Raw genomic sequence first — 53215 nt, forward strand, 5'->3', positions numbered from 1 at the left:
CGACAACAAGCCCAAGGCAGGAGAGGTCGAGCAGCCCAAGGCAGCCGACGCAGGCAAGCCCCAAACTGGCAAACAGGGGGCTGCCAAGCCGGGGACTGCCGAGGCGGAACAGCCCAAGGCGCCGTTACGCACGGTCGCGGTCATAACCCCGCCGCGGCGCACCTATGCACGCGCTATCCGCATTTCCGGACTGACCGAAGCCGATAAGCGCGCCGTCCTGGCGACACGCGTCGCCGGCGTCATCGACAAGCTGCCGGTCAAGCAGGGTCAGCACGTCAAGACCGGCGACCTCATCCTGATGCTTGCCGCCGAGGAAAAGATCTCGGCGGTCGACAACGCCAAGCAGCTTGTCGTGCAACGTGAGGCCGAGCTGGCTGCGGCCCTGCGGCTGATGAAAACCGGCAATCTGCCCAAGCTGCAGCTCGATACGGCCCGTTCCAACCTGACGCTGGCCAAGTCGCAACTGGACGCAGCGCAAGCCGAGCTCGACCGCAACGAGGTGAAGGCGCCCTTCGACGGCGTCATCGACCGGGTGCCGGTGGAGCTTGGCAGTTCCGTCATGCAGGGCGGCGAGGTGGCGACCATTCTCAAGCTCGATCCGGTGATCGCACGCGGCGAAGTCAGCGAACGCGATCTCGGCTATCTGAAGATCGGTGACGAAGCCAATGTGCGCCTGGTCAGTGGCCAGACCGTCAAGGGTACGGTGCGCTACATCAGCCGGGATGCATCTTCGGCAACCCGTACCTTTCGGGTTGAAGTCGCTATCCCCAATGCCGATGGGTCCGTACCGGCCGGCATGACGGCAGAAATTGCGCTCAGCGCCCAGCCGACCGACGCCGTGATGCTGCCGCGATCGGTGGTGACGCTCGGCGACAAGGGCGACCTCGGCATCCGCGCCGTCGACAAGGACGACAAGGTCGTGTTCTTCCCGATCGATCTAGTCGACGACACGCCAACCGGCCTGGTGCTCGGCGGCATTGCGGCCGACGCCCGCATTATCGTCGCCGGCCAGGAGCTGGTGAAGGAAGGCGAGGTGGTCAAGCCGGTCGCAGCCGACCAGGCGACCATTCAAAAGCTGTTGGGCGAAGCGACGGCCGGGACGCAGTAATCATGGACATCGTCAAACTTGCTATCAGCAATGCCCGGCTGACCATTGCGGTCCTGGTCTTTCTCATCCTTGCCGGTGCGGTCGCCTACCAGTCGACGCCGAAGGAAGCGGAACCGGATGTTCCGATTCCGATGATGTATGTCAGCCTGATCTACCAGGGCATCTCGCCGGAAGACTCCGAGCGCCTCCTGCTGCGGCCGATGGAAGCCAAGCTGAAGAGCCTGAAAGGCCTCAAGGAGATGCGCTCGGCCGCCTTCCAGGGCGGCGGTTATGTGCTGGTCGAATTCCAGCCACAGACGGATCTCGCCACCGCGCTGCAGGACACGCGCAGCAAGGTGCAGGACGGCAAGGCCGACCTGCCGCAAGCGGCTGAGGAGCCCGTGGTCTCCGAGGTCAACATCTCCGAGTTCCCCGTCCTGGTCGTGACGCTGTCGGGCGAGGTGCCCGAGCGCGTGCTGACGGCGGCGGCGCGCGAGCTGCGCGACCGCATCGAGGAAGTGCCTGGCGTGCTCGAGGGCTCGCTGCAGGGTGCGCGCGACGACCTCGTCGAAGTTGTCATCGATCCGATGAAGCTGTCTTCCTACGGGCTGCAGCTCGACCAGTTGATCGGTGCGGTCGGCGCTTCCAACAGTCTTGTCGCCGCCGGCAACATCGAAGGATCCGAGGGCAAATACGCGGTCAAGGTGCCCTCGCTTATCGAGACGCCAGAGGATGTGGCGGCGCTGCCGGTCGTCGCCGGCCCCAATGCGGTGGTGCAGGCCAAGGACATTGCCACCATCCGCTCCACATTCAAGGACGCCGAGACGGTCACCCGCCTCGACGGCAAGCCGGCGATCGCCATCGAGGTGAAGAAGCGCATCGGCTCCAACCTGATCGATACGATTGGCAAGGTCAGGGAGGTGTCCGACGCCTTCATCAAGACGATGCCGGAGGGCATGCACGTCACCTACACGCAAGACAAGTCCGTCTTCGTGAACCAGTTGCTCGGCGACCTGCAGAACCACGTGATGATCGCCGTCATCCTGGTGTTCATCGTCATTCTCTACGCGCTGTCTGGCCGTGCCTCGCTGCTGATCGGATTGGCCATCCCCTCGTCCTTCCTGATCGGCATCCTGTTGCTGGCAATGATGGGCTACACGATCAACATGATCGTGCTGTTCAGCCTCATCCTGGCGGTCGGCATGCTGGTCGACGACGCCATCATCGTCACCGAATTCGCCGAGCGACGCATGAGCGAGGGCATGCCGAAGGAGCAAGCGTTCGCGCTTGCCGCCAAGCGCATGGCCGGCCCGGTCATCGCGGCGACGATGACGCGCATTGCCGCCTTCTCGCCGCTGTTGTTCTGGCCGGGCATTATCGGCGACTTCATGAAATACATGCCGATCACGCTGATCGTGACGCTCTCGGCCTCGATGCTCTATGCGCTGGTCTTCGCGCCGACGCTGGGCGCGATATTTGCCAAGGCGCCGGCCCATCACCCCGACGACAATCGCGACGGCTGGTACATGGCCGTGGTCAAGCAGGCGGTGCATTATCCCATCACCGTGCTTGTCCTCACTGTGGCGCTGTTGTTCGGCGTCGGCTACGCCTATTCGAAATTCGGTGCCGGCGTCGAATTCTTCCCGAATGTCGAGCCTGACTACGGCCTGCTCTATGTCCACGCCCGCGGCAATCTTTCGCTTGCCGAAATGGACGCGGCCACCAAGACCGCGGAAAATCGACTGCTCGGTTGGCCGGGCGTGAAGTCTGTCTATACCCGCGTCGGCAAGACGCAGGGCGGCGGCCAGGATGTTCCGGAAGACGTGGTTGGCGTGATCCAGTACGAATTCGTCGACTGGCGCGAGCGTAAATCGGCGAACTCAATCCTGGACGAACTGCGCGGCGTTATGGCCGGCATTCCCGGTGTCGACGTCGAGGTTCGCGTGCCGGAAGCCGGCCCGCCTACCGGCAAGCCGATCCAGATCAGGCTTTCGGCCGTCGATCCGAAGGGCCTTGACGACAAGGCCCGCGCCGTCGCCGCGCGCATAGCCAAGGTGCCCGGCGTCATCGATATTTCCGACGGCCTGGCGCCGCCCGGCGTCGACTGGGCGCTCGAGGTCGATCGCGCCAAGGCGGCGCAGTACGGCATCAGCCCGACTGCGGTCGGAACGGTGGTGCAACTGGTGACCAACGGGCTGAAGCTCAGCGAATACCGGCCCGCTGGCGCCGACGATGCAGTCGACATCAGGCTGCGCCTGCCCGAGGATCGGCGCACGCTGTCGACGCTCGACGAACTCAGGGTGCAGACCGCTCAAGGCTCGGTGCCGATCTCGAACTTCGTCGTGCGCAAGCCGGAGCCGACGGTCGGTATCCTCAACCGCATCGACGGTGCGCGAACGGTCGTCGTCCAGGCCAACGTCGCTGCCGGCGCCCAGGTGGCTGCCGTCCAGCAGGAGGTCACCAAAGCTGTCGCCGACATGAACCTCGGCAGCGGCATTCGCTGGAAGCTTGCCGGTTCGAATGAGGACAGCGCAGAGGCCGGTGCCTTCCTCAGCAAAGCCTTCGGTGCGGCGATCTTCCTGATCTTCATCGTGCTTCTGGCGCAGTTCAACAAGTTCACCAGCGTCTGGCTGGTGCTGTCCTGCGTGGTCATGGCGACGATCGGCGTGTTCCTCGGGCTGCTGCTGACGGGAGAGGCATTCGGCATCGTCATGTCGGGCATCGGTGTCATCGCGCTGGCCGGGGTGGTGGTGAACAACAACATCGTGCTGATCGACACCTATGACCGGTTGCGCGAAGAGGGCTGGGACAAATACGAAGCCGTTCTGCAGACCTGCCGCGAACGTGCCCGTCCGGTGGTGCTGACGGCGGTGTCGGCGATCCTCGGCGTGCTGCCGATTGCTTTCGGCCTCGGCCTCGAAATCTTCCATCACGAGACGACGATCAACGCGCCGTCGACGCAATGGTGGATTTCGCTGTCTTCGGCGATCGTCTTCGGGCTGTCCTTCGCCACCGTGCTGACGCTGGTGGTGACGCCGTCGATGCTGATGGTGTTTACTCGCGCCAAGGTCAAACCCGGTGCGCGTCGTGGCTGGTTCAGTCGCCTGTTGGGGCGTCGAAAGGCCGAAATCCCGTCGAAAGGCCTGGACGCCGATCTGGGTGCCGAACCGGCGATCGCCTTCCCGAAGGCCGCCGAATAGAGTCCGGATCGCCATCCTGATCAAGCAAAGGCCGCCCGGGAACAATGGGCGGCCTTCTGCATTGTTCCGTCATTGCAACCTCAAAGCGAGGATTTTCTGATGACGATCAGCACCATTCTCATCATTATCCTTATTCTTATTCTGATCGGCGCGGTTCCGGCATGGCCGCATTCCCGGTCCTGGGGTTACGGACCATCCGGCATCGTCGGCGTCATCCTGATCGTTGTCCTGGTGCTGCTGTTAATGGGCCGGATCTGAGCGCAACCTTCCTCCCGAACAGCGGCGGATGACCATCAGGCCATCCGCCTTTTTTAAGTTCCTTGTTGGGCAGCTTTTTGCGTCGTCTTGATCGTGGCGATGCCGATATCCTCAAGCGCTTCCGACACTGCATCTTCCAGCGGCGTGTGCGGGATCGTACCGATAACGCTTTCCAGCCTGCCCGAAACCAGCCGGTGCGGCTCGAAGCGGAGATAGGACATCGAAACGATCTCGCGCCACATCGCCACGAACGGGCTGCCGGCGCGCAGCACCCACCACGGCATCGACGTCAGCTTCAGCGTGCGTCCGAGCGCCTTCTCCGCGGCCGCCTTGATGTCCAGATCGGTCACCGCATGGCCAGGAAAGTTCAGCGCCTCGTAGGAGCCGAGCTTGTCGAGACTGTCAGCCAGCCCGACGAAGGCCTTGGCCAAGTCGCGCAGATAGGCCCATTCATGCACGAGATCGACCGGCCCTGGGGCGGTATAGACGCCCTTGGTCATCTTGGCGGCAACAACCAGATCGAACCACGATCCGCTGCCGGTACCACCGAAGAAATCACCGGCGCGCAGCAAGATCGTGCGCACCCGACCCGCGTCGGCCTCGCGGCGAAACAGATCTTCCATGGCGACGCGGATGCGGCCCTTTTCCGTCGTCGGGCGAAACGGCGTGTCTTCGGCGATCACCGCCGGCATCTGCGAACCGTAATTGTAGACGGTGCCCGGGAAGAGATGCAGCGCGCCGTTCGCCCGGCAGGCAGCCATCACATTCTCGGCCATCGGCAGGCATTTGCTCCAGTCGGTGTAGAGCGGGTTGAGGCCGTTGAAAATGATATCGACGCCTTCGGTCGCGCGGATCAGCGCAGCACGGTCGAGCGCGTCGCCGGCGATCGCCGTAGCGCCTTTGAGCTCGGCCGGCACCTTGCCGCTGCGGGTGACAGCGCGGACATCGTAGCCGGCATCGAGGAAGGCCATGGCGACCGTGCGGCCGAGGCGGCCATTGGCGCCGAGAATTGCGATCGTGGTCATTGTTCGTCTCCGTGTTGCGTTACGACCCCAATATTGTATCTTCGCAAACGAATGAAAATTGACTATGATTGGCGATATGATATTCAATTTTGAATGGATATTGACTGGAACCTGATCAAGAGTTTCGTCACCGTGGCGGAGACCGGCAGCCTGTCGGCCGCCGCGCGAAAACTTGCCGCGAGCCAGCCGACGCTCGGCCGCCACATCACCGAGCTGGAACAGGCGCTCGGTGTCACGCTCTTCCGGCGCGGGCGGCGTGGCTACGCGCTCACGGAAGCGGGCAGCACGCTCTTTGAACGGGGCCGCGCGGTGAGCGAGCAGGCGAGCGCCTTTTCGCTGCTGGCGCTGGGATCGGTCGAGGCGATCGAGGGTACGGTGCGCATTGCCGCCAGCGAAGTGGTGGCGGCCTATGTGCTGCCGGAAATCACAGCGAGGCTTGGGTTCGAGGAGCCGGGCATCGAGGTCGAGATCGTCGCCTCGAACCAGGTCGAGAATCTGCTGCGTCGCGACGCCGATATCGCCATTCGCATGGTCAAGCCGGCGCAGAATGAGCTGGTCGCGCGCAAGGTGACCGACATTCCGCTCCGCGCCTGCGCGGCAAAATCCTATCTGGACCGGCGTGGCCGTCCGCGCGAGGCCCGCGATCTTGCCGGCCATGATCTGGTCGGCTTCGACCGCAGCGATGAGATCATTCGCGGCTTTGCCCAGTTCGGCGTCCCGCTCGCCCGCAATGCCTTCCGCTTCAGGACCGATAATCAGATCGTGCTGTGGGAAGCGGTGCGGGCGGGAAACGGTATCGGCTTTGGCCAGGAGCCGCTCGCCGACCGTGATCCGCTGGTCGAGACAGTGCTGCCGGGTCTCCCGCTGCCGACGCTGCCGGTGTGGCTGGCCATGCACCGCGACGTGCGTACCAGCGTGCGCATCCGCCGCGTCGCGGATTTCCTCTACGAAGAGTTCAAGCGCTATTCAGCCGGTGCAGGCTCGGCAGCGAATTCGGCGCGGTGAGCGAGGCCGGCCATCAACAGCACGACGACCAGCAGCCCGGAGAGTGCGACGAAGATCGGGCCGAAGCTCGAGTGCTCGGCGACGAAGCCGATCGCCGACGGCGCCACCAGAATGCCTGAGTAACCCATTGTTGTGACGACGCTCATGCCTGTGCCGGACGCCATGCCCTCCTGGTTGCCGCCGGCCGAAAAAATGATCGGCACCATGTTGGCAATGCCGAGGCCGCAAAAGGCGAAGGCGGCAATGGCCAGCCAAGGCGAGGGAGCCAGCCCGGCCACCAGCATGCCGGCAGCAGCGGCAAGGGCCGAGGCGCGCAATGTCGTAACGGCACCGAAACGGTTGCGGACGCCATCGCCGAGAAAGCGCATGATGGCCATGACTCCGGAAAAGGCGGCATAGGCCAGGCCTGCGATGGCAAGATCGGCGCCGAGCTCCTGCCTGAGATACAGCGCCGCCCAGTCGAGTACCGCACCTTCGGAGATCATCGTCAGCAGCGCCATCAGCCCAACCAGATAGACCAGCGGGTTTGCTGGCAGCGCGAATTTGTGATGCTCGGCGACTGGGTGCTTGTCCTCGGCGATCAGGTAGCGGATCGCGACGGCGATGACGGCAAAGGCAAGAGCCGTCACCACTGTCGCATGGGCGAGGTGACCGTAGTTCTGGATGGCGAAACCGCCCAAAGCGCCGCCAGCGAAACCGCCAAGACTCCAGAAGCCGTGCGAGGACGACATGATGGCACGGGACAGCCGCCGTTCGACTGCCACTGCGTTGGCATTCATGGCGACGTCCATGCCGCCGATCGAACCGCCGAAGATGAACATGGCGACGGCCGCAAGGGGCACGTTGGGGGCCAGAGCCACAACCAAAAGGCCGAAGCTGCCGGCAAGTCCGAACCAGCGCAGCACCGTGCGCGAGCCATGCTTCGAGATCAGATGGCCGCACCAGGTCATGGCAGTGACGGCGCCGGCACCGAACAACAGAATCAGCAAGCCGAGCGTGAACTTCGAAATGTCGAGTCGCGTCAGGAACACCGGGATCTGCGGCGCCCAACTGCCGGTCAGGAAGCCGTTGGAGAGGAAGATGCCGGCCACTGCCCAGCGTCCACGAATCGCGATCTGCGTGATTTTCTGCGCGTCCATCGGGTAGAATCCGGTCCGGAAATGGCGTTGCGCGGCAAATTAGATCGATTCAATTCACAGTCAAGCGCTCTTCGCCGAAAGTGCTTGGACCAGACGCTACGTCCTCTCGCGTCGGCCAACCACCTCGGCGGTCCACTCCGAAATCCCTACGACTCGGGATAAGGCGCGCCATCTTTGTGCACAAACCGGCCGTCAGCGTTGGTGCTCATCATGTCGATGTCGGAGCAGGTGGCGACGTCGTCGGGCCAGCGCGAACCGACTTCGAGATAGATCGCCATCGCGCCCGATTTATTGATCATGTGATGGCCGTTGCCTGATCCTTTCGGAAAGGCCGCGCAATCACCGGCGCGCAGCACCGTCTCGCCGGCATCTTCGACGAGCGTCAGCTCGCCTTCAAGCACGTAGACGAATTCGTCTTCGTGCGAATGCCAGTGGCGCTGGCTCGACCAGTTGCCCGGCGGCAGGCGCATGAGATTGATGCCGAAGTCGGTGAGCCCGCCTGCGTTGCCTAGCCGCTGCCGCACGCGTTCGGCACAGGGTGCATCGAACGGCGGTGGATAGGATGAGCCCTTGCGTACGGGCACCTCGGCAACGTCGATCTTAGGCACGGCGTCCTCCCCTAGTGATCCCTAGGGCGTCTTGCCTCGAACTCGGCCTTCTTGGCGTCGGAGGCTTCGATCTGGTTCAGTGCCTGCCACTCGGCATAGGGCATGCCGTAGATGATCTCGCGCGACTGTTCCTTGCTGAGTTCGACACCTTCGGCTTGCGCCGCATCGCGGTACCAGTTGGACAGGCAGTTGCGGCAGAAGCCGGCGAGGTTCATCAGGTCGATGTTCTGTACGTCGGAACGCTCGTGCAGATGCGCGACCAGCCGGCGGAAGGCAGCGGCTTCGAAATCGCGCTTTTGTTCTTCGCTGAGTTCGGTCATGTCATGTTGGCCTCCCTTGGGCCTCATCATACCGGCCCGGTGCGCGAGCCGAATATTTTCACCGCATGTATATCGGCACGTCGATCTATCGCGTCAACGATCGGCGCCAGCCGTTCGGCCCAGGCGAGGGCACCCTTGCGGTCGGCGATCAGGTCCTGGCGGACCTCGAGCAGCGCATGGGCAAAGCCGTTGACGATGGCATGCCTGAACATGGTATCGCCGCGCAGTGCGCCGTCATAGGGTTCGTTGTCGCCGACGATGAGGCTCTTGTCCTCGGCGAGCATGTCGATCAGCGGCCGCGCAACGCGGTCGTCCAGGTCCCACAATATGCCGGCGTGCCACGGCCGCACGAATCCCTGCATGGTCGGTGTGAAGGAATGCACCGAAAAGATGAAGGGTGCCCGCGCGGATGCTCGCGCCACAGAGGCGATCATGGCGCCGACGGCATCATGATAGGGGCGGTAAAAGCGGTCCAGCCGCCTTTCGCGCTCCTCCGGGGCCATGGGATAATTTCCCGGGATGACGGTGCCGTCATAGAGCTGGCGAATCAGCGTTGGATCGTCTTCGCCGCGATTGGGGTCGATCAGCAGTCGCGAAAAATTGGCAAGCACCGCCGGAACGCCGAGCAGACTTGCGAGTTCGCGGGTTACAGTCTCGACGCCGATGTCGTAGGCGATGTGGCGGTCGAACTCCGCCGCCGGCAGGCCGAGACTGCCATACTCCTCCGGCAGGTCGCGGCGGGCGTGATCGGCCAGAAGCACCATGCCGCGCTTGCGATCGCCTTCGACGATATCGAAAGGCGCGAAAACTGTGGATCGGGTCATTGGCGGGAAAGGTCTGTTCGCTGGCTTTCGGGGAGGTGGTATCGTCATTCCACGAAGAGAACGCTTGCGCAATGCCGTTGTTTGGCCACGGTTTCTGCCAAAAAACTGAGCAGGGGCGACCGCAAGCGCGCCAGAGCCTTCTAAATCGATTGGAATTGGACAGATCGGCGCGTTGACATGCGTACGGACTTTTCCGAAAAGGGGCGTTGAGAGATGCAAATGTGGTTCTTGAGGGGTTTCAGGATGGGTTTCGCCGGCAGGCTGCGTGTGCGCCACGCCTTGGCCATGCCGCTCCTGGTACCGGCCATGGGTCTTTTCGCGGTGATTTCGGCCTCGCCGGCACGGGCCGATTTCCGGGTCTGCAACGCCACGCAGAACCTGGTCGGTGTCGGCATCGGCTATCGCGCCAAAGCCGGCTGGATCACCGAAGGCTGGTGGCACATCGAAGGATCGAGCTGCAAGACGCTGATCGAGGGACCGTTGTCATCAAGGTTTTACTATCTTTATGCAGAAGACGCCGAGCGCGGCGGACGCTGGGATGGTCCGATCAACATGTGCGTGGCCGAAAAAGAGTTCAAGATCGCCGGCGTTACCGATTGCGTCGCCCGGGGCTTTCAGCGCGCCGGATTCCAGGAATATGACACGGGCGAGCAGGCAAGCTGGATGGTCCAGCTGACTGACGAGCCCGCAACGGATGGCGCTCCAGCCGCCCCGGGAACAAACAGTCAATGAGACGCAGCCGCAAGGTCAAGATCCTCGCCACCATCGGTCCGGCCTCCTCGTCCGAGGAGATGCTGAAGAAGCTGTTCGAAGCCGGCGCCGACGTGTTCCGCATCAATATGAGCCACACCGACCATGAATTGATGCGTACGCTTGTCGGCCGCATTCGTGCCGTCGAGGAGGCGGTCGGCCGGCCGATCGGCGTTCTCGCCGACCTGCAAGGGCCAAAGCTGCGCGTCGGCAAGTTCGCCAACGGCAAAGAGGTGCTGACCGTCGGTCAGACCTTCACGCTTGACGACAATCCCGAGCCCGGCAATTCGACGAGGGTCTACCTGCCGCATCCCGAAATCCTGCGTTCGGTCGAGGCTGGTCATCGCCTGCTGATCGACGACGGCAAGCTCGAGCTCAAGGCGGTCAGCAGCAACGGCAAGGCGATCGTCTGCACCGTCGTCGCCGGCACCACCATTTCCGACAAGAAGGGCGTCAGCCTGCCCGACACCGACCTGCCGGTCGGCGCGCTGACGGAAAAGGACCGCCGGGATCTCGACGCGGTTCTGGCGACCGGCGTCGACTGGGTGGCGCTGTCCTTCGTGCAGCGGCCCGAGGACCTGGCCGAAGCGCGCAAGATCGCACGCGGCCGGGCGCTGATCATGGCCAAGATCGAAAAGCCGCAGGCCGTCGCCCGGCTGGCCGAGATCATCGAGCTTTCGGATGCGCTGATGGTCGCCCGCGGCGATCTCGGCGTCGAGATGCCTCTCGAAGCCGTGCCTGGCATTCAGAAGCAGATCACCCGCGCCGCGCGCCGTGCCGGCAAGCCGGTGGTGGTCGCCACGCAGATGCTGGAATCGATGATCACCGCGCCGGTGCCGACGCGGGCCGAGGTGTCGGACGTGTCGATCGCCGTGTTTGAAGGCGCCGACGCGATCATGCTTTCGGCGGAGTCCGCCGCCGGCGCCTATCCGGTCGAGGCGGTGGCGATGATGAACCGGATCGCCACCAAGGTCGAAACCGACCCGACCTATGCCGGAATTATCAACGCGCAGCGCTCGGAACCGGAAGCGACCGGAGCCGACGCGATCTCGCTCGCCGCCCGCGAAATAGCCGAGACGCTGAAGCTGTCGGCGATCATCACCTATACCGCGTCCGGCACGACCGGCTTGCGCGCCGCGCGCGAGCGGCCGCAAGTGCCGATCGTGGCGCTGTCGCCGATCCTCAACACGGCGCGGCGGCTGTCGCTGTTGTGGGGCACGCATTGCGTCGTTTCTCCCGACGCCAGCGACCTCGACGACATGGTCGACCGCGCCTGCCGCATCGCCTTCGATGAAGGTTTCGGCAAGCCGGGCGACCGCGTCATCATCACGGCCGGCGTGCCGCTGAGGACGCCGGGCTCGACCAACATGTTGCGCATCGCCTATGTCGGATCGGAAGTCGGCCGCTAATGTCGGCCGCGGCTGCCGGACAGGCCGGCTGCATGGCGCGTCGTAAACACGGCGCCAGCCGGGCGCATCGACGGCAGTCGGGTTAGGATCAACGCCGAACTCCGCCAGCTTGCATCAGCCTGTGACCGGTTCAGGAGTAGGGGAGTAGGGCGCATGTGTTCCACAGTGCAATCTGCACCTCTCACATACTACCTTACTCCCCTATTCCCCTACTCCCTACTGGTCTCAAATGCCTTCGCCGGCAAGCTCCTCGGAAAGTGCGGCGACCTGGTCCTGGGCGCTGCGCATCATTGGGTAGATGCCAAGCACGCGCTGCCAGGCCTCGAGTGCCGACTGCTTGTGGCCGGTTTCGGCCATGATCTGAGCCAGGCCCGAAAGCGCGCCGAAATGGCGTGGTTCGAGCTGCAGGGTGCGGTCGATGTCCGCCATCGACTTCCCGTAGTTCTTCATCATGAAATGAACAGTGGCGCGCCGGTTCCAGCCTTCCGCATAGGTCGGCTGCAAAGTCACCACCTGATCGAGGAAATCGAGTGCAACATCGAATTTCTGGTTTTCGATCGCCTTCTGCGACCATTGCATCATCAGGTCGATAGAGGCGCTGCCCGACTGGGACCACTCGCTGCCGATCCGTCCGGCGATGCGCTCGGCCGCCCTTTCATTGCGTTCGCGCTTGAGATCGGCAAACAGCTGATCGAGCCGCGCCTGTTTCGTCTTGACGACCGGAGGTGCTGTCGGCGGTGTTGTGGTCGGATCTTCAGCCCACGCCGGCAGCGAGACAGCGCCGGAAACGAGGAAAGCCGTGAAAAATGCAAAAAGAATCCGCATCGCGGGAATCTAGCCCCCGACGCCGGATCGTCAAACTGAATTTAGCGTGAGAGTCGTATCATGCGAACGGAGGCGCGCAGCCTCCGTCGAAAACTCAACCCTGGCGCGCCTTGTAGCGCGGCGCGGTCTTGTTGATGATGTAGATGCGGCCCTTGCGACGAACCAGCTGGTTGTCGCGGTGACGCGCCTTCAACGCCTTGAGCGAATTCTTGATCTTCATGGTCTTGCCCGTCGGTCTGGGCCCGGTCACGGGCCGAATTATTAAGGCGCGCCCACAGACGCGCCTTTGAACTGTGCGTGGCTCATAGACGAGGAGCGTTGCCCGTGTCAACCGCAAGCGCGTTGCCTAAACGATACGGACCGTTTCGTATCATCAAATCCGCCACTGGCGTCTTGCGGCGTTGCGCAGGCTTGAGACGGCTGGAATGATGCGGTTGCGAATTGGAGATCGTCATGCGCCGAATTCTTGTGTCCGCCTGTCTTGTCGTCCTCGCGCCAGGTTCTGTTGCCTATGCGCAGGAATGCGACCGCAACGACGACAGCCAGCAGATGATGAACATCTGCGCCGACGCGGACCACAAATCCGCCGACGCCAAGCTCAACAAGGCCTACCAGGATCTCATCGGCGGAAGTGACGCAAAAGCCAGGAAGCTGTTGCAGACGGCGCAGCGCGCCTGGATCGCTTTTCGCGACGCGGAATGCAGCTATTCCGCCGCGGACAGCGAAGGCGGCTCGATCTATCCGATGCTGATATCGGAATGCCTGACGCGGCTGACCGACGATCGCACCAAGCAGCTCACCGCCGATTCGACCTGCGCGGAAGGCGATGTGAGCTGCGCCAGCCCCGACGAGGACGAGAGCGGCGAAATCCAGTAAGCGTAGGTTCTAACTTTGTGTTTGAGCATGATCTTTTCCGAAATCCGGATTCCACTTTTCGCTAGCGCGGACCTTCGGTTCGGGATCATGCTCTAGCTGCGGCGGCTCACGCGCGTAAAATGGCCCATCTTGCGGCCGGGCCGCGCCTCGGCCTTGCCATAGAGGTGCAGCATCAGATCGGGCTCGGCGAGCAGCTCAGGAACGCGCCTGACATCGTCGCCGATCAGGTTTTCCATGACGCAGTCGAACTGCCGGGCGGGATTTCCCAGCGGCAGGCCGGCGACGGCGCGGATGTGCTGCTCGAATTGCGAGATGGTGCAGGCGGCCTCCGTCCAGTGGCCGGAATTGTGGACGCGCGGCGCTATCTCGTTGGCCAACAGCGAACCGTCGGCAAGGACAAAGAATTCGACGCCGATGACGCCGACATAGTCGAGCGCTGCAAGGATCTCTGCCGCCGCCGTTTGAGCCGCAGCCGCCGTTTCGGATTTTACTCCGGCCGGCAGCGTCGAGCTGTGAAGAATACCGTTGCGATGGACATTCCACGCTGGATCGTAGGCGGCGAGCGAGCCGTCGCTGCCGCGCGCGGCGATCACCGAAATCTCGCGCTCGAAGGTGACGAAGGATTCCAGGATCAACGGCACGTTGCCCATCGCCTCGCAAGTGCCGGCAAAGCCGCCTGTTTCCATGTTGCGGAAGACACGCTGGCCCTTGCCGTCATAGCCCATGCGGCGCGTCTTCAATATGCCGCTGCCGTTGAACTGTTTCAGCGCAGCCGTCAGTTCCTCGTCATTGTCGACGGGGCTGAAATCCGCGGTCGGTATGCCGATGCCGTTGAGGAATTTCTTTTCCGCCAGCCGGTCCTGCGCCACTTCCAGGGCGCGTGCCGGCGGATAGACCGGCACCGTAGAGGCAAGTGCCGCGGCGGCCGCGACCGGTACGTTCTCGAATTCATAAGTAACGACGGCACTGGCCGCAGCCAGCTCGCTAAGCGCGGCCGCGTCGTCATAGGCGGCGACGATCTGCCGGTTGGCGACCTGTGCCGCCGGGCAATCCGGCTGCGGCTCCAGCACGACGATGCGGTAGCCGAGGCGGGCCGCGGCCATCGCCAGCATGCGGCCAAGCTGGCCGCCGCCGATGATGCCGATGCTCGATCCCGCCGGCAGGCTCACGGCGCGTCCGTGGGCTCGGCGGCCACCTTGGCGGTCTGCGCGGCGCGCCAGCTATCCAGCCGGGCGGCGAGCTTTTCGTCGCTCAGCGCCAGCACCGCGGCGGCCAGAAGGGCAGCGTTGGCAGCGCCGGCCTTGCCGATGGCCAAAGTGCCGACCGGAATGCCGGCCGGCATCTGCACGATTGATAGCAGCGAGTCCTGGCCCGACAGCGTCTTTGATTCCACCGGCACGCCGAACACCGGCAGCGGCGTCATCGCCGCCGTCATGCCGGGCAGATGCGCCGCACCGCCGGCACCGGCGATGATCACCTTGTAGCCGGCCGCCTTGGCGCCCTTGGCGAAGTCATAGAGCCGGTCGGGCGTGCGGTGGGCCGAGACGATCAGGCGCTTGTGCGGAATTCCAAGCGCCTCAAGCGTTTCGGCGGCGTGGCGCATCGTCGCCCAGTCGGACTGGCTGCCCATGATGATGGCGACGTCGGCGCGGTGATCGTCCAAGCTTCTGCTCTCCGGCGGCAAAAGCGCGCATTAGCTGAAATCGAGGGGAGCCGCAAGGATGGCCGGAAACGGCAAAGCCGCTTGTGCCGTCTCCGTGGCTACGCACATGGACAGGGGCGGTCTGTCATCGGGCGGCCGCTGCTCGGAAGCGGTTGACGAAGTCGTCAAGTTCAGGCCGTTCGGTATCGGAAATCGCCCAGTAGGAAAAGGCGCTGTCGCTCCAGTGGACCAGCGAGAAGCCACCAGCAGAAAGATCGACCGGTCCGGCTGTCGAGCCGGTTTCCTCGGGCGCGGCGACGAGAGTGATCAGGTGCTCGCGGTGCCTGTAGACCAGTGCCGGCACTGGCTGGCCGGCGATCACCTCGACCCGGCCGCCGAGCAACGCGAAGCCGTCACTGGCAAGGTCAGGTGCCGGCGGCGACAGGCCGACCCTGCCATCCAGCCAGGGTTTGACCGTGTGCCGGTCCGACGAGACGACGTCCACGGGGCTGGCTGCCAGCAGGCTGCGGCGATGGCCGCTGGCGACCGCGGCGGCAAAGCTGTCGGGCGCCCTGCTCAGCATCATCCATTGCGTCGCGCCGCTGGCCAGCACGGCGGTAACGATGATCGACGCCGCCAGCGCGCGCCAGTCGAACGCGCCAAATCGGTGCACCGCTCTGTGTGCCGGCGGCACTCGAGCGGCGGGCGCCGGCGCCGGCAGCACTTTCTCCGTACCGGCTGTCCCGATTGCAGCGATGCGAGCCTTGAAATCCTCACGGACATCGAGCCTCGGCAGCCCGCTGACGACCGTCTGCAGCGCAGCGATGCGGGCATGCTCGGCGGCGAGCGCCGGATCGGCCGCGATGCGTCGCTCGACAGCCAATGCTGCTGCTGCGTCGAGCTCGCCATCGACCAAGGCATGGATCATCAGCTCCACGCCCGCCGGGTCATCGGGCAGTCCATCGTTGTGCGCGCTCATGGCGCCCTCCCAAGTTGGGATATCAGCAGACCGCGCGCCCTCGCCAGCCGCGACATCACCGTGCCTAGCGGCACGCCAAGCAGCGTCGCGATCTCGCGATAGCTGAGGCCGTTGATGTCGCGCAGCACCACAGTCTCGCGAAATTGGTGCGGCAGCGCGGCGATCGCCGCCTCGAGTGCGGCCGCGTCGGCCTTGGCGATCAGGCTTGCCTCAGGACTATCCGTATCCGGCAGGCCGGCGCCATATGCAGCCGTCATGTCATCGAGGTCGCTCAGGTCGCCGACGGCGACGATACTGCGCGGCCGGTTGCGCGCCAGCCAGGAGTAAGAGGCGTTGCGCACGATCGCCAGCAGCCAGGCGCGCGCATTGCCGCCGGCATAGCCGGCGATGCCCGCATGCGCCTTCAAACAGGCCTCCTGCACCACATCCTCCGCGTCGGCGGCGTTGCCGGTCAGCCAGCGGGCAAGCGCAAGCGCATCCGCGAGATGGGGCAGAACCACCTCGCGAAAGCGCTCGGTCGCGGCCTCTTGGTTCAACACCGTCGCATCGCCCGGCATCCCGGACAGAACCTTCCGAAAATCCTCACGGAGCGACGGTGATCCTGCCCTGCATGTGCGGGTGAAGCCCGCAGAAATAGGCATAGTCGCCCACTTTGGTGAAGGTGAAGGCATATGTGTCACCGGTGTCAAGCGCCTTGGAGCGAAACGAGGCATCGTTGGCGACCACCAGATGCGGGATGTCGTCGTCATTCTCGAAGGTCACGGTAGTGCCCTGCTTTACCGTCAGCACCGCCGGTGTGAAGGCAAAGTTCTCGATCTTGACCATTGGCTGGTCTGCTGCGTTCAGTGGCATGGCAACCATTATCAGGATCGCCGCCAAACCGAACGTGACAGGGGATACGACCAAGACGCGGGATGGGAAGCGGATCATCGCATTTCCCCTCAGGCCAGCGTGCTGTCGATGATGGCGAGGTCCTGCCCGCCTTGCTTGACTGTCACGCTGCTTGTGCCGAGCAGGCTGCGCAACTGGCCGGCAGGTACCGTCATCGGCCCGGGTGAGGCTGCGGTGCCCGGCGCCGGTTGCGGGAAAGCGGTCGAGCGCGCGGTATGAAAGGTAACGTTGCCTTCGACCTTCTGCATGATCTGGTGGATATGGCCGTTGAGTACGGTGACAGAGCCGAAGCGATTGAGCAGGGCCAAGGCCTGCGCCGCGTCGTCGGTGCCCCAGCCCCATTCGGGATAAACAGCCCATAGCGGGATGTGGGCAAAGACGACGATTGGCGTCGAGGCGGTGACCGCCTTCAGATCATCGGCCAACCATGCCAACTGGTCGGCGCCGAGATTGCCCAGCCCGCCAGCCTTCAGGTTGACGACGTTGACCAGCCCGATGAAATGGACGCCGTTCTGGTCGAACGAATACCAGCCAGCGCCCTTGGTGCCCTTGCCGTAGCGGTCGAGATAGGCCTGGCCATTGCCGTCATCGATCAGGTCGTGCTCACCGGGCACATAATGCACGTCGAAGCCTGCGCCGCCGATGATCTGGGCAGCGTTGTCGAACTGCGCGGCTTTCGACAAATGGGTGATGTCGCCGGTGTGGATCATGAAAGCGGGCTTTTGCGGCAACGCCTGGATCTTGCCGATGGCCTCCTTCAGCGTGTCGATGGCGTGCGGGTTGGCAGCCTTGTCGAAGCCGATGTGGCTGTCGGAGATCTGGAGGAAAGTGAAGCCGGTGGCCAAGGCCTCGGCGGCTTGCGACGCACCGAGCAGGCTGAGCGAAACCGGCACGCCGGCCGAAATTGTCCACAGCACTCCCGTGCCGGCCCAGATCATGCATTCCAGTGCATGACGGCGGCTGATGCCGTCAGCTTCATTGTCGTGGTGGTGGGTCATACCGGTCTCCTGCACGCCGGAAATGGCGTCTGTTTGGGAGACCAATGGGCGGGGTGGTTTATTCCGCCCGAAGACTAAAAGTTCATTCACACTGCCGTGATGGCGCACTGGCCCGATGCGAAGCCGGCGCTGGAAGGCACTGGCTCGACCACGCTCTGGCGATGTCTAGTCCGGCCAGCGCAGCGCTCCGGCGGACTGCTTGCGAGCGGGTTTCATCGCATCCGCGGGCCGATCGGCAGCACTCAACACCGCCCGCAGGCGTTCGGCAACGATCTCCGCCTCGCCGGGATGGAGATTGCACGGATCAAGGAAGAAGTGACCGCGCTCGACCTCGTGGTTGCGCACGAGCACGGGCGGCGAACCCGCCGCAAGCGCCGAGGCGAGGCCGGCGGCGGTGAAGCGGCTTTCCGGCGCAACAAACACCTGCAGGCGGTCGAGAGGATTTCCGGTCGGATCTGGAATGACACGTGCCTCGATGCCAGGCAGGCCCTGCAATGCGGTTTGCCACAGATGCAGTGCGGCTTCTTCCCGCTGGCGAATGCCGGCATGGTCGCGCCGCTCCCAGGCTTCCAGGGCCGCCATAGTGCCGGCAATGCTCTCCTTGCCGACTTTCATGGCGCGCGCAACGCCCCGGTTCTGGAGATAGGCGGCCCGTACCAGATCCTTGCGGCCGGCAACGATGCCGCTTGTCGGCCCTGAGAGAAATTTGTGCCCGCTGTAGACAACAATGTCGGCGCCGCGCGCCAGAAAGCCACGCAAATCGTATTCCGAGGCGGCGTCGACGATCACCGGCACGCCCTTGGCGTGGCAAATCTCGCAGAACTCCTCAAGCGAGAGCATGCCGTATTGCACGGTGTGGTGCGCAACGACGTAGAGGGCTGCCGCCGTCCGGTCCCGGATCGCCTCGGCAACATGATAATCCTGGGTGACGCTGACCGTGCCGGCAGGCACTGCCTTGGCTCCGGCAAGCCGGATCGACTGGTCGATCGGCGCGCCATAATTGACGATGTGACCAAGCTGAACGATGACCTCCGATTTGAGGCCCTCGGTGTCGTCCGGCAGCCGCTCGATCGCAAGAAGGCTGGTCCCGGTCATCGCGCCGGCAATCGCCATTGTTATGCCGCTGGCGCAGCATGCGGTGATGAAGCCGGCCTCGCCGCCGGTAAGGCGTGCAATCACCCTACTTGCGGCGCGCTGCAGATCGTCCATCTCGACCCATTGCGAGGCCATTTCCGACATTGCGGCAATCGCTTCTGGCACGATGATCGAAGCACCGAGTGCCGTCATCGTGCCGGAGACATTGATGATTGGGCGAAGGCCAAGCCGTTCGCGGATTGTCGTGTTGGAACGGTCAGCGGCATAGGTCGTCATCTCTGTAGATCCTGTTTAAGATTTCAGGCGGCGATCTCGACGACCGCCTCGATTTCAACTGTGATGTTGCCCGGCAGCGAGCCGACACCGATCGCGGAACGGGCATGTCCGCCAAGCGTATCAAAGACGGCCGCGAAAAGATCGGAACAGCCGTTCACCACCTTGGGGTGCTCGCTGAATGTCGGCGTCGCATTGACAAAGCCAAGCAGCTTGACGACGCGCACGATGCGGCCGAGGTCGCCGGCCGCCGCATGCATGACGGCGAGCAGGTTCAGGCCGGTCAGACGCGCATGCCCGTAGGCCTCTTCAACGCTGACATCCTCTCCGACCTTGCCGGTGCAGAGCGCGCCATCGGCGCGCAACGGCCCCTGGCCGGAGAGGAAGATCAGCCGTCCGCTCTCGGCATAGGTGACGAAGTTGGCGATGGGCTTCGGCGGCTCGGGCAGTGTCAGGCCCAATTCCGCGAGCCGGATGTAAGGCGTCATAAAAGCTCCTTGCGACAGCTTTCGCCGTCCGATGTCAAAAATGCGAGGCGCGAAACCGCGCCAGGAAACTGCGAAGGCGTTCATTGTCGAACCCCGCCGCCAGAATCTCGGCGGGTGGTCCGACGGCACTGACGCCGCCATCCGCCATGAAAACGATGCGGCTCGATGCGTCGCGCGCAAAAGCCATTTCATGCGTGACCATCAGCATCGTCATGCCGTCTTCGGCGAGGCTGCGCACGACCTCGAGCACCTCGCCAACCAGTTCGGGGTCGAGCGCCGAGGTTATCTCGTCGAGAAGCAATATCTTCGGCTCCATCGCCACGGCGCGGGCGATGCCGACGCGCTGCTGCTGGCCGCCGGAAAGCTCGGCCGGCAGACTGTCGGCTTTGTGGGCGAGGCCTACGCGGCCGAGCCAGTGCTCGGCAATGGTGCGGGCCTCGGCATTGCTCTTGCCGCGCACCTTGCGCAGGCCAAGCATGATGTTGCCGGCCGCAGTCAAATGCGGAAACAGATTGAAGCTCTGGAACACCATTCCGGTCTCGGCTCGCATCGCCGCCAGGTCGCGCTCGCTGCGTCGCTGGCGTGTTCCCGTCTCGCGATAGCCGACTTCTTTGCCGTCGATACGGATCGAGCCGCTGTCGTAGCTCTCCAGGAAGTTGACGCAGCGCAGTAGCGTGGTCTTGCCGCTGCCGGAGGGGCCGATGATAGTCACGACCTCGCCGCGTGTCACTTGCAGGCTGACGGAGCGCAGGACCTCGACGGATCCAAAGGCTTTGGAAACCTCGGTGACATCGAGAAGTGCCGGATTCTGGTGCGAGGCGTTGGACATCGTGCTATTCCCGGATGAAGGAGAAACGCCGCTCCAGGCGCCGGCTGGCCAAGGAGAGGGCGTAGTTGACGGCGAAGTAGACGAGCGCACCGAGAATGTAGAGTGGCATCGCCTCATAGGTGCGGCCGATGACCTGGTTGATTGCCTGCATGAGGTCGGTGATGCCGAGCAGCGAGACCAGCGCGCTGCCCTTCACCGCGTCGGTGACGCCATTGATCCAGGGTGGCAGGAAGCGCCTGAACGCCTGCGGAAAAATGACGTAGACCAGCCGCTGGCGAAAGGTCAGTCCGATCGCCATCGCCGCCTCGGACTGACCCTTGGGAATCGAGCCGACGGCGCCCCTGAGATACTCGACGACTTGTGCGGTCTTGAAGAGGGTGAGGGCGAACACGGCCGCCCAAAAGGATTCCAGATGCAGCCCCACCGCGGGCAGGCCGTAATAGACGAAGAAGATCAGCACCAGGATCGGAATGCCGCGTATGGTGTCGCTGAAGATGCGCACTGCCCAGCGCAGCGGAAAAGGACCATAGACAAGGCCGACGCCCATCAGCACGCCGGCGATGAGCGATAACACCACGACCAGCAGCGACACCCACAAGGTTACGGCAAAGCCTTCGGCGAGGAACGGCAAGGCGTAGATGATCTGGCTCAGCATGTCAGCGCGCCGCCTTGAACCGGCGCTCGACGAGCCGCAGCGCGAAAAGCAGCGTGTAGCCGGTCAACAGGTACATTGCCGTCACCACCAGATAGACTTCGACAATGCGGAACGTGTTGAAGTTGATCCACTGGGCGCCATAGGTGAGTTCGGGTACCGAGATGACCGACGCCACGGACGTATCCTTGAAGAGCGATATGAATGTGTTGGAAAGCGCCGGCAGGGTTATGCGCAGCATCGTCGGCAGGCGCACATCGAGCAGCCTTTGCCATGGCGTCAGGCCGATTGCCTTGCCGGCGTCGAGTTGACCGCGCGGCACCGCCTCGAGCCCCGAGCGAAACACCTCGACCAGGTAGGCGCCGCTGTAGAGCGACAGCGTGGCAATGAATGAGGTTTGCGCGCTGTAGGCAATGTCGACCACCGTCGGCAAGCCGTAGAAGACCAGATAGACGAGCAGGATCAGCGGCACGTTGCGGATGAACTCGACATACCCCGCGATGATGGTCCGCACCGCACGTCCGGCCGACACGTACCAGACCGCCAGAACGAGCCCGATGACGATGCCGATCGCGATCGAGATGACGGCCAGTTCGAGGCTTAGCAGCAGTCCGCCCCAGAGCTTGTCGAAATGCCGCCAGATAAGGTTGAAGTTGAGAGTATAACCCATGCGTCCTCGTCATGGAGGGCTGTGATGAGAGAAGGCGGAAGGACGTTGTCCTTCCGCCTGCTTGCATCAAATGACCGGGAAACCGGGATGGCGCGCCGGCGGCTCCTGTCCGAAATAATCCTTGAACGCAGCGTCGTAGAGTGCCGTTTCATGGCCGAACATGGCGATGGTGAAGGTCTGGTTGACGAAGGTCAGCCAGTCGAGGTCGCCCTGCCGCAGCGCGGCACCATAAAGCATCGAGAACCAGCTCTTGCCGGCATCGAAGTACTTATCCGGATTGCGCGAGGCGAGCCAGCGCACCGTTGACAGATCGACCGCGGCGGCGTCGACGCGCTTCGATTCCAAGGCCTGCAGCACGTTGGCCTGCGTGTCTATCTGCATCACCTGCGACTCCGGCAGGACGATATGCACGTTAGCCTCGGCATCGACATTTTGCAGGATGGAAATCCGCGTTGCCGAACCGCCGGCAAGCAGCTTGTCGAAGGTCTTGTTTTCGGCGTTCGGAAGGGTCAGCAAGGCGATGCCTTCGACGTAGTAGGGTCGGGAGAAGTGGATCAGCTGCGAGCGCTGGGCGGTCATGGTCATGAACTGGATGGTGATGTCGACCTTGTTGGTGGTCACGTTCGGAATGCGCTGAGCCGGATCCTGCATGACGAATTCCACTTTGGTCGGATCGTCGAAAAGCCCCTTGGCGAGGATGCGACCCATGGTGATGTCCATGCCTACCAGTTCGCCGGCGTCGTTCTCGAAATGCCAGGGCGCGTTGGTGCTGCCGGTCCCGACGATCACCTTGCCGCGCTCGAGGACGGTGCGCAGCAGGCTGTCCGGCGCTGCCTGGGCCGCCGCTTTCTGAACGTCGACCGCGGTAGCGGCGCTCATCACTCCGGCCGTTGCAAGCCCGGCCATTCCCAGTTTCAGAAATTCACGCCTTTTGGATATGTCGTTCACGGCGACCTCCTTTCGTGTTGAGTTCCCCTTTGGACCAGCAGTACAGGCATCGGTTGCAACTGACGTCATTGTCCCTTACAAGAGACGCCTGTACTCTGTACAAGACAGATTAACATCAGGGATCGATAATGCAAGATGGCAATGCCTTGGCCGCTCGACCGGACATCGGTCTGGACGAAGACAAGAACTCGGGCTCTCGGGAGAAGGGTCTCAACCGGGTTCTCCAGATTTTGGAGTTTCTCCACACGACCCAGCGTGCGATCGGCATTGGCGACCTTGCCAGAGGGGTGAATGCACCGCGGTCGACGACCTATACGCTGGTGCGCTCGCTGGTCGACGCAGGCCTGCTGGAAATGGCCGGGGACGGCAATCGGGTCTATTTCGGAAAGAAGCTTTATCTCTACGGAATGGACTATGTGCGGGGCAACGACCTGCTTAGGCGAGGGCGCCAGGAAGTCGACCATCTGTCACGCGAGACCGGCGAGACCTCGGAGTTGTGCATGCTGCAAAGCGGCCGCTACACCATCGTCCATTCAAGCCCGGGAACGAGGCCATTCCGGATCAGCTCGGCGACGGGTCTGCAAATACCGCTCCCCTGGACAGCTTCCGGGCGACTGCTCCTCGCCGGCTTCGACAGGGCGGCGATCGAGGATATGGTCTCGGAAGACGATCTCGTGCTGCCGGACGGGCGCAGATTGCAGCTCGATGATTTCATAGACGACATCGCCGTCGCCAAGTCGGCCGGCTACTGCGTCACCTCCGGCCTTGTCGATGCCTACACGAAATGCCTGGCCGCGCCGGTCTTTTCAGCGCCGGGCAGGGTCGAGGCGACGATGTGCCTGGTGGTTCCCATCGATACCTCGACCGAAAAGACCGATGACCTGATAGAGCTGTTGCTCGAGCGCGCCGCGCGGCTTTCGATCGCGGCATAGGCCGCCTTTCCAGCAGGCCAGCGCCGGCGTCCGTTCAAGCGATAATGTCTGGAATGATCTTGTCTTCCAGCGCCATCAGCCTGTCCTTAAGGAAGAGCTTCTTTTTCTTCATGCGCTGGATCTGCAGCGGGTCGCAATTCATGGCGATCATCGCATTGATGGCGGCGTCGAAATCGGCGTGTTCCTGCTTCAGCCGGGAATATTCGAGGCGGATATCTGCCTGTTCCTGATCGGACATTTTTACCGTCTGCACGTCTGCGGCGCCCAAACTATGGGCCTGATTGGGCGGGACCGGGTCTTCTTGCACCGGCGCGCAGCCCATATCACATTTCATATTGGCGTGGAATGCTACCACGCAGCATTCGACATCGGTGCGCGATGGTGGCACACTGTCATTATGCCGTCACAGAAGCGAGCCTGCGGTGGACGTGCCATGACGGCTGCAATCCGAGGAAACCATGAAAGGGAGAACCAATCATGTCTCTTGCATCCCATCTTGATGAGCTGCAGCGGAAACACGGCGACATCGAACGGGAAATCGACGATGCGATGACCCATCCATCGGTGGACGACCTCGAAATCGTGAATCTCAAGCGGCGCAAGCTGGCGCTCAAGGACGAGATTGAAAAACTGAAGGCGAAACCGACGACGCACTGACGCCCTTCCAGGACTAGCCACGCCGCCCGGCGCGTGATTTCTTTCCGGTGGTATGTCTCTATGCTGCCGGAAACGCCTATGGATTTGCGGCAAGCTGCCGTCTTGTTGTTTCCGATTTGCTGGGCCTGCGCGCCAGTCGCCATTGACAAGCCATCTTTGCTCCTCCACCTCATGCCCGGACCTTCAAGATTAAAGGCAGCCGGCATGACCGGATATTTTTCCTCACCCTTCCCGCGCCGCAGGTCGGTCGGTGTCGATGTCGGCGGCGTGATGGTCGGCGGCGGCGCCCCAGTCGTCGTCCAGTCGATGACCAACACCGACACGGCCGATATCGACCAGACGGTCGCGCAGGTGGCGGCGCTGCATCGCGCCGGCTCCGAGATCGTGCGCATAACGGTCGACCGCGACGAAAGCGCTGCCGCTGTGCCGGCCATCCGCGAGCGACTGGAGCGGCTCGGCATCAACGTGCCGCTGGTCGGCGATTTCCATTATATCGGCCACAAGCTCCTGGCCGATCATCCGGCCTGCGCCGCGGCCTTGGCCAAGTACCGCATCAACCCCGGCAATGTCGGTTTCAAGGACAAGAAGGACCGGCAGTTCGCGGCAATCGTCGAGATGGCGATCCGATACGACAAGCCGGTGCGCATCGGCGTCAACTGGGGTTCGCTCGACCAGGAGCTGCTGACCCGGCTGATGGATGACAACCAGGCCCAAGGCTTTCCGCTGACCGCGCAGGAAGTGACGCGCGAGGCAATCGTGCAATCGGCGATCCTGTCGGCCGAAATGGCCGAAGAGATTGGCCTTGCCCGCGAGAAAATCATCCTGTCGGCCAAGGTCAGCGGCGTGCAGGATCTGATCGCCGTCTACACCGAGCTTGCCACCCGTTCCGACCATGCGCTGCACCTCGGCCTGACGGAGGCGGGCATGGGCTCGAAAGGCATTGTCGCCTCGTCTGCGGCCATGGGCATCCTGCTCCAGCAAGGCATCGGCGACACAATCCGCATCTCGCTGACGCCGGAGCCGAACGGCGACCGCACGCGCGAGGTGCAGGTGTCGCAGGAGCTGTTGCAGACCATGGGCTTCCGGCAGTTCGTGCCGATCGTCGCCGCCTGCCCGGGCTGCGGCCGCACGACCTCGACCGTGTTCCAGGAGCTTGCCCAGAACATCCAGGCCGACCTGCGCAAGAACATGCCGGTGTGGCGCGAACAATATCCCGGCGTCGAGAACCTCAAGGTCGCGGTGATGGGTTGCATCGTCAACGGTCCGGGCGAATCCAAACATGCCGATATCGGCATTTCGCTGCCCGGCACCGGCGAGATGCCGACCGCCCCGGTATTCGTCGACGGCAAGAAGGCGGCGACGCTGCGCGGCTCATCGATTGCCGCGGATTTCGAGAAAATGGTCGCCGACTATATCGAACGGCGGTTCGGGCAGCACGACAAAGCCGCGGCGGAGTAGTTGAATGCGGCGTTTGCTCGGCGCGGCGCTGGTTCTCATTTGCGGGCTGATCTGGGCGACAGCCGTTCAGGCCGATCCACCACGGCCCGCCAAAAAGAAGCTGATCGACCAGGTTTGCAACCTGATCGAGGCCCATGCCGACCGGAACGGGCTGCCCAGGGATTTCTTTGCCCGGCTGATCTGGAAGGAAAGCCGTTTCGATCCCAATGCGGTCAGCCCGGTCGGCGCCGAAGGCATTGCCCAGTTCATGCCGGGCACCGCCAGGATACGCGGCCTCACCAATTCGTTCGATATCGAGCAAGCGATCCCGGCCTCGGCAAAATATCTCGCCGAACTGAAGACCGGCTTCGGCAATCTGGGCCTCGCCGCAGCCGCCTACAACGCCGGCGAGACCCGGGTGTCGCGCTGGCTGAATTCCGGCGGCTTCTTGCCGATGGAGACCGAAAGCTACGTTCTGGACGTCATGGGCGAGCCGGCCGACAACTTCACCAATACCGCCTACGCCGGCGTCATCCGGCCGCTCGACAAGAAGGCGAGTTTCGCTGCTGCTTGCCGTGAGCTGCCGGTGATCATGTCCAGAACCGTGCCGATGTCGTCGATCAACATCAAGCCGTGGGGCGTGCAGGTGGCCGGCAATTTCCGCCGCGCCGCGGCGCTCAATCAGTGGAGCAACGTGAAGCGCCGGTTTCCAGCCTTGCTCAGCGGTCGCGATCCGGTGGTCAGCCGGGTGCGCACACCGATCGGCAGGCGCGGCATCTATGCGGTGCGGATCGGCGCCGACACCAAAGCCAAGGCCGACGATATTTGCCAGAAACTGCACAGCGTGGGCGGCGCATGCATCGTGGTGCGCAATCGGTAAGCCATATGTCGGTGCGTTTCGCGCCATCGCTGCCATCTTGTTCCCCGTGGGCACTTCGTCCTCGATACGTGAATCATATTTTCGGTGAACCGTCAGGCAGGTCTTGCATCGTTGTCGATGCGGGGTAAGGTCCCCGCGATTTTTCGCGAAAGGGATCAGCATGGCCGGCTTCAAGACACTGGACGACATCGGCGATATCAGCGGCAAGCGTGTGCTGGTGCGTGTCGACCTCAACGTTCCCGTCACCGAGGGCAAGGTCACCGACGCCACCCGCATCGAGCGCATTGCGCCGACTATTGCCGAGCTCTCCGGCAAGGGAGCCAAGGTCATCCTGCTTGCCCATTTCGGCCGGCCCAAGGATGGACCGGCGCCGGAATTCTCACTCGAACCGATCGCCAAGGCGACGGCGGACGTGCTCGGCCGTCCGGTTGGCTTTGCCTCCGACTGCATCGGTGACAAGGCGGCAAATGCCGTCGCCGCCATGGACAGCGGCGACGTGCTGCTGCTCGAGAACACCCGCTTCCACAAGGGCGAGGAGAAGAACGACCCGGCCTTCACCGAAAAGCTCGCCGCTAACGGCGATATCTTCGTCAACGACGCCTTCTCTGCTGCGCACCGTGCCCATTCGTCGACAGAAGGGCTGGCGCATGTGCTGCCGGCCTTCGCCGGCCGCACCATGGAGGCCGAGCTCGATGCGCTGGAAAAGGGGCTTGGCAATCCCGTCCGCCCGGTTGTCGCCATCGTCGGCGGCGCCAAGGTCTCGACCAAGATCGACCTGTTGATGAACCTGGTGAAGAAGGTCGACGCGCTGGTCATCGGCGGCGGCATGGCCAATACGTTTCTAGCGGCGCGCGGCACCGACGTCGGGAAATCCTTGTGCGAGCGTGATCTCGCGACCACCGCCAAGCAGATCATGATCGAGGCGGCCGAGGCCGGCTGCGCCATCATCCTGCCGGTCGACGGCGTCGTCGCCAGGGAATTCAAGGCGGGCGCCGCCAGCGAGACCGTCGCCATAGCGGACGTGCCGGCCGACGGCATGATCCTTGATGTCGGCGCAAAGACCGAGAAAACCATTGCCGAATGGATCGACCGTGCCGCGACGCTGGTCTGGAACGGACCGCTCGGCGCCTTCGAGATCGAGCCGTTCGACCATGCGACGGTGGCGACGGCCCGGCACGCTGGGGCGCGCACCAAGGCCGGCAAACTGGTTTCCGTCGCCGGCGGCGGCGACACGGTAGCGGCACTCAACCATGCCGGCGTCGCCGACGATTTCACCTATGTCTCGACGGCCGGCGGCGCTTTCCTCGAATGGATGGAAGGCAAGCCGTTGCCCGGCGTCGACGTCTTGAAGCGCTGAGCGCGGCCGCAAGAGCAGCGCGAAGGAGTGCGCCCGCGACTTTCAATCGATTCGCGCTTGTTTGACAAAATGGTTCGACTTGAACCTGCGTTGCTCTGGTGGTCTGCTGGGCGCGGATCAATTCTTTCAGGAGAAGCAAAAATGAGCGAACGTCTCGAGGACATTGCCGCCGCGATGGTGGCCGATGGCAAGGGCCTGCTGGCCGCCGACGAAAGCTCCGGCACCATCAAGAAGCGCTTCGACGTCATCGGCGTCGAATCGACCGCCGACAGCCGCCGCGACTATCGCGAGATGATGTTCCGCGCCAGCGATGCGATGACCAAATACATTTCCGGCGTCATCCTCTATGACGAGACCATCCATCAGAAGGCCGCCGACGGCACGCCGCTGGTCGACATCATCAAGGCATCAGGCGCCATCCCCGGTATCAAGGTCGACGCCGGCGCCAAGCCGCTGGCCGGCTTCCCCGGCGACACCGTCACCGAGGGCCTCGACGGCTTGCGCGAACGCCTTGCCGAATACTACAAGCTCGGCGCCCGCTTCGCCAAATGGCGCGCGGTGATCGACATCGATGTTGCCAAGGGCGTGCCCTCCGCCACCTCGATCGGCTCGAACGCCCATGCGCTCGCCCGCTATGCAGCGCTTTGCCAGGAGGCCGGCATCGTGCCGATCGTCGAGCCGGAAGTGCTGATGGACGGCGCCCACGACATCGACACCTGCTACGAGATCAGCAAGGCGACGCTGACAAAGCTTTACACGGAACTCTATGCGGCGCGCGTCGTCCTCGAAGGCACCATCCTGAAACCGAACATGGTCCTCGCCGGCAAGAAGTCGGGCAAGGTCAGCAGCCCCGAGGAAGTCGCCGAAAAGACCATAAAACTGTTCCGCGAGACGGTGCCGGCCGCGATCGGAGGCATCGCCTTCCTTTCGGGCGGACAATCTGACGAGGAGGCGACCTCCAACCTCAACGCCATCAATGCCATTGGCCCGCATCCGTGGAAGCTGACCTTTTCCTACGGCCGCGCCTTGCAGGCCGCTCCGCAGAAGGCGTGGGGCGGCAAGGCGGCGAACGTCGCCGCCGCCCAGGCCGCCTTCGCCCATCGCGCCCACATGAACCATCTGGCAGCGCTTGGACAATGGCAGCCGACGCTTGAGCAAGCCGCCTGACGGAATTCAGGTTGCGTTCCCTCCGACCCGGGCCTTTGCCCGGGTTTGTTTGAAAGCAGCAAGGTCTGCAATTTCCTGCAACTAAAAATGCAGCTCGGTGTCGGCATTCCTCGCTGCCGATCGTCCTCCGTGAAAAGAGGAGCAGACCTATGCCAAACAACAAGACCGTATCGCAGGAAGAGTGGTTTCAGGCGCACAAGGCGCATCTGGCGCGCGAAAAGGAATTGACGCGCTTTCGCGATCGTGTCGCCGCCGAACGCCGCGAACTGCCGTGGCTGAAGATCCGCAAGGACTACGTCTTCGAGACCGAGCAAGGGCCAAAGAAACTGCCCGACCTGTTTGGCGGCAACAGCCAGCTGATCGTCTACCATTTCATGTTCGGCCCCGGTGCCGACTATCGTTGCGAGGGCTGCTCGTTTCTTGCCGACCACATTGACGGTGCCAACCAGCATCTCAGGCACCACGACGTCTCGCTCGTGGTGGTTGCGCGGGCGCCGCTGGCCGAGCTTCTGCCCTACAAGCAGCGCATGGGCTGGAAATTCGACTGGGTGTCGTCGTACGCTTCGGACTTCAACTTCGACATGCAGGTGTCATTCACCGACAAGCAGATCGCGGCCGGCGACACGACCTACAATTTCGAGCGGCGTGCGCGGCAATCGAAGGATCTTCCCGGCACCAGCGTGTTCTATCGCGACGAGAAAGGCGACATCTTCCTGACTTTTATCTCGCGCTCCAGAGGCGGCGATCCGCTGATCGGCACATATCACTATCTCGACCTGACGCCGAAGGGTCGCAACGAAACCGGTCCCCACCATAGCCTGGTGGACTGGGTGCGGCTGCACGACGAATATGCGGATACGCCCGAGATGCAGGACAGCTGCTGCCATTGACGACGGGCGGTCACCCAAGGTCTTTCGCCTTCGGCCCGACATGCGCTAAGTGCTGTTCGCTATGCCCTAAAAGGGACTTGCCATGCGGCGCTTTCCGACCCTTCTCACCTGGCTCGCCTTTCCGGTCTATGTCTGGCAAGGACTTGGCGTGCGTCGCCGCACCGCCCGCATGCTGCCGGCACAAGGTCCGGTCATGCACGAGATATCTGGCCTGGCGCCAGCAATCTCGGTTCTGGTGCTTGGCGATTCCTCCGCCGCCTCGGTAGGGATCGGCAATTCCGAAAACGGATTGGCCGCGCAACTGGCAGTTCTGATTGCGCAACGCACCGGCCGCACCGTGCGCTGGCGGGCGGCCGGCTTCAACTCGGCAACCTCTGGCCAGATCCGCGATCATGTGCTGCCCAATCTATCGGCCGATCCGTGGACGCATATCGTGCTGGCCATCGGTACCAACGACACCAAGAATTTTCATTCGGTACCGCGCTTCAAGCGCGAGTTTGGCGGCCTGCTCTACGCGCTGCGCGCCAAATGGCCGGAAGCGCGCGTCGTGTGGTCGCCGGTGCTGGAGTTCACCCGGGCTCCGGCAATGCCGCCGCTGCTCGGCAAGATCCTCGAAATCCGCGCCGTCGAAATGAACCGGATGGGCGAGCGCCTTTGCCTCGAACGCGGCGCCATACCGGCGCCCCGGCTGCCGATCACGGATGCCGATGCCGGCTTCGCATCGGATGGATTTCACGCTTCGGAAGCCGGCTACCGAGCCTGGGCGGAACATCTGGTCAGCCTGGTGCTCGCCAACGAACCGGGCGTCGCGTAGCGGGCCGCCGGCACTAAAGCGCGTCGCGTTCGATTGGCCTCATCCGACGCGCTTCAGGTTCTTGTTTTTATGCATGTCGTTGTCGCAAAACCGCTGCACACTTTTGCGCGACATGCATTACGTCCAGTGCCCGAGCACCGCCGTAATCGAAATCGCCGCCATCGCCAGAAGCGCCAGCTTCCAGAAATCGCTGCGCCGCTTCAGCCCGGGCCAGCCGAGCGGCTTGATGAGCTGGATGACCATCATGAGGATGATGACGAGCGCGAGAAGTTTCGACATGCAGCCTTTGATCAGCATCGCGGCTGGCTGTCAAAGCGGCTCCGGGATCGCCGGCTTCCACTGCGGCAAGCCTCTTTTCAGCACTGCCTTGTCACTTCGATGGATAAATCGGAACGCCGGTCATGAGAGCCGCACCCTCCTGACAGACTGCTGTCAGCAGGGGTGTGCGATAGTGCCTGCATCGAAAGAGAGGAGACCAGCGATGAACGGTATTACCATTCTGCGTAGCGTGCAGCACTATGTCGGCAAGATCCGGACGATGCGCAATGAAATCCGCACCCAGCGGTTCATGAACACCCTGCCGGCGGACATCCGCAAGGATATTGGTTGGCCGGACATGTATGGCGACCGCCGCAATGGCGGCAATTGAGGCAAGCTTTCTGCGTGGCGTTTGGATGCGACCTGGCGACGAGCTGAGATGGGCATGCTGAAGCCTCCTGACAGTATGGTGTCAGGAGGCTCGTGCCATAGTGCGATGGCCGCCGGAGCCGGATGGCCGAGAGGACGATCGATGAAAAGCTGGAACGACAGGCTGAACACGCGTGGCATCAACGGCATAAGACCGTCGCCACGCACCATCGGCGACGTCGTCGAAGGCCAGCCGATGCTGGTTCCTACAGCTCGCCAGGTCCATGCATTCATCCGCTCCATCCCCGAAGGCATGGACATGAATATCCGCGCTTTGCGCACCGCTCTCGCCATCGAGCACGGTGCCGAGATGACATGTCCGGTCACCATCGGCTATCATCTGCGCACCGTCGCCGAGGCCGCCAACGAGGATCTTGAGCGTGGTATGGCACTGGGCGACGTTGCGCCGTTCTGGCGGGTGGTCGACGCAAGCACGCCGACAACGAGGAAACTGTCCTTCGGCGCGGCCTTCGTCGCCGCGCAGCGCAAGCGCGAAGGGCTGGAACGATAGACGCCGAGGGACCATACGATGCGCCGCGCCGACAGGCTCTTCCAGATCGTGCAGCATCTGCGTGGTGGTCGTCTGGTCACCGCCCAGAAGCTGGGCACGTGGCTCGAGGTTTCCGAGCGGACGATCTATCGCGACATCGCAGACCTGCAGTCGACCGGCGTGCCGATCGACGGCGAGGCCGGTGTCGGCTACATGATGAGGGAGGGTTTCGACCTTCCGCCGCTGATGTTCACGCGTGACGAGATCGTCGCGCTGGTCGCCGGCGCCCGCATGGTGCGCGCCTTTGGTGGCGCGGCCATGGCGCGAGCCGCCGACGAGGCGCTGGTCAAGATAGGCGCCGTGTTGCCCGACGCCGAAAAGGACCGCATCGCCCGTACCGAGATCCACACGCCGATGTGGGTGGTAAGCGATGCCGCCCGCGAAGCCATCGACCTGATCGAGCGGTCCATCGAGAAACGTCAGGTGCTGACCATCGACTATTCGGATGAGGCCGGCCGCAGCACCGCGCGCGACATCCGCCCGCTCGGCCTGTGGTTCTGGGGCAAGGTGTGGACCTTGGTCGCCTGGTGTGAGATGCGCGGCGATTTCCGCGCCTTCCGCATCGACCGCATCGCCTCGGTGGTCATCGCCGGCCGCACCTTCAAGCCGGAGCGCGGCAAGCAGCTCGCCGATTTCTATCGCGCGGTGGAGCGCAGCGAGGATTACGGCATGGCGCCGGACCGGGCGGCGCGAAGCTGACACGGAAGATCACAAAAAAGCCCGCTTGAAAGCGGGCTTTTTGTTTTGGATGCCAGACCTATTCCTCTTCGTCGGCGTCCTTGTCCTTCGACTTCAGCGCCGAAAGCTTGGCGAAGACGGCGTTGGCGTCAAGTTCGCGGTCCTCGTCCTTCGGCTTTTCGGGCGCCGGCACCAGCCGTTCGGTCAAGGCGGCCGGCAGCAGCGTATCGCCGACCGGCTGCGCCTGCTCGCGGCCGCGCGAGGCGCGGTTGATTTCCATATCGAGGTCGATCTGCGACGTCAGGCCGAGCGTCACCGGATCCATCGGCTGGAGATTGGCGGAGTTCCAGTGCTTTCTGTCGCGGATCTGGTCGATCGTCGACTTCGTTGTGCCGACAAGGCGGGCAATCTGCGCATCCTTGAGCTCGGGATGGTTGCGCACCAGCCAGAGGATGGCGTTGGGCCGGTCCTGGCGCTTCGACAGCGGCGTGTAGCGCGGACCCTTGCGTTTGGATTCCGGCACCCGCACCTTGGGATCGGAGAGCTTCAGCCGGTGGTTCGGGTCCTTCTCGGCGCGCGCGATCTCGTCGCGAGTGAGCTGGCCGGTCATGATCGGGTCCATGCCCTTGATGCCTTGCGCCGACTCGCCGTCGGCGATCGCCTTGACCTCAAGCGGATGCAGTCCGCAGAACTGCGCGATCTGCTCGAAGGAAAGCGCTGTGTTGTCAACCAGCCAGACGGCGGTCGCCTTTGGCATCAGCAGCGTATTGGCCATTACAAAAATCCTTCTCGTTCGCCCGCGTTCCCGCGCGGGCGGTGGTTTAGAGCCACCAAAATGGGAAAATCGCGGTCTATATAACCGCTCGCTCGCCGTTTCGCAATGTTTTTGGCAGGCGCGCGTCAAGGACGGCACGGCAGCGCGACCAGCAGACCGCGAAGGTCGGCAGATGACGCCATACAGTCGAAAGCTTCAAAAAGACAAAGCCCGCCAGACCAAGGTCGGGCGGGCTCGGAACCGGCGACGGAAATCCGTCTGCTGCGGCTCTGGCTTCTAAAGCTTGATCCCGAACCGCGGCTCGGCGTTGCCGAAAAGCAGCGCCCGGTCTTCGAGCGGGATCGTGCTCGAGATCAAAGCCCTTTGCGGGCGATTCTCTCGATGTCGCCGCGGTTGATGCCGAGGTCGTTGAGCTGACGAGCATTCAGCCGGTTCAGTTCGCGCACGGTTTCGTTGTACATGCGCCAGTTACGGAAAGCGCGGATCGGGTTCATGATAGTCCTCCATCGTTTTGATGCCGCGTAAATAGGCATCGGCGATGAAAAATTGAACAGACGCTTTTGCATGGCCGCAATGCGTTTGTTGCATTGCACCATTAAGCTTTCGTTCAGCCTGTTTGCGGGCCGTCAGGCGACATCGAGCACAATCTTGCCGATGTGCTCACCCTCCTCCATCCGCTCATGCGCCCGCCACGCTTCCTTGAGCGGGAAGATCGTATCCATCACCGGCGCAACCTTGCGCGTGCCGAGCAGCGGCCAAACCTGCGCCTCCAGCGCAGCCGCAACTGCCGCCTTGAACTCCACGGTGCGTGGCCTGAGCAGCGATCCTGTGTGCACGAGCCGCTTGGCCATGATCTTGAAGAAATCGGCGCTCGCCACCGTCCCGCCCTGCGTCGCGATCTGGACGATGCGGCCTTCCATGGCTGCAGCCTCATAGTTTCGCGCCACATAGTCGCCGCCGACCATGTCGAGGATGACATTGGCACCCTTGCCGCCGGTTGCCTCCTTGACTGCGGCGACGAAGTCCTCCTCGCGGTAGTTGATCGCCCGGTCGGCGCCGAGCTTGAGGCAGGCGTCGCATTTCTCCTTGTTGCCGGCGGTGGTGACGACATAGGCGCCGAAAGCGGCAGCAAGCTGGATCGCCGTGGTGCCGATACCCGACGAGCCGCCATGCACGAGCAGGGTCTCGCCGCTCTTCAGGCCGCCGCGCTCGAAGACATTGTGCCAAACAGTGAAGTAGTTTTCCGGCAGCGCCGCCGCTTCGGTGTAGGTAAAGCCGGCGGGCAGCGGCAGCACGCTGCCGGCGTGCACTCTGACATATTCGGCATAGCCGCCGCCCGCCGTCAGCGCACAGACCCGGTCGCCGACGCGCCAGCGCGATATCTCGTCACCAAGGGCAGCGACTTCGCCTGCTGCTTCCAGGCCCGGCAGATCCGACGCTCCCGGCGGTGGCGGATAGGCGCCCTTGCGCTGTTGCACGTCCGGCCGGTTGACGCCGGCGGCCCGCACCCGGATCAGGATCTCGCCGGGACCGGGAACCGGTACGTCGCGGGTTTCCGGTTTCAGCACCCGCGGCCCGCCCGGTTCCGATATGGCGATCGCCATCATCTTCGCCGGAATTTTCTGTGCGTTCGCCATGAATTTTCCCGTCGTGCTCCGCCGGTTTCTCGTGCCAGCTCTTGCCCGCCATTTGCATCCATACCCTTGCCCTATGTATGCTCATTGGCAAATCAGGCAAATGGGCAATCACGGAGGAGCGACGATGGCGATCTTCGACGACGAACCCAAGAAGAAAGCGCGCCCGCACGAGATCGGGCAGGATCTGTCGCTGCTTTCCGTCGACGAATTGTCCGAACGGATCGGCATCCTGCGCGACGAGATCGCCCGGCTGGAAGCCGAGCTCAAGACCAAGGGCTCGACCAAGTCGGCGGCAGAGGCGCTGTTTCGCCGCGGGTAGTTACTGCGGGTAATGCCAAAAGCTCGGGCACGCCGCCGAAAAGCCCGAATGCCGCTGTCTGCAGACTTGTGCCCTAAACCCCAGCCGGATTGAAAAATGTTCGCAAGCTACAGACCGATCCTCTCGCTGCTGCGCGGCACCGCGTTCCTGTTGGCGGCATCCGGACTGCACGGTCTGCTGTTGCCGCTGCGCGGCCAGGTGGAGGGCTTCTCGACGGCATCGCTCGGCCTGATGGGCACGGCTTGGGCCGGCGGCTTCGTCACCGGCTGCTTCTTTGCGCCACGCATCGTGCGCCGCGCCGGTCATGTCAGGGCTTTCGGCGCCTTTGCCGCATCGGGAGCGATCGTCGCACTGCTCACCGGCCTGATCATCGACGAATATACCTGGATCCTGCTGCGCGCCTTCACCGGCTTCACCATGGCCGGCGCCTTCATGGTCATCGAAAGCTGGCTCAACGAGAAGGCCACCAACGAAAACCGCGGCACCGTCTTCGGCCTCTACATGATGGTCACCTATGCCTCGATCATGGGCGGTCAGATGATCGTTGCCGGCGGCGATGTGAGATCGGCGTCGCTGTTCATGATCACCGGCATTCTGTTCTGCCTGTCGCTGATCCCGACGGCGGTCTCGACGGCGTCTCACCCCAAGCCGCTGCAGGACGTGTCGCTTGACGTCAAGGGGCTCTACGTCAATTCGCCGGTGTCGGCGATCGCTTGCGTGCTGATCGGCATCGCCAACGGCGCCTGGGGTACACTTGGTGCCGTCTATGGAGCGCGCATCGGCATCTCGACAGCCGAGATCGCGCTGATGATGAGCCTCGTGGTCATCGCTGGTGCCGCCATGCAGCTTCCGGCCGGGCGGCTCTCCGACACGACGGACCGTCGTTTCGTGCTGGCGGGCGCGGCCTTCGGTGCTGCGCTGTTTGCCATCGCCATCTTCCTGTTCGAACCGCGCTCCGGCGTCTTCGTCATCGTCTGCACCGCCGCCTACGGCGCCTTCGCCTACACGCTCTATTCGATCGCGGTGGCGCATGCCAATGACCATGCGCGATCGGAGGACTTCGTCAAAGTGTCGGGCGGCCTGCTGCTGCTTTATGGCTTCGGCACGATGATCGGTCCGCTGGTGGCCGCCGGCCTGATGGGCTGGATGCGCCCTGAGGGGCTGTTCCTGGCCACTGCGCTCGCGCATCTCAGCCTGGCTGGCTATACGCTGCTGCGCATCAGCCGTCGCGCGCCGGTGCCGATCGAAGGCCGCGATGCCTTCAAGACCCAGCCCGCCGATCGCTCGGTGACGCCGGAAGCGTTGCGGCTCGACCCGCGCAGAAAAGCTGAAGCCGACAGTTGAGATTCGAGGCGCTTTGCCCCACAAATAAGGCATGATGCTTTCCGACGCCTTCATGGCGATTGCCGATCCCAACCGGCGCCATCTCTTGGAAGAGCTCCGGCGCGGACCGAAGACCGTCAACGAATTGGCATCCGGCTTGCCGGTGTCCCGCCCGGCCGTTTCGCAGCACCTGAAGGTGCTGCTTGATGCGGGGTTGGTCAACGCCAAGCCGGAAGGCACCAGGCGCGTCTATACGGTCAGCAATGCCGGCTTCCTGAAGCTCAACATCTGGCTTGACCAGTTCTGGGATGCGGAGCAGCTCGGTTCACCCGGAAGCTGAGGGGCATCGTCAGCGCGTCGAGCAACTATGCAGCATCGGGCCTAGAGCAATTCCAGGAAAAGTGTGAAACGGTTTTCCGTACGGAATTGCGCAAAAACAAAGAGATAGAGCGGTTCGGCGTTTCCGTGAAACGATGAACCACTCTAGCCATTGTTGTAGGGGAAGAGCTTGAAATACGGCTGCGCTTCCTCGATCACACGGGCAACCGAGGGGCGTTGCAGCAACCGGTCGTGATAGCGCCTGACCGCAGGATATTCGTCTCCGAACGGCTCGACCTTGTTGGCGTAGAACAGCGCGGGGGCGGCAGCGCAGTCGGCCATGGTGAAGCTCGCACCCACCGCCCATGTCCTCGACTGCATGTCCTGTTCAATGATGGCGTAGGAGCTGCGCAGCTGGGCGCGGGCCTGCTCGACGCCGAACGGATCGGTCTTGCCCTCCGGCCGCAGCCGGTCGCCAACGATCTTCTGCATCGGTTCCTGGACGTAGAAGTCATAGAAGCGGTCGGCAAGCCGGGTCTGACGGGCGAGATCGAGATCGCCGGGGATCAGCTCGACCGGTCCGGGATAATACGCGTTGAGATATTCGATGACGATCGTCGATTCCGGCACGGTCCGGTCCAGCGCCTCATCGCGCAGCACCGGCATCTTGCCGGCCGGCCACAATTTCAGGAACGCCGCGCGCGACTGTTCGTTGCCGAGATCGACGACGACCGATGTGAATGGCGTGCCGTTCTCATAGAGCGCGATCAGCGGTTTCCAGCAGAAGGAGGCCAGCGGATGAAGATGCATCGTCAGGGACATTTTGCTCCTATCTTTGGTGCTTCGTCTCGCGGGCATCCGGTGTCAAGGTTCGGCCCGCTGCTACGTGGCCCGGCTGTGGGCGACGATCGCATCGATGATCGCGGCCCAATCGTCGGGATGCAGCTCGTGGCCGCCGCCCTCGATCCGGACCAGTCTTGCACCGGCGACCGCGTCGGCAAGAGCGGCGCCATGCTCGGCTGGAAAGATCGGATCGTCGGTGCCGTGGATAACGAGGAGCGGAATCTTCATCTCGTGCAGCCGCCCCGTCCAGTCCTCGCCGCTCCGATCTTCGCCGCCCTTGAGCATGAAGTGATTGGTCGCGCTGAGAAAGCCGCCGGACCGGTCGTAGTCCTGTTCCACGAACGCTCTCGTCCGCGCCTCATCGAACGGATGCGCGGTGCCGGCGAGCGCACGCGCGTTTTTGACCATGAAATCGACCGCTTGGCCACGGTCAGACCAGTCGACCTTGGCGCCTTCGGCCGAATGTTTCCTATAGGCCTCGGTGGTTCCGGGCAAATGCGACGTATCGATGCCCAGGGGCGAGCTGCTGATCACCGTCAGCGAATTGACACGCGGCGGGTATTTCAACGCAACGAGCTGCGCGATCATACCGCCCATCGACATGCCGACCACGTGCGCCTTTCGGATTCCCTGGTCGTCAAGGACGCGGACGGCATCGTCCACCATGTCGTCGAATGTATAAGGCGGCTCGCCCGGCGCGTATTTGGTCGAACGGCCGGTATCGCGATTGTCATAGCGGATCACGAAGCGACCCTCGCCGGCCAGCTTCCGGCAAAACGCTTCGGGCCACCAAAGCATGGAAGCCATCGCGCCCATGATCAACAACACCGCCGGATGGGCCGGATCGCCGAACGTCTGGGATACGATTTCGGGGTGTTCGGCGTTTCTCATGACTTTCCTCCTTGGGCTGCAAATCCGATTGCAAGTTGCAATCAGTTGCACGATATTAAAACCGATACGATAGTGCAACCGGTTTTTGGAGATTCGCATGAACATCGATCGTCGGTCCGGATGCCCCATCAACCTGTCGCTCGAAGTGTTCGGTGACCGGTGGAGCCTGATCATCCTTCGCGACATCATCTTCGGCGGCAGACGCCACTTTCGCGAACTGCTCAACGGCTCGATGGAGGGCATCGCCTCCAACATCCTCGCCGACCGGCTGAAGCGGCTGATGGAGCTCGGCATGCTGACCAAGGCGGACGATCCCTCCCACAAGCAAAAGGCGATCTACAGCCTGACCGAAATGGCGATTACGCTGGTGCCGATCCTGGCGCATCTCGGCGCCTGGGGCCGCGTCTGGCTGCCGGTCAGCGAAGAGCTCTCTATCCGTGCCGAGCTTCTGGAAAAAGGCGGCCCGCCGATGTGGGATAAGTTCATGAACGAGTTGCGCCACGAGCATCTGGGTGCGTCTCCCGCCCCATCTGGACCCACCGTCCGCGCGACTTTGCAGGCCGGATACGATGCGGTAGTCGCCCGCAAGGCGGAGCGAGTCGGCTGCGATCCGGCGCCATGACCAACTTATTTTCCCAATTGCGGGCTGGCTCTGCTATCAAGGGACTGAAGATAATTTACGGATTGGATAACGCTCTTGGTCGAGAACTCTAAGGACACTGCCCGTGCGCGGGCCGATTTGCGTTTCAAGAAACAGGAAGAGGCAGCCACGGTTCGCCAGAAGGCGATGGCGGAATATGTCGCCGAGAGCGACGCTCGCCAAGCCAAGACCAACAAGCTGCGGGCGCTGCGCCTCGCCAAGGAAGCGGAAGACCTGGCCAATGCGCCTCCGGCCCCGGTGAAGAAGCCTCGCGCCAAGAAGAAATAGGCCGGCGCTCCCAGAATGCATGCTTCCTTTCGCACGCGAAACAGTTCACTCGGAGTCTGTTCTGCCGGTTGATAACTGGCGCGTTTAGGAGACGGCCATGACCGCACTGACGCTCGACAAAGCCCTTGAAATCATCGCCGCCGCCTTTGCCAAGGGTGCCGAGCTCAAGCTCAGGCCGCTTGGCGTCTCGGTGCTCGACGCCGGCGCCCATCTGGTCGCGTTCCAGCGTCAGGACGGCGCCTCTTTCCTGCGTCCGCAAATGTCGGCCGGCAAGGCCTATGGCGCGCTCGCTATCGGCATGGGCTCGCGCCGGGTGGAAGCTTTCGCCAAGGAGCGCCCGCATCTGATCGCCGGCGTCTCCGACGTGTCGGGCGGGCGCGTCCTGCCGGTCGTCGGCGGCGTGCTGATCCGCGACAACGCCGGCACGATCATCGGCGCCATCGGTATTTCCGGCGACACGTCCGACAATGATGAAACGGCAGCCATCGCCGGCGTCGAGGCGGCTGGCTTCACCGCTGACCCGGGCTGAGTCGGGATCCTTAACTCATATTGATGTCGCGGGTGGCCGACCGCATCGACACCGAAAAGCCGGCCAGCACGTCGATCAGCGCTATGACCATCAGTGTGAAGAAAACGGAATGGGCGGCGCCCTTCACCAGCAGGAACTCGACCAGATAGGCCACAAAGACGAAGGTCGACAAAAGATGGTCCATGATCGAGGCATTTGTCGTGCGCGTCGACTTCACCACTTCGACGAACAAGAAGATCAGTGCGATCAGCACGATGAGGTCGCCGAGGGTCATCGAGAACACGCCACCCGACATCATCCGGACCGAAAACATTTCGGTGGCCCACGGATCGTCGCCGCTGCCGAATATTCCCAGAAGCCCAAGATTGTAGAGGATGAAAGGCACGATCAGCAGCGGGATGGCACCGAACATGTGGCGGCTCCGGTTGGACTGATCTTTGTAGAGTGCGCCCGGCGTTCGCCGTCAAGAATTTTCGTGCGGCCGATAAACACGGACAAAGACGGCGTGAAACAACAATGTCAGGCCCGGCTGATAGATCAGTTGTCGCAAACGCAAAAAGACCGGCCAATGGCCGGTCGTTTCGCAACCCAATAAACCGTCGAAAGCTCTATCAGCTTTCCTTCGGCTCCAGAACCTGGCGACCGCGATACATGCCGGTCTTCAGGTCGATATGGTGCGGACGGCGCATCTCGCCGGAGTTCTTGTCCTCGACATAGGTCGGGGCCTTCAGTGCGTCGGCAGAACGGCGCATGCCGCGCTTCGACGGAGAGGTTTTTCGTTTCGGAACGGCCATGGATATGCTCCACTACATGGTCAAAACGCCCCGGCGGCCCTCGTGAAAGGGCCACATCAGGGGCCGGAATCTGAGAAAGTCGGGTGCCTATACACGCCCGACAGCGTTTTGGCCAGCGTCGCCGTGTTTTTTTTTGACACTATCGCAGGCAACCGACATAGGCGCCGGCGCGGCCGGCGCGCCGTTCGATCAACGCGGCAAGCCGTCTCAGTCCCGGCCCGGGCTTCGCCGGATTGCGCACGATCGGATTCGGCAAGGTGACGGCAAGCAGCGCTGCCTGCCGCCGCGACAGCTGTTTTGCCGAGACGCCGAAATGATGCTGGGCGGCGGCCTCGATGCCGTAGATGCCCGGTCCCCATTCGGCGATGTTGAGGTAGATCTCCATGATCCGCCGTTTCGACAGCACCGCATCGAAATAGACGGCCAGCGGCAGTTCCACGACCTTACGGACCGAGCCCAACGGCCGCGACCATAGATAAAGATTCTTTACCGTCTGCATGGTGATGGTCGAGGCGCCACGTGTCATCTCGCCGGCGAGCGCATCGTCGACGACGCCGCGCAACTCGCCCAGATCGACGCCGCGATGGAAACAGAATTGCCCGTCCTCCGACATGATGACCGAATATGCCAGCACCGGCGCGACATCGTCGATGGAAACCCAGCGCCGATCGTAGCCAGAAAACGTCGCCAGGTCCTTCAGCATCAATGTCGACACCGGATGCACGAATGTCGGCAGGTACAGGAAGGTCAGCACCACCGGCACCAGCGCCAGCACGACCGCGACGGCGATGCCGCGCCGGACCCAGCGTTGAAGACCGATGCGGCTGCCGCGTCTCGGTCTCGCCATGTCCAACCCTTCGGTTTCGTGATCGACGATCGGTTCCGCCAAGCCACCCAGTCCGCGCTACTCCCTGCCCCCGGCATAATGGCGCTTGGCTTCTTGCGCAACGTCTGAGTGTCGGCTACCGCTCCCGACCATGACGAAAGACGACCAAATGGCGTTCGAAGCTGCACTTATTGCCCGGGCAGTTCCGCTCGAGGCGCTGCTGAGGCGGTTGCTCGACGGACGGACGCTTTCGGGCGAGGTCGCGCGGCCCGAACGCCTGATGGCGGCAATGCGACATGGCGTGCTGAACGGCGGCAAACGACTGCGTCCCTTCCTGGTCATGGAAAGTGCTGCACTGTTTTCAGCCGACGGCGAGGCGGCGCTGCGCGTCGCGGCGGCGCTCGAATGCGTGCACTGCTATTCGCTCATCCATGACGATCTGCCGGCCATGGACGACGACGATTTGCGCCGCGGCCAGCCGACCGTGCACAGGGCTTTCGATGAGGCGACCGCCATTCTTGCGGGCGACGCCTTGCTGACACTTGCCTTCGACATCCTTGCCGACGAGGCGACAATGCTGCCGGCCGAGCGCAGGGCAACGCTGGTGCTGGCACTGGCCCGCGCCGCCGGGGCGGGAAGCATGGTCGGCGGCCAGATGCTCGATCTCGAAGCCGAACAAAGCCGGCCGGACGAGGCCGGCATCATCCGGCTTCAGGCGATGAAAACCGGTGCGCTGATCCGCTTTGCCTGCGAAGCGGGCGCTATCCTTGCCGGCGCGCCGTCGGGCGACCGCGAAAGGCTGGCCGAGTTCGGCTCGGCGATCGGGCTTGCCTTTCAGCTTGCCGACGATCTGCTCGACCTGACCGCCGACGCGCATCAGATGGGCAAGGCGACCGGCAAGGATGCCGCGGCCGGCAAGGCGACGCTGGTCGCGCTGCACGGACCGGACTGGGCGCGGGGCCAGCTCCATGGCCTCGTTGACCAGGCTCATGCATTGCTCGAACCTTTTGGCGAGCAAGCTGCGCTTCTGAAACAAGCGGCGCAGTTCGTAGCGGCCCGCAACAATTAAGCGCGCCCCTATGGCGCGCCGGAGAATTGGCGACTGATCGGCCGGACGCCCTCGCAACCGGCCGATCGGGATCATTTCCGGCGATGTCGGACCACATGGACCCGCCACACCAGTTGCCGAGCCATTCTTCAGCCTCGCGGCAGGGTTCCGCGGCTCGGGTGGACAGCGGTCAGCCTTCGCCAGTTGTCTTTTCCACTACGGGCTGCGGAACCGGTCCCATCTCGGCCGCCGCCTCGACCGCCTGCGCCTCGGCCGGCTTGCGCCGGTTGCGGATGAAGGCGGCGATGCGGTCGCGGATTTCGCCGGCGCTGAGGAACACCGGAACGCGCGCCACCGGCGCGGTCGGCTCAAAGGACAGGCCAAGGCCGGTGATCCTGCCCTTGTCGTCGACGTCGCGGACGATCAGCTCGATCGGACCGAGTAGCACGCGGTCGGCGTATTCGGCGTGGCCGCCGAGCCGCGTAGTGACCAGGTCGCCAATGCTGAGCTTGCGTTCCGCTTCGGTCAGGCCCGGCGCGTAGGCGGTCTCCAGTTCCTCGGCGGGGCGTGACGGATCGACGGCGAAGGCCCCGAAGAAATCCGCGTCCTCGGGATCGACCACGGCACGGCTGGCGAACAGCTTGTCGAGCAGGCGCGGATAGCGGTCCGGCACGAAGATGTAGACATGGTCGCCGGCCGCGAGCCGGCCCATATCCTGGAAGCGCATCGAGCGTCCGTCGCGCAGCACCAGCGACGGCCGCGCCCAGCGCGGAATGCGTTCGCCGCGCGCCACCGGGCTGCCAGGTGCCACGCGGTAGGCGAGAAGCTCATGATGGGCGGAGCCCGGCAGTTCCAATTCGACCTTGTCGAGCGGTCCCAGGCGGGCCGGCACGATAAGGCCGAGACGGCGCGCCAGCGGCCCGACGGTCCATCCCTGGATGATCAGCGAGACCAGCACGATGATGAAGGCAGTGTTGAAGATGAGGCGGCCGTTCTCAAGACCGCCGAGCAGCGGCGTGATGGCAAGCAGGATCGACACGGCACCACGCAGGCCAACCCACGAGACGAAGGCGACTTCCGGGCGTGGCAGACGGAACGGCACCAGGCAGAGCCAGACGGCGATTGGCCGTGCCACAAATACCAGGAACAGGCCGAGCAGCACTGCCGGCACCAGGATCGCCGGAAATTGCGAAGGCGTCGCGAACAGGCCGAGGATCAGGAACATGATGATCTGCGCCAGCCACGACATGCCGTCCTGGAAGCGCTTGAGGATGGTGACGGCCCGGATATCGGAATTGCCGGCAATCAGGCCTGCGAGATAGACCGCCAGGAAGCCGGAGCCGCCGACGGCACCGGCGGCAGCGAACACCATAAGCGACAGCGTCAGCACGAAGATCGGCAGCAGGCCGTGATCGAGATTGAGGCGATCGACAAGGCGCACGATGGCCATGCCGCCGAGAATGCCGATGACCGCGCCGAGCCCCATATTGACAAGGAAGCCGACGGCAAGATCGGTGACCAGCACCTTGGCCTCGGGGTGGGTATTGGCGGCGATGACCTCGACCAGCGTGATGGTCAGGAAGATGGCGATCGGGTCATTTGTGCCGGATTCCACCTCGAGCGTGGACCGCACGCGCTCGCGCAAATTGATCTCGCCGGCGCGCAGCAGGAAGAACACCGCCGCGGCGTCGGTCGAGGCGACGGCGGCACCGAGCAGGAAGGATTCCAGCCAGGTCAGGTCGAGCAGATAATAGGCGGCGGCGCCGAAGAGCCCGGTGGTCAAAAGGACGCCGAATGTGGCCAGCGACAGCGCCGGCCCGGCCGCCTGCCGCAAGGCGTTGAGCGGCGTGCCGAAGCCGGAATCGAAAAGGATGACCGCCAGCGCCAACGAGCCGGCAAAATAAGCAACTCGGGCATTGTCGAAATGGATGCCGAGACCGTCGGTTCCGGTGGCGAGGCCGATGCAGAGAAACAGCAGCAGGAGAGGGGCGCCGAAACGGAAGGCGATCAGGCTTGAAAACGCGGCGGCAACGACAAGTGCTGCGCCAACGAGCGTCACAAGATAGATACCATGCTCCATTCGTTGGTCGCCCCTAGTCGATATGCTCCGGCATCACGGGAGAGTGGGGCGAAGACATGGCCGCTGCAAGGCAGCAGCGTGGCTTTTTGCCCCACGCTGCCGATCGTCGAAAGTTTTGGCACCCCCGAGCAGCGGAGCGTGCCTCGGCGGTTCGTGCTGCAATGAAAAACGCCCGGACTGAGCCGGGCGTCTCCAGGTCGAGAAGCTGGCTCTGCGATCAGGCGATGGTCTTGCCGAAGGCGACGGCGGTATCGCCCATGCGGTTGGAAAAGCCCCACTCATTGTCGTACCACGACAGCACCGAAACGAAGTTGCCGTCCATGACCTTGGTCTGGTCGAGCGCCACGATCGAGGAATGCGGATCATGGTTGAAGTCGATCGAAACATTGGGGTGACGGGTAACGGCGAGGATGCCCTTCAGCTTGCCGTTCGAGGCGGCGATCACCGCGTCATTGATCTCCTGGACGGTGGTCGGCCGCTTGGCGATGAACTTGAAATCGACGAGCGAGACGTTCGGGGTCGGCACCCGGATGGAGATGCCGTCGAGCTTGCCCTTGAGTTCGGGCAGTACCAGGCCGATGGCCTTGGCAGCACCGGTCGAGGTCGGAATCTGCGACAGCGCGGCGGCGCGGGCGCGGTAGAGGTCCTTGTGCATGGTGTCCAGCGTCGGCTGGTCGCCGGTGTAGGAATGGATCGTCGTCATCATGCCCTTCTCGATGCCGACCGCCTCATTCAGCACGGCCGCCAGCGGCGCCAGGCAGTTGGTGGTGCAGGAGGCGTTCGAGATGACGATGTGGTCCTTGGTCAGCTTGTCGTGATTGATGCCATAGACGACGGTGAGATCGGCGCCCTCTGCCGGAGCGGAGACGAGAACGCGCTTGGCACCGGCGGTCAGATGGGCGACGGCCTTGTCGCGGGCGGTGAAGATGCCGGTGCATTCGAGCGCGATGTCGATGCCAAGCTCCTTCCAGGGCAGTTGCGTCGGATCCTTGATCGCGGTGACCTTGAATTTTTCCTTGCCGACGATGATCTGGTCGCCGTCAACCGTCACCTCATGCGGAAAGCGGCCATGCACGCTGTCGAAGCGCAGCAGATGGGCGTTGGTCTCGACCGGGCCGAGATCGTTGACCGCGACGACGTCGATATCCTTGCGGCCGGATTCATGGATGGCGCGCAGGATGTTGCGGCCGATGCGGCCGAATCCGTTGATGGCAACTCTGACGGTCATTGTTCTCTCCCTGGGAGTTGGAGGCCGAAGATCAAGTCCGCAGCTTCATAACGGCGGACGGGCAAAGAATCCAGCCGCCGAGGCGTGGATTTAAATCGATTAGTGCTCCACCGCCCGGCAAAACCGCTATGCCAGCCTTTGCCGGGCGGGGCTCACTTTCATTTGCCATGCAGACGGGCTTCCGCCGCCTTCACCGTTGCCTCGGCTGTGATGCCGAAATGCGGGTAGAGCTGTTCGATGGTGCCGGAGGCGCCGAAGCCGGTCATGCCGACAAAGATGCCGTCGGTGCCGATGAAGTGATCCCAGCCCTGACGGATGCCGGCTTCGATGGCAATCTTGAGCGGCGCATTGCCAATCGTCCTGCTGCGATAGTCGGCGCTCTGCTTGTCGAACAATTCGAAGCACGGCACCGAGACGACGCGGGTCGCGTGGCCGTGCTTTTCCAAGGCCTCGCGGGCGGCCAGCGCGATCTCGACCTCGGAGCCCGAAGCGAAGATCGTCACCGCCGCCTCGCCACTGGCGGCGGCAAGTTCATAGGCGCCGCGGCTGGAGAGGTTTTCCGCAACGAAGTCGTTGCGTACCGTCGGCAGGTTCTGCCGGGTCAGCGCCAATGTCGAAGGCGTCTTTTCCGACTCAATGGCCAACTGCCAGCATTCCGCGGTTTCCACCGCGTCGGCGGGGCGGAAGACATTGTGGTTCGGAATGGCGCGAAGTGCTGCCAGATGCTCGACCGGCTGATGGGTCGGGCCGTCTTCGCCAAGGCCGATGGAATCATGGGTCATGACGAAGATCGAGCGGATGCCCATCAGCGAAGCAAGCCGCATCGCCGGACGGGCATAATCGGAAAAGCACATGAAAGTGCCGCCGTAGGCGATAATGCCGCCATGCAATGTCAGCCCGTTGAGCGCGGCTGCCATGCCGTGCTCGCGAACGCCGTAATGAACGTAGCGCTGGCCGTAATCGTCGGCGGTGATGTTCTTGGTCTGGCTAGTCTTGGTGTTGTTGGAGCCGGTCAAATCGGCCGAGCCGCCGATGGTTTCGGGCACGGCGCCGTTGATGACCTCCAGCGCCATTTCCGATGACTTACGGGTGGCGACCTTCGGCTTGTCGGCGACGAGCTTCTTCTTGTAATCGCCAATGACGGCGTCGAAGTTGGCCGGCAGCGTGCCACTGATGCGGCGTTCGAACTCTGCGCGCAATTTGGCATCAGCCTTGGCAAGCCGGCTTTCCCAGTCGGTGCGCGCCTTGACGCCGGTCCGCCCGGCGGTACGCCATGCGTCGAGGATATCGGCCGGAACCTCGAAGGGCGGATAATCCCAGCCGAAGAATTTTCTGGCGCCAGCGATTTCCTCGGCGCCGAGCGGCGAGCCATGCGCCTTGTTGGTGCCGGCCTTGGTCGGCGCGCCGAAGCCGATGGTCGTCTTGCAGGCGATCATCGTCGGCTTGTCGGAGTGGCGGGCCGCTTCGATGGCATAGGCGATCGCTTCCGGGTCCTGGCCGTCGATATGGCTGGCATTCCAGCCGGACGCCTGGAAGCGGGCGACCTGATCGGTGTTATCGGCGAGCGACACCGGGCCATCGATCGAGATGTTGTTGTTGTCCCAGAAGACGATCAGCTTGTTCAGCTTCAGATGCCCGGCAAGCGCGATGGCTTCCTGGGATACGCCTTCCATCAGGCAGCCGTCGCCGGCCAGCACATAGGTGTAGTGGTCGACGAGATCTTTGCCGAAAGCGGCATTCATGATGCGCTCGCCGAGCGCGAAGCCGACCGAATTGGCAAGGCCCTGGCCGAGTGGGCCTGTCGTCGTCTCGATGCCGGCGGCATGGCCGTATTCCGGGTGGCCCGCCGTCCTCGACCCCAATTGGCGGAACTGCTTGATCTGGTCGATGGTGATGTCTTCGTAGCCGGTCAGATAGAGCAGCGAGTAAAGCAGCATCGAGCCGTGGCCGGCCGACAGGATAAAGCGGTCGCGGTCCGGCCAATGCGGGTTTTTCGGATCGTATTTGAGAAAGCGGGTGAACAGCACCGTGGCGATGTCGGCGCAGCCCATGGGCAGTCCGGGGTGGCCGGAATTTGCCTTCTCGACGGCGTCCATGGCGAGAAAACGGATCGCATTGGCCATCCGGTCATGTTGTTCGCGCGAGGTCATGCTTCCTCCAAAATGGGGGTTTGGGCCTTGGGAAAGCCCTTGAAAAGGGTGCGCGACACATAGCAGGCGCGGCCTTTTAGTCAACAAATCGGTGTGCTTTTGCCGGTCTTGTGATGGCCATGCGCGACTTACATTAGCGTTAGCAGGGGACAGTCGCGACAGCTTTATTGACGTGCGGTTCACACGACGCGTAATGTTTCAGGGATAACGCGTTCTGAACGTGGATGATTCGGTGATGGGCAGGGCGCAGGACGAAAGCCATGACCGGGGAAACGACCCTCAAAGAAGTCATTGCCAGGCTGGGTAAGGCCATCGAAGGGCTGGAAAACGCCGTCGCGGCCAAGCTCGAGCACGAGCGGGACTATTCGGAAGCCGAGGCCGAAGTGCAGCGGATGAACGCCGACCGCTCGCGGCTGGCGCAGGAACTCGACAATTCCGAGGCCCGCGCCGAACGGCTGGAAGATGCCAACAAGGAAGTGTCGCGAAGGCTGGTGACAGCCATGGAAACCATCCGCGCGGTACTGGACAGGTAGGCTAATGGCACAAGTCACGGTTTCCATTGACGGCAAGCAGTATCGGATGGCCTGCGACGAGGGCCAGGAAGAGCATCTGATCGATCTTGCCGAGCGCTTCGACCGCTATGTTTCGCATCTGAAGGATTCTTTTGGCGAGATTGGCGACCAGCGGCTGACCGTGATGGCCGGCATCATGGTCATGGACGAGCTTTCGGAACTGCAAAAGCGGGTCAAGGGCATGGAAAGCGAAGTGCTGACGCTGCGCAAGACGCGCGACGACGCACTGACCAAGGCCGACAAGAACGATTCCGCGCTGACCGGGGCGCTCGGCGCGCTGGCCCAGCGCATGGAAGACCTGGCGACGACGCTGGCAGTGAACAAGGCCTGAGCCAGCGCAGCGAAAATTCCTGCGGCATTTGCCGAGAAGCAATGAAAATATTTCGCCGCCGGCCTTGATGCCGGCGCAACAGGCATTTGAAGGATGACGCCGGAGTGATAGAAAGGCAAAAGCAGCGCCGGTCAACGCCGGCTGCGATCTGCACTCACAGGGTAGGGACACGCCATGAGCCTTCGTATCAACGATATCGCACCGGACTTCACCGCTGAGACCACGCAAGGACCGATCAGCTTCCATGAATGGATCGGCGACGGCTGGGCAGTATTGTTCAGCCATCCGAAGAACTTTACGCCGGTTTGCACGACCGAACTCGGCACGATGGCCGGGCTCGAAGGCGAGTTCAGGAAGCGCAACGTCAAGATCATCGGCATCTCGGTCGATCCCGTCCAAAGCCATGAAAAGTGGCAGAACGACATCAAGACCGCGACCGGCCATTCGGTGAACTACCCGCTGATCGGCGACAAGGATCTCAAGGTCGCCAAGCTTTACGAGATGCTGCCGGCGGGTGCCGGCGAGAGCTCGGAAGGCCGCACGCCGGCGGACAATGCCACGGTGCGCTCGGTCTACGTCATCGGGCCCGACAAGAAGATCAAGCTGGTTCTCACCTACCCGATGACGACCGGCCGCAACTTCGACGAAATCCTGCGCGCCATCGATTCCATGCAGCTGACCGCCAAGCACCAGGTGGCGACGCCGGCGAACTGGAAGCAGGGCGAGGACGTCATCATCACCGCTGCCGTCTCGAATGAAGATGCCATCAAGCGTTTCGGCGCCTACGAGACAATCCTGCCATATCTCAGGAAAACCAAGCAGCCTTCCGCCTGAGCAGGCAGAGGCGGCACGGAGAATTTTCGGTTTTCTTGGCCGTATGAGCATGGGGTGCTTGACGGCGCCTGGTTGACGGACAACCATGCCTTTCATTTGCCGTGGCAGAGAAAGTCATTCCTGCCACGGTGAGGATCAAGGGGGCTGGGATTGGACGCATTATCGGCCAGGTCGCAGGTCACCGGCTTCTATGACAAGCCGAGCGGGTCCGTCCAGTATGTGGTCGCCGACATGGCGACCCGCAAATGCGCCATCATCGATCCGGTGCTCGACTTCGACGAAAGGTCCGGTACAACGGCAACGAAAAATGCCGACGCCCTGCTCGACTTCGTCAGGGAAAGCGGGCTGGAGGTCGAGTGGATCCTCGACACGCATCCGCATGCCGATCATTTCTCCGCCGCCCATTATCTGAGGGGGAGAACCGGAGCGCCGACGGCAATCGGCGAAAAGGTCATCGACGTCCAGAAATTGTGGAAGGTGATCTACAACTGGCCGGAATTCCCCGCCGACGGTTCGCAATGGGACAGGCTGTTCGCCGACGGCGCAACTTTTTCGGTCGGCCGCCTTCCGGCAAGAGTGCTGTTCTCGCCGGGCCACACACTGGCCTCGATCACTTACGTCATCGGCGACGCCGCCTTCATCCACGACACGCTGTTCATACCGGACAGCGGGACCGCCAGGACAGACTTTCCCGGCGGCAGTGCCGAGCGGCTCTGGCACTCGATCGAGGACATCCTGGCGCTGCCGGACGAGACACGTCTGTTCGTCGGTCACGACTACCAGCCGGGCGATCGCGAAGCGCGCTGGGAAAGCACGGTCGCGGAGCAGAAAGCCGGCAACATCCATGTTGCCGGCTGCAAGACGGAAGCCGACTTCGTCGCGCTCCGCCAAGCCCGCGACAGGACGTTGCCGATGCCGCGGCTGATCCTGCACGCGCTGCAGGTCAATATGAATGGCGGACGCCTGCCGGAACCGGAATCCAACGGGCGGCGCTATCTGAAATTTCCGCTCGATTGCCTGTGAGGAGATGGGTCGCTGGCATTACAGTGCCATTCAAACTCGGCGCCGCCCTCATCGTTCTGCGATGGTCATCCAAGTTATTGATCCTGATTCGATTTTTGCGATGTTTGAATCCGAGAGGTCCATGCGGGAAGACGGTGGTGGCAGCCGGATGAGGAGCAGCGCAGACGCCAGCCAGTCCAGCGTCAGGGTTTTGTTCGGCGGGCTAAATGTTCATACGTGATTTGCCAAGGATCGCTCTCGGAAGATCTTTCCTCGCCGATCCAATGGATGCTGGTGGCAGTGATCTCAGTGAAACGCCATCGAGTTTGCAGACCGCGCGAGTCATTGCCGAGCTGGACAATGTCCTTACCCTCGGCCCGGCCGATCTGGCGCGAGCGATCCTGGTTGAGCGGGTCGTTCCATATGATATGCCAGCCATCGATCCCAGGGTCGAAGATGCGCAAGGTCGTACCATACATCGTCGACGGCGCAGGGCGCTTGGGCCTGATCCAAACGTCCTGAATCGCGCGGCCTTCGAGCACCCAGCCAAAATGGCATTCGCCATCCCATTTTTGGATTGCGCCGTCGTCGAGGTAGTGGACCGAGTCCATTTCCCAGCTTCCAATTAGCCATCCATACAGGGCCATGTCTTTCGCTCGGTCGGCTGGCGGACCTTCGGATCCGAGAGCGGCCAGGAACGGAGAAATGGTCATCGTCACACTGCCTTTCGTTTTCAATAGGCTCAACTGCCCGGCGCGGCCCCGGCGCCCGTTGTCGCCCCCGCCTGTCGCAAGCGCCGGGTTTTGAAATGCCCCGGTCGGCGCGGAACATTGCCGCTACAGCTTGCAGCGTTGCGGTTTTCAGGGCTTGGGGAAAATTGCGATAATACCGCTGTGGATGAGATCGTCTGCGGACGCCATGGCGAGACTACTGAGCAATTACGACGGCGGATCGGACATCCGCAAAAGGCGCCGCGGAACCGGCAACCCTCTAAAAAGAAACGGCGGCGCCAGTTACCTGACGCCGCCGTTATTTGTTCCCTTGGAAGGCCTTACGCCGCCGGCTGCGCCTCGATGGTGCGCAGCGCCTGCGTCTGGCGCTTGGCTGCGGCCTTGACCGCGTCCTGCACCTTCTCGAAGGCGCGCACCTCGATCTGGCGCACGCGCTCGCGGCTGATATCGAACTCGGCCGACAGCTCTTCAAGCGTCAACGGCTCATCGGCGAGGCGGCGCGCCTCGAAGATGCGGCGTTCGCGGTCGTTGAGCACGGCAAGAGCGCCCGACAGCATGCCGCGCCGGTTTTCCAGCTCGTCCTGCTCGATCAGCATCTCTTCCTGGCTTTCGTGGTCGTCGACCAGCCAGTCCTGCCATTCGCCGGACTCGCCTTCACTGGCCCGGATGGGCGCATTGAGCGAGGCGTCGCCCGACAGACGGCGGTTCATCGACACGACTTCCGCTTCCGAGACGTTCAGCCGGGTGGCAATCTCGGTGATCTGGTCGGGCTTCAAATCGCCTTCGTCGAGCGCCTGGATCTTGCCCTTCACCTTGCGCAGGTTGAAGAACAGGCGCTTCTGGTTGGCGGTGGTGCCCATCTTGACCAGGCTCCACGAGCGCAGGATGTATTCCTGGATAGAGGCCTTGATCCACCACATCGCATAGGTGGCGAGACGGAAACCGCGCTCCGGTTCGAATTTCTTGACGGCCTGCATCAGGCCGACATTGCCTTCCGAGATCACCTCACCGATCGGCAGGCCATAGCCGCGATAGCCCATGGCGATCTTGGCGACGAGCCGAAGGTGGCTGGTGACGAGCTTGTGCGCAGCCGTGGTGTCCTCATGCTCGGCATAGCGCTTGGCGAGCATGTACTCTTCCTGCGGCTGAAGCATCGGAAAGCGGCGGATTTCTTCCAGGTAGCGGCTGAGACCGCCTTCGCCGGAAACGATACTGG

Annotated in this window: 63 protein-coding genes (2 of these 63 only partly in view); 29 read left to right on the top strand and 34 right to left on the bottom strand. The window is 63.0% G+C overall.

The features are described from left to right. The 3 genes from NKI29_RS14255 to NKI29_RS14265 form a co-directional block, all read left to right on the top strand. On the top strand, positions 1–1108 hold the 3' portion of the coding sequence (locus NKI29_RS14255; RefSeq protein ID WP_352724341.1) for an efflux RND transporter periplasmic adaptor subunit. 104 nt of this gene lie to the left of the window's left edge; only the last 1108 of its 1212 coding nucleotides appear in the window; the start codon falls outside the window, past its left edge; the stop codon is at positions 1106–1108. A gap of 2 nt (positions 1109–1110) precedes the next feature. Next, a complete protein-coding gene (locus NKI29_RS14260; protein WP_023678455.1) occupies positions 1111–4287 on the top strand; it encodes an efflux RND transporter permease subunit in 3177 nt (1058 codons plus the stop codon). 99 nt (positions 4288–4386) lie between these two features. Further along, positions 4387–4545: a DUF3309 family protein gene (locus tag NKI29_RS14265; protein WP_023678456.1), complete on the top strand. Its 159-nt coding sequence runs from the start codon at positions 4387–4389 to the stop codon at positions 4543–4545. A gap of 53 nt (positions 4546–4598) precedes the next feature. Here the strand turns inward: NKI29_RS14265 and NKI29_RS14270 are convergent, their stop codons facing one another. Next, a complete protein-coding gene (locus NKI29_RS14270; RefSeq protein ID WP_352572005.1) occupies positions 4599–5570 on the bottom strand; it encodes an SDR family oxidoreductase in 972 nt (323 codons plus the stop codon). A 93-nt stretch (positions 5571–5663) separates the two neighbouring features. Here NKI29_RS14270 and NKI29_RS14275 point away from each other — a divergent pair, with 93 nt between their 5' ends. Continuing rightward, the gene (locus tag NKI29_RS14275; protein WP_352572004.1) at positions 5664–6575 is read left to right on the top strand and encodes a LysR family transcriptional regulator; all 912 of its coding nucleotides are present in this window, start codon (positions 5664–5666) and stop codon (positions 6573–6575) included. Here NKI29_RS14275 and NKI29_RS14280 read toward each other — a convergent pair. From NKI29_RS14280 to NKI29_RS14295, 4 genes are all read right to left on the bottom strand, one after another. Continuing rightward, a complete protein-coding gene (locus NKI29_RS14280) occupies positions 6533–7714 on the bottom strand; it encodes an MFS transporter (protein WP_352572003.1) in 1182 nt (393 codons plus the stop codon). The two genes, NKI29_RS14275 and NKI29_RS14280, sit on opposite strands and share 43 nt — an antisense overlap. 146 nt (positions 7715–7860) lie before the next feature. Further along, positions 7861–8322, bottom strand: a complete 462-nt coding sequence (locus NKI29_RS14285) for a cupin domain-containing protein (RefSeq protein WP_352572002.1) — start codon at positions 8320–8322, stop codon at positions 7861–7863. Between the two features lie 11 nt (positions 8323–8333). Then, positions 8334–8642 carry a DUF1244 domain-containing protein gene (locus tag NKI29_RS14290; RefSeq protein WP_352572001.1) on the bottom strand — a complete coding sequence of 103 codons (309 nt, stop codon included), beginning with the start codon at positions 8640–8642 and terminating at the stop codon, positions 8334–8336. Between the two features lie 26 nt (positions 8643–8668). After that, positions 8669–9466 carry an N-formylglutamate amidohydrolase gene (locus NKI29_RS14295; protein WP_352572000.1) on the bottom strand — a complete coding sequence of 266 codons (798 nt, stop codon included), beginning with the start codon at positions 9464–9466 and terminating at the stop codon, positions 8669–8671. 285 nt (positions 9467–9751) lie between these two features. Here NKI29_RS14295 and NKI29_RS14300 point away from each other — a divergent pair, with 285 nt between their 5' ends. Together NKI29_RS14300 and pyk are read left to right on the top strand one after the other, a co-directional pair. After that, entirely contained in the window at positions 9752–10198 is a 447-nt protein-coding gene (locus tag NKI29_RS14300; protein ID WP_502894514.1) for a DUF1036 domain-containing protein, read from the top strand. Continuing rightward, positions 10195–11625 (top strand): pyruvate kinase, encoded by a 1431-nt coding sequence (gene pyk / locus NKI29_RS14305; RefSeq protein WP_352454861.1) that lies wholly within the window; start codon positions 10195–10197, stop codon positions 11623–11625. The genes NKI29_RS14300 and pyk overlap by 4 nt, the downstream gene beginning before the upstream one ends. 225 nt (positions 11626–11850) lie before the next feature. Here pyk and NKI29_RS14310 read toward each other — a convergent pair whose 3' ends face one another. Continuing rightward, a complete protein-coding gene (locus NKI29_RS14310; RefSeq protein ID WP_352571998.1) occupies positions 11851–12450 on the bottom strand; it encodes a tetratricopeptide repeat protein in 600 nt (199 codons plus the stop codon). 94 nt (positions 12451–12544) lie between these two features. Further along, entirely contained in the window at positions 12545–12670 is a 126-nt protein-coding gene (gene ykgO / locus NKI29_RS14315; RefSeq protein ID WP_006203764.1) for a type B 50S ribosomal protein L36, read from the bottom strand. A 233-nt stretch (positions 12671–12903) separates the two neighbouring features. Between ykgO and NKI29_RS14320 the strand changes: the two genes are divergently transcribed. Next, entirely contained in the window at positions 12904–13326 is a 423-nt protein-coding gene (locus NKI29_RS14320) for a lysozyme inhibitor LprI family protein (RefSeq protein WP_352783194.1), read from the top strand. Between the two features lie 92 nt (positions 13327–13418). Here the strand turns inward: NKI29_RS14320 and NKI29_RS14325 are convergent, their stop codons facing one another. The 12 genes from NKI29_RS14325 to NKI29_RS14380 form a co-directional block, all read right to left on the bottom strand. Further along, a complete protein-coding gene (locus NKI29_RS14325; protein ID WP_352621519.1) occupies positions 13419–14495 on the bottom strand; it encodes a 5-(carboxyamino)imidazole ribonucleotide synthase in 1077 nt (358 codons plus the stop codon). Then, positions 14492–14989, bottom strand: coding sequence for a 5-(carboxyamino)imidazole ribonucleotide mutase (gene purE, locus NKI29_RS14330; RefSeq protein ID WP_023678468.1), 498 nt, complete (start codon positions 14987–14989; stop codon positions 14492–14494). The genes NKI29_RS14325 and purE overlap by 4 nt, the downstream gene beginning before the upstream one ends. Positions 14990–15113: 124 nt before the next feature. Beyond that, positions 15114–15947, bottom strand: a complete 834-nt coding sequence (locus NKI29_RS14335; RefSeq protein ID WP_352796545.1) for an anti-sigma factor family protein — start codon at positions 15945–15947, stop codon at positions 15114–15116. Further along, complete coding sequence (locus NKI29_RS14340; RefSeq protein WP_051406172.1) at positions 15944–16504, bottom strand: sigma-70 family RNA polymerase sigma factor; 561 nt, start codon at positions 16502–16504, stop codon at positions 15944–15946. Before NKI29_RS14340 ends, NKI29_RS14335 begins: the two co-directional genes overlap by 4 nt. A 25-nt stretch (positions 16505–16529) precedes the next feature. Continuing rightward, positions 16530–16772, bottom strand: coding sequence for a cupredoxin domain-containing protein (locus NKI29_RS14345; protein WP_502896695.1), 243 nt, complete (start codon positions 16770–16772; stop codon positions 16530–16532). Between the two features lie 116 nt (positions 16773–16888). Next, a complete protein-coding gene (locus tag NKI29_RS14350) occupies positions 16889–17836 on the bottom strand; it encodes a metallophosphoesterase family protein (protein ID WP_352796548.1) in 948 nt (315 codons plus the stop codon). Positions 17837–18001: 165 nt separating this feature from the next. Then, positions 18002–19207 (bottom strand): aminotransferase class V-fold PLP-dependent enzyme, encoded by a 1206-nt coding sequence (locus NKI29_RS14355; protein ID WP_352571993.1) that lies wholly within the window; start codon positions 19205–19207, stop codon positions 18002–18004. Positions 19208–19230: 23 nt separating this feature from the next. Beyond that, positions 19231–19692, bottom strand: a complete 462-nt coding sequence (locus NKI29_RS14360) for a RidA family protein (protein WP_023678474.1) — start codon at positions 19690–19692, stop codon at positions 19231–19233. Positions 19693–19726: 34 nt separating this feature from the next. Then, positions 19727–20521, bottom strand: a complete 795-nt coding sequence (locus NKI29_RS14365; protein ID WP_023678475.1) for an amino acid ABC transporter ATP-binding protein — start codon at positions 20519–20521, stop codon at positions 19727–19729. Between the two features lie 4 nt (positions 20522–20525). Beyond that, on the bottom strand, positions 20526–21176 hold the full coding sequence (locus NKI29_RS14370) for an amino acid ABC transporter permease (RefSeq protein ID WP_023678476.1): 651 nt from the start codon (positions 21174–21176) through the stop codon (positions 20526–20528). A gap of 1 nt (position 21177) precedes the next feature. Further along, on the bottom strand, positions 21178–21843 hold the full coding sequence (locus tag NKI29_RS14375; protein WP_023678477.1) for an amino acid ABC transporter permease: 666 nt from the start codon (positions 21841–21843) through the stop codon (positions 21178–21180). Between the two features lie 66 nt (positions 21844–21909). Beyond that, positions 21910–22791, bottom strand: coding sequence for a transporter substrate-binding protein (locus NKI29_RS14380; RefSeq protein WP_352454853.1), 882 nt, complete (start codon positions 22789–22791; stop codon positions 21910–21912). Between the two features lie 128 nt (positions 22792–22919). On the opposite strand from NKI29_RS14380, the gene NKI29_RS14385 reads away from it, so the two are divergent. Then, positions 22920–23723: an IclR family transcriptional regulator gene (locus NKI29_RS14385; RefSeq protein WP_352571992.1), complete on the top strand. Its 804-nt coding sequence runs from the start codon at positions 22920–22922 to the stop codon at positions 23721–23723. Between the two features lie 34 nt (positions 23724–23757). Here the strand turns inward: NKI29_RS14385 and NKI29_RS14390 are convergent, their stop codons facing one another. Continuing rightward, positions 23758–23961 (bottom strand): YdcH family protein, encoded by a 204-nt coding sequence (locus NKI29_RS14390; protein ID WP_023678480.1) that lies wholly within the window; start codon positions 23959–23961, stop codon positions 23758–23760. Between the two features lie 239 nt (positions 23962–24200). Between NKI29_RS14390 and NKI29_RS14395 the strand changes: the two genes are divergently transcribed. The 7 genes from NKI29_RS14395 (at position 24201) to NKI29_RS14425 (ending at position 30925) form a co-directional block, all read left to right on the top strand. Next, positions 24201–24380 (top strand): YdcH family protein, encoded by a 180-nt coding sequence (locus tag NKI29_RS14395; RefSeq protein ID WP_023678481.1) that lies wholly within the window; start codon positions 24201–24203, stop codon positions 24378–24380. Between the two features lie 204 nt (positions 24381–24584). Further along, on the top strand, positions 24585–25838 hold the full coding sequence (gene ispG / locus NKI29_RS14400) for a flavodoxin-dependent (E)-4-hydroxy-3-methylbut-2-enyl-diphosphate synthase (protein ID WP_352571991.1): 1254 nt from the start codon (positions 24585–24587) through the stop codon (positions 25836–25838). A 4-nt stretch (positions 25839–25842) separates the two neighbouring features. Continuing rightward, positions 25843–26697, top strand: coding sequence for a lytic transglycosylase domain-containing protein (locus NKI29_RS14405; protein WP_352571990.1), 855 nt, complete (start codon positions 25843–25845; stop codon positions 26695–26697). A gap of 160 nt (positions 26698–26857) precedes the next feature. After that, on the top strand, positions 26858–28054 hold the full coding sequence (locus NKI29_RS14410) for a phosphoglycerate kinase (protein WP_352571989.1): 1197 nt from the start codon (positions 26858–26860) through the stop codon (positions 28052–28054). Positions 28055–28195: 141 nt separating this feature from the next. Beyond that, positions 28196–29221 (top strand): class I fructose-bisphosphate aldolase, encoded by a 1026-nt coding sequence (locus tag NKI29_RS14415; RefSeq protein ID WP_352571988.1) that lies wholly within the window; start codon positions 28196–28198, stop codon positions 29219–29221. A gap of 149 nt (positions 29222–29370) precedes the next feature. Beyond that, the gene (locus NKI29_RS14420) at positions 29371–30111 is read left to right on the top strand and encodes a DUF899 domain-containing protein (RefSeq protein ID WP_352571987.1); all 741 of its coding nucleotides are present in this window, start codon (positions 29371–29373) and stop codon (positions 30109–30111) included. A gap of 82 nt (positions 30112–30193) precedes the next feature. After that, positions 30194–30925, top strand: coding sequence for an SGNH/GDSL hydrolase family protein (locus NKI29_RS14425; protein WP_023678487.1), 732 nt, complete (start codon positions 30194–30196; stop codon positions 30923–30925). A 117-nt stretch (positions 30926–31042) separates the two neighbouring features. On the opposite strand, the gene NKI29_RS14430 is transcribed toward NKI29_RS14425, so the two are convergent. Next, complete coding sequence (locus NKI29_RS14430; RefSeq protein WP_352454847.1) at positions 31043–31204, bottom strand: hypothetical protein; 162 nt, start codon at positions 31202–31204, stop codon at positions 31043–31045. A gap of 202 nt (positions 31205–31406) precedes the next feature. Here NKI29_RS14430 and NKI29_RS14435 point away from each other — a divergent pair, with 202 nt between their 5' ends. The 3 genes from NKI29_RS14435 to NKI29_RS14445 all read left to right on the top strand — a co-directional run bounded on the left by NKI29_RS14435 (position 31407) and on the right by NKI29_RS14445 (position 32861). Then, positions 31407–31574, top strand: coding sequence for a hypothetical protein (locus tag NKI29_RS14435; RefSeq protein WP_352489312.1), 168 nt, complete (start codon positions 31407–31409; stop codon positions 31572–31574). 141 nt (positions 31575–31715) lie between these two features. Next, complete coding sequence (locus tag NKI29_RS14440) at positions 31716–32123, top strand: hypothetical protein (RefSeq protein ID WP_352571986.1); 408 nt, start codon at positions 31716–31718, stop codon at positions 32121–32123. Between the two features lie 18 nt (positions 32124–32141). Continuing rightward, the gene (locus NKI29_RS14445) at positions 32142–32861 is read left to right on the top strand and encodes a helix-turn-helix transcriptional regulator (protein ID WP_023678491.1); all 720 of its coding nucleotides are present in this window, start codon (positions 32142–32144) and stop codon (positions 32859–32861) included. 58 nt (positions 32862–32919) lie between these two features. Here NKI29_RS14445 and NKI29_RS14450 read toward each other — a convergent pair whose 3' ends face one another. From NKI29_RS14450 to NKI29_RS14460, 3 genes are all read right to left on the bottom strand, one after another. Beyond that, positions 32920–33615 (bottom strand): DUF1013 domain-containing protein, encoded by a 696-nt coding sequence (locus NKI29_RS14450; RefSeq protein ID WP_292655650.1) that lies wholly within the window; start codon positions 33613–33615, stop codon positions 32920–32922. 353 nt (positions 33616–33968) lie between these two features. Beyond that, on the bottom strand, positions 33969–34109 hold the full coding sequence (locus tag NKI29_RS14455) for a DUF1127 domain-containing protein (protein WP_023678493.1): 141 nt from the start codon (positions 34107–34109) through the stop codon (positions 33969–33971). Between the two features lie 132 nt (positions 34110–34241). Beyond that, entirely contained in the window at positions 34242–35252 is a 1011-nt protein-coding gene (locus NKI29_RS14460) for an NAD(P)H-quinone oxidoreductase (RefSeq protein WP_036238914.1), read from the bottom strand. Positions 35253–35376: 124 nt separating this feature from the next. Between NKI29_RS14460 and NKI29_RS14465 the strand changes: the two genes are divergently transcribed. From NKI29_RS14465 to NKI29_RS14475, 3 genes are all read left to right on the top strand, one after another. Then, a complete protein-coding gene (locus NKI29_RS14465) occupies positions 35377–35571 on the top strand; it encodes a DUF1192 domain-containing protein (RefSeq protein WP_023678495.1) in 195 nt (64 codons plus the stop codon). A gap of 96 nt (positions 35572–35667) precedes the next feature. Next, positions 35668–36915, top strand: coding sequence for an MFS transporter (locus NKI29_RS14470; RefSeq protein WP_023678496.1), 1248 nt, complete (start codon positions 35668–35670; stop codon positions 36913–36915). 31 nt (positions 36916–36946) lie between these two features. Beyond that, the gene (locus tag NKI29_RS14475) at positions 36947–37234 is read left to right on the top strand and encodes an ArsR/SmtB family transcription factor (protein WP_023678497.1); all 288 of its coding nucleotides are present in this window, start codon (positions 36947–36949) and stop codon (positions 37232–37234) included. A gap of 143 nt (positions 37235–37377) precedes the next feature. On the opposite strand, the gene NKI29_RS14480 is transcribed toward NKI29_RS14475, so the two are convergent. Both NKI29_RS14480 and NKI29_RS14485 read right to left on the bottom strand, forming a co-directional pair. Then, the gene (locus NKI29_RS14480) at positions 37378–38034 is read right to left on the bottom strand and encodes a glutathione S-transferase family protein (RefSeq protein WP_352457946.1); all 657 of its coding nucleotides are present in this window, start codon (positions 38032–38034) and stop codon (positions 37378–37380) included. A gap of 60 nt (positions 38035–38094) precedes the next feature. After that, positions 38095–38946 carry an alpha/beta fold hydrolase gene (locus NKI29_RS14485; RefSeq protein WP_352571983.1) on the bottom strand — a complete coding sequence of 284 codons (852 nt, stop codon included), beginning with the start codon at positions 38944–38946 and terminating at the stop codon, positions 38095–38097. Between the two features lie 97 nt (positions 38947–39043). On the opposite strand from NKI29_RS14485, the gene NKI29_RS14490 reads away from it, so the two are divergent. From NKI29_RS14490 to NKI29_RS14500, 3 genes are all read left to right on the top strand, one after another. Beyond that, positions 39044–39568 (top strand): winged helix-turn-helix transcriptional regulator, encoded by a 525-nt coding sequence (locus tag NKI29_RS14490; RefSeq protein ID WP_352451127.1) that lies wholly within the window; start codon positions 39044–39046, stop codon positions 39566–39568. A 75-nt stretch (positions 39569–39643) separates the two neighbouring features. Next, positions 39644–39874 carry a hypothetical protein gene (locus tag NKI29_RS14495; protein ID WP_023678501.1) on the top strand — a complete coding sequence of 77 codons (231 nt, stop codon included), beginning with the start codon at positions 39644–39646 and terminating at the stop codon, positions 39872–39874. A 97-nt stretch (positions 39875–39971) separates the two neighbouring features. Beyond that, on the top strand, positions 39972–40403 hold the full coding sequence (locus NKI29_RS14500; RefSeq protein WP_023678502.1) for a GlcG/HbpS family heme-binding protein: 432 nt from the start codon (positions 39972–39974) through the stop codon (positions 40401–40403). 10 nt (positions 40404–40413) lie between these two features. Here the strand turns inward: NKI29_RS14500 and NKI29_RS14505 are convergent, their stop codons facing one another. From NKI29_RS14505 to NKI29_RS14515, 3 genes are all read right to left on the bottom strand, one after another. Next, on the bottom strand, positions 40414–40815 hold the full coding sequence (locus NKI29_RS14505; RefSeq protein ID WP_023678503.1) for a hypothetical protein: 402 nt from the start codon (positions 40813–40815) through the stop codon (positions 40414–40416). A 199-nt stretch (positions 40816–41014) separates the two neighbouring features. Next, a complete protein-coding gene (gene rpmF, locus NKI29_RS14510) occupies positions 41015–41197 on the bottom strand; it encodes a 50S ribosomal protein L32 (RefSeq protein WP_006203806.1) in 183 nt (60 codons plus the stop codon). Between the two features lie 139 nt (positions 41198–41336). Then, complete coding sequence (locus NKI29_RS14515) at positions 41337–42095, bottom strand: biosynthetic peptidoglycan transglycosylase (RefSeq protein WP_031212144.1); 759 nt, start codon at positions 42093–42095, stop codon at positions 41337–41339. A 79-nt stretch (positions 42096–42174) separates the two neighbouring features. Here NKI29_RS14515 and NKI29_RS14520 point away from each other — a divergent pair, with 79 nt between their 5' ends. Then, positions 42175–43092: a polyprenyl synthetase family protein gene (locus tag NKI29_RS14520; RefSeq protein WP_352457948.1), complete on the top strand. Its 918-nt coding sequence runs from the start codon at positions 42175–42177 to the stop codon at positions 43090–43092. Between the two features lie 169 nt (positions 43093–43261). On the opposite strand, the gene NKI29_RS14525 is transcribed toward NKI29_RS14520, so the two are convergent. The 3 genes from NKI29_RS14525 to tkt form a co-directional block, all read right to left on the bottom strand. Next, positions 43262–45151, bottom strand: coding sequence for a potassium/proton antiporter (locus tag NKI29_RS14525; protein WP_352571982.1), 1890 nt, complete (start codon positions 45149–45151; stop codon positions 43262–43264). A gap of 217 nt (positions 45152–45368) precedes the next feature. Further along, positions 45369–46379, bottom strand: coding sequence for a type I glyceraldehyde-3-phosphate dehydrogenase (gene gap / locus NKI29_RS14530; protein ID WP_023678507.1), 1011 nt, complete (start codon positions 46377–46379; stop codon positions 45369–45371). A gap of 158 nt (positions 46380–46537) precedes the next feature. Beyond that, positions 46538–48529 carry a transketolase gene (tkt, locus tag NKI29_RS14535; protein ID WP_352571981.1) on the bottom strand — a complete coding sequence of 664 codons (1992 nt, stop codon included), beginning with the start codon at positions 48527–48529 and terminating at the stop codon, positions 46538–46540. Between the two features lie 260 nt (positions 48530–48789). On the opposite strand from tkt, the gene NKI29_RS14540 reads away from it, so the two are divergent. From NKI29_RS14540 to NKI29_RS14555, 4 genes are all read left to right on the top strand, one after another. Next, positions 48790–49062 carry a DUF4164 domain-containing protein gene (locus NKI29_RS14540; protein WP_006200774.1) on the top strand — a complete coding sequence of 91 codons (273 nt, stop codon included), beginning with the start codon at positions 48790–48792 and terminating at the stop codon, positions 49060–49062. A 4-nt stretch (positions 49063–49066) separates the two neighbouring features. Then, a complete protein-coding gene (locus tag NKI29_RS14545; RefSeq protein WP_023678510.1) occupies positions 49067–49432 on the top strand; it encodes a cell division protein ZapA in 366 nt (121 codons plus the stop codon). 174 nt (positions 49433–49606) lie between these two features. Further along, positions 49607–50266 (top strand): peroxiredoxin, encoded by a 660-nt coding sequence (locus NKI29_RS14550; protein ID WP_023678511.1) that lies wholly within the window; start codon positions 49607–49609, stop codon positions 50264–50266. A gap of 150 nt (positions 50267–50416) precedes the next feature. Further along, on the top strand, positions 50417–51289 hold the full coding sequence (locus NKI29_RS14555; RefSeq protein ID WP_352571980.1) for an MBL fold metallo-hydrolase: 873 nt from the start codon (positions 50417–50419) through the stop codon (positions 51287–51289). Between the two features lie 182 nt (positions 51290–51471). Here NKI29_RS14555 and NKI29_RS14560 read toward each other — a convergent pair whose 3' ends face one another. After that, positions 51472–51981, bottom strand: a complete 510-nt coding sequence (locus NKI29_RS14560; RefSeq protein WP_352796552.1) for a hypothetical protein — start codon at positions 51979–51981, stop codon at positions 51472–51474. A gap of 338 nt (positions 51982–52319) precedes the next feature. Then, a protein-coding gene (rpoH, locus tag NKI29_RS14565; RefSeq protein WP_023678514.1) for an RNA polymerase sigma factor RpoH crosses the window boundary here: on the bottom strand, positions 52320–53215 show its 3' portion. The gene runs 16 nt beyond the window's last position; 896 of the gene's 912 nt are visible here — the last part of the coding sequence; its start codon lies beyond the right edge, outside the window; the stop codon is at positions 52320–52322.

Source organism: Mesorhizobium sp. M0678 (genome assembly GCF_040320505.1).
Classification (GTDB): Bacteria; Pseudomonadota; Alphaproteobacteria; order Rhizobiales; family Rhizobiaceae; genus Mesorhizobium.

What these genes read in the sequence shown, in the direction of transcription:
- NKI29_RS14260 (WP_023678455.1), top strand. Translation starts at nt 1,111, where the DNA reads ATGGACATCGTCAAACTTGCTATCAGCAATGCCCGGCTGACCATTGCG.
- NKI29_RS14265 (WP_023678456.1), top strand. Translation starts at nt 4,387, where the DNA reads ATGACGATCAGCACCATTCTCATCATTATCCTTATTCTTATTCTGATC.
- NKI29_RS14270 (WP_352572005.1), bottom strand. Translation starts at nt 5,570, where the DNA reads ATGACCACGATCGCAATTCTCGGCGCCAATGGCCGCCTCGGCCGCACG.
- NKI29_RS14275 (WP_352572004.1), top strand. Translation starts at nt 5,664, where the DNA reads ATGGATATTGACTGGAACCTGATCAAGAGTTTCGTCACCGTGGCGGAG.
- NKI29_RS14280 (WP_352572003.1), bottom strand. Translation starts at nt 7,714, where the DNA reads ATGGACGCGCAGAAAATCACGCAGATCGCGATTCGTGGACGCTGGGCA.
- NKI29_RS14290 (WP_352572001.1), bottom strand. Translation starts at nt 8,642, where the DNA reads ATGACCGAACTCAGCGAAGAACAAAAGCGCGATTTCGAAGCCGCTGCC.
- NKI29_RS14295 (WP_352572000.1), bottom strand. Translation starts at nt 9,466, where the DNA reads ATGACCCGATCCACAGTTTTCGCGCCTTTCGATATCGTCGAAGGCGAT.
- NKI29_RS14300 (WP_502894514.1), top strand. Translation starts at nt 9,752, where the DNA reads ATGCCGCTCCTGGTACCGGCCATGGGTCTTTTCGCGGTGATTTCGGCC.
- pyk (WP_352454861.1), top strand. Translation starts at nt 10,195, where the DNA reads ATGAGACGCAGCCGCAAGGTCAAGATCCTCGCCACCATCGGTCCGGCC.
- NKI29_RS14310 (WP_352571998.1), bottom strand. Translation starts at nt 12,450, where the DNA reads ATGCGGATTCTTTTTGCATTTTTCACGGCTTTCCTCGTTTCCGGCGCT.
- ykgO (WP_006203764.1), bottom strand. Translation starts at nt 12,670, where the DNA reads ATGAAGATCAAGAATTCGCTCAAGGCGTTGAAGGCGCGTCACCGCGAC.
- NKI29_RS14320 (WP_352783194.1), top strand. Translation starts at nt 12,904, where the DNA reads ATGCGCCGAATTCTTGTGTCCGCCTGTCTTGTCGTCCTCGCGCCAGGT.
- NKI29_RS14335 (WP_352796545.1), bottom strand. Translation starts at nt 15,947, where the DNA reads ATGAGCGCGCACAACGATGGACTGCCCGATGACCCGGCGGGCGTGGAG.
- NKI29_RS14340 (WP_051406172.1), bottom strand. Translation starts at nt 16,504, where the DNA reads ATGCCGGGCGATGCGACGGTGTTGAACCAAGAGGCCGCGACCGAGCGC.
- NKI29_RS14345 (WP_502896695.1), bottom strand. Translation starts at nt 16,772, where the DNA reads ATGGTCAAGATCGAGAACTTTGCCTTCACACCGGCGGTGCTGACGGTA.
- NKI29_RS14350 (WP_352796548.1), bottom strand. Translation starts at nt 17,836, where the DNA reads ATGACCCACCACCACGACAATGAAGCTGACGGCATCAGCCGCCGTCAT.
- NKI29_RS14355 (WP_352571993.1), bottom strand. Translation starts at nt 19,207, where the DNA reads ATGACGACCTATGCCGCTGACCGTTCCAACACGACAATCCGCGAACGG.
- NKI29_RS14360 (WP_023678474.1), bottom strand. Translation starts at nt 19,692, where the DNA reads ATGACGCCTTACATCCGGCTCGCGGAATTGGGCCTGACACTGCCCGAG.
- NKI29_RS14365 (WP_023678475.1), bottom strand. Translation starts at nt 20,521, where the DNA reads ATGTCCAACGCCTCGCACCAGAATCCGGCACTTCTCGATGTCACCGAG.
- NKI29_RS14370 (WP_023678476.1), bottom strand. Translation starts at nt 21,176, where the DNA reads ATGCTGAGCCAGATCATCTACGCCTTGCCGTTCCTCGCCGAAGGCTTT.
- NKI29_RS14375 (WP_023678477.1), bottom strand. Translation starts at nt 21,843, where the DNA reads ATGGGTTATACTCTCAACTTCAACCTTATCTGGCGGCATTTCGACAAG.
- NKI29_RS14385 (WP_352571992.1), top strand. Translation starts at nt 22,920, where the DNA reads ATGCAAGATGGCAATGCCTTGGCCGCTCGACCGGACATCGGTCTGGAC.
- NKI29_RS14390 (WP_023678480.1), bottom strand. Translation starts at nt 23,961, where the DNA reads ATGTCCGATCAGGAACAGGCAGATATCCGCCTCGAATATTCCCGGCTG.
- NKI29_RS14395 (WP_023678481.1), top strand. Translation starts at nt 24,201, where the DNA reads ATGTCTCTTGCATCCCATCTTGATGAGCTGCAGCGGAAACACGGCGAC.
- ispG (WP_352571991.1), top strand. Translation starts at nt 24,585, where the DNA reads ATGACCGGATATTTTTCCTCACCCTTCCCGCGCCGCAGGTCGGTCGGT.
- NKI29_RS14405 (WP_352571990.1), top strand. Translation starts at nt 25,843, where the DNA reads ATGCGGCGTTTGCTCGGCGCGGCGCTGGTTCTCATTTGCGGGCTGATC.
- NKI29_RS14410 (WP_352571989.1), top strand. Translation starts at nt 26,858, where the DNA reads ATGGCCGGCTTCAAGACACTGGACGACATCGGCGATATCAGCGGCAAG.
- NKI29_RS14415 (WP_352571988.1), top strand. Translation starts at nt 28,196, where the DNA reads ATGAGCGAACGTCTCGAGGACATTGCCGCCGCGATGGTGGCCGATGGC.
- NKI29_RS14420 (WP_352571987.1), top strand. Translation starts at nt 29,371, where the DNA reads ATGCCAAACAACAAGACCGTATCGCAGGAAGAGTGGTTTCAGGCGCAC.
- NKI29_RS14425 (WP_023678487.1), top strand. Translation starts at nt 30,194, where the DNA reads ATGCGGCGCTTTCCGACCCTTCTCACCTGGCTCGCCTTTCCGGTCTAT.
- NKI29_RS14430 (WP_352454847.1), bottom strand. Translation starts at nt 31,204, where the DNA reads ATGTCGAAACTTCTCGCGCTCGTCATCATCCTCATGATGGTCATCCAG.
- NKI29_RS14435 (WP_352489312.1), top strand. Translation starts at nt 31,407, where the DNA reads ATGAACGGTATTACCATTCTGCGTAGCGTGCAGCACTATGTCGGCAAG.
- NKI29_RS14440 (WP_352571986.1), top strand. Translation starts at nt 31,716, where the DNA reads ATGAAAAGCTGGAACGACAGGCTGAACACGCGTGGCATCAACGGCATA.
- NKI29_RS14445 (WP_023678491.1), top strand. Translation starts at nt 32,142, where the DNA reads ATGCGCCGCGCCGACAGGCTCTTCCAGATCGTGCAGCATCTGCGTGGT.
- NKI29_RS14450 (WP_292655650.1), bottom strand. Translation starts at nt 33,615, where the DNA reads ATGGCCAATACGCTGCTGATGCCAAAGGCGACCGCCGTCTGGCTGGTT.
- NKI29_RS14455 (WP_023678493.1), bottom strand. Translation starts at nt 34,109, where the DNA reads ATGAACCCGATCCGCGCTTTCCGTAACTGGCGCATGTACAACGAAACC.
- NKI29_RS14460 (WP_036238914.1), bottom strand. Translation starts at nt 35,252, where the DNA reads ATGGCGAACGCACAGAAAATTCCGGCGAAGATGATGGCGATCGCCATA.
- NKI29_RS14465 (WP_023678495.1), top strand. Translation starts at nt 35,377, where the DNA reads ATGGCGATCTTCGACGACGAACCCAAGAAGAAAGCGCGCCCGCACGAG.
- NKI29_RS14470 (WP_023678496.1), top strand. Translation starts at nt 35,668, where the DNA reads ATGTTCGCAAGCTACAGACCGATCCTCTCGCTGCTGCGCGGCACCGCG.
- NKI29_RS14475 (WP_023678497.1), top strand. Translation starts at nt 36,947, where the DNA reads ATGATGCTTTCCGACGCCTTCATGGCGATTGCCGATCCCAACCGGCGC.
- NKI29_RS14480 (WP_352457946.1), bottom strand. Translation starts at nt 38,034, where the DNA reads ATGTCCCTGACGATGCATCTTCATCCGCTGGCCTCCTTCTGCTGGAAA.
- NKI29_RS14485 (WP_352571983.1), bottom strand. Translation starts at nt 38,946, where the DNA reads ATGAGAAACGCCGAACACCCCGAAATCGTATCCCAGACGTTCGGCGAT.
- NKI29_RS14490 (WP_352451127.1), top strand. Translation starts at nt 39,044, where the DNA reads ATGAACATCGATCGTCGGTCCGGATGCCCCATCAACCTGTCGCTCGAA.
- NKI29_RS14500 (WP_023678502.1), top strand. Translation starts at nt 39,972, where the DNA reads ATGACCGCACTGACGCTCGACAAAGCCCTTGAAATCATCGCCGCCGCC.
- NKI29_RS14505 (WP_023678503.1), bottom strand. Translation starts at nt 40,815, where the DNA reads ATGTTCGGTGCCATCCCGCTGCTGATCGTGCCTTTCATCCTCTACAAT.
- rpmF (WP_006203806.1), bottom strand. Translation starts at nt 41,197, where the DNA reads ATGGCCGTTCCGAAACGAAAAACCTCTCCGTCGAAGCGCGGCATGCGC.
- NKI29_RS14520 (WP_352457948.1), top strand. Translation starts at nt 42,175, where the DNA reads ATGACGAAAGACGACCAAATGGCGTTCGAAGCTGCACTTATTGCCCGG.
- NKI29_RS14525 (WP_352571982.1), bottom strand. Translation starts at nt 45,151, where the DNA reads ATGGAGCATGGTATCTATCTTGTGACGCTCGTTGGCGCAGCACTTGTC.
- gap (WP_023678507.1), bottom strand. Translation starts at nt 46,379, where the DNA reads ATGACCGTCAGAGTTGCCATCAACGGATTCGGCCGCATCGGCCGCAAC.
- tkt (WP_352571981.1), bottom strand. Translation starts at nt 48,529, where the DNA reads ATGACCTCGCGCGAACAACATGACCGGATGGCCAATGCGATCCGTTTT.
- NKI29_RS14540 (WP_006200774.1), top strand. Translation starts at nt 48,790, where the DNA reads ATGACCGGGGAAACGACCCTCAAAGAAGTCATTGCCAGGCTGGGTAAG.
- NKI29_RS14545 (WP_023678510.1), top strand. Translation starts at nt 49,067, where the DNA reads ATGGCACAAGTCACGGTTTCCATTGACGGCAAGCAGTATCGGATGGCC.
- NKI29_RS14550 (WP_023678511.1), top strand. Translation starts at nt 49,607, where the DNA reads ATGAGCCTTCGTATCAACGATATCGCACCGGACTTCACCGCTGAGACC.
- NKI29_RS14560 (WP_352796552.1), bottom strand. Translation starts at nt 51,981, where the DNA reads ATGACCATTTCTCCGTTCCTGGCCGCTCTCGGATCCGAAGGTCCGCCA.